52 protein-coding genes, 1 tRNA gene and 1 pseudogene (1 of these 54 running past the window's edge) are annotated in these 56,987 nt (G+C 62.5%); 15 read left to right on the plus strand and 39 right to left on the minus strand.

The features are described from left to right. Positions 1-575: 575 nt before the first annotated feature. A complete protein-coding gene (locus IFT44_RS19300; RefSeq protein WP_192051193.1) occupies positions 576-1,022 on the minus strand; it encodes a hypothetical protein in 447 nt (148 codons plus the stop codon). Between the two features lie 59 nt (positions 1,023-1,081). Further along, positions 1,082-1,504 carry a DUF6957 family protein gene (locus IFT44_RS19305; protein WP_342214298.1) on the minus strand — a complete coding sequence of 141 codons (423 nt, stop codon included), beginning with the start codon at positions 1,502-1,504 and terminating at the stop codon, positions 1,082-1,084. A gap of 101 nt (positions 1,505-1,605) precedes the next feature. Here IFT44_RS19305 and IFT44_RS19310 point away from each other — a divergent pair, with 101 nt between their 5' ends. After that, positions 1,606-2,070 (plus strand): helix-turn-helix domain-containing protein, encoded by a 465-nt coding sequence (locus tag IFT44_RS19310; RefSeq protein WP_192051191.1) that lies wholly within the window; start codon positions 1,606-1,608, stop codon positions 2,068-2,070. Between the two features lie 324 nt (positions 2,071-2,394). Here IFT44_RS19310 and tmk read toward each other — a convergent pair. The 10 genes and pseudogenes from tmk to IFT44_RS19360 all read right to left on the minus strand — a co-directional run. Next, positions 2,395-2,691: pseudogene (gene tmk / locus IFT44_RS19315) on the minus strand (dTMP kinase); the annotation flags it as partial. 17 nt (positions 2,692-2,708) lie between these two features. Then, on the minus strand, positions 2,709-3,815 hold the full coding sequence (gene mltG / locus IFT44_RS19320) for an endolytic transglycosylase MltG (RefSeq protein WP_192176440.1): 1,107 nt from the start codon (positions 3,813-3,815) through the stop codon (positions 2,709-2,711). Between the two features lie 3 nt (positions 3,816-3,818). Further along, a complete protein-coding gene (pabC, locus tag IFT44_RS19325; RefSeq protein WP_192102482.1) occupies positions 3,819-4,634 on the minus strand; it encodes an aminodeoxychorismate lyase in 816 nt (271 codons plus the stop codon). Beyond that, positions 4,634-5,878 (minus strand): beta-ketoacyl-ACP synthase II, encoded by a 1,245-nt coding sequence (gene fabF / locus IFT44_RS19330; RefSeq protein ID WP_122476489.1) that lies wholly within the window; start codon positions 5,876-5,878, stop codon positions 4,634-4,636. The genes pabC and fabF overlap by 1 nt, the downstream gene beginning before the upstream one ends. A gap of 109 nt (positions 5,879-5,987) precedes the next feature. After that, the gene (acpP, locus tag IFT44_RS19335; protein ID WP_043185221.1) at positions 5,988-6,224 is read right to left on the minus strand and encodes an acyl carrier protein; all 237 of its coding nucleotides are present in this window, start codon (positions 6,222-6,224) and stop codon (positions 5,988-5,990) included. Positions 6,225-6,421: 197 nt separating this feature from the next. Beyond that, the gene (fabG, locus tag IFT44_RS19340) at positions 6,422-7,162 is read right to left on the minus strand and encodes a 3-oxoacyl-ACP reductase FabG (RefSeq protein WP_122476491.1); all 741 of its coding nucleotides are present in this window, start codon (positions 7,160-7,162) and stop codon (positions 6,422-6,424) included. A gap of 15 nt (positions 7,163-7,177) precedes the next feature. After that, positions 7,178-8,116, minus strand: coding sequence for an ACP S-malonyltransferase (gene fabD, locus IFT44_RS19345; protein ID WP_192052824.1), 939 nt, complete (start codon positions 8,114-8,116; stop codon positions 7,178-7,180). A 129-nt stretch (positions 8,117-8,245) separates the two neighbouring features. Beyond that, on the minus strand, positions 8,246-9,256 hold the full coding sequence (gene plsX / locus IFT44_RS19350; RefSeq protein WP_185794285.1) for a phosphate acyltransferase PlsX: 1,011 nt from the start codon (positions 9,254-9,256) through the stop codon (positions 8,246-8,248). Positions 9,257-9,259: 3 nt separating this feature from the next. After that, positions 9,260-9,442 carry a 50S ribosomal protein L32 gene (gene rpmF, locus IFT44_RS19355; RefSeq protein WP_003179396.1) on the minus strand — a complete coding sequence of 61 codons (183 nt, stop codon included), beginning with the start codon at positions 9,440-9,442 and terminating at the stop codon, positions 9,260-9,262. Between the two features lie 13 nt (positions 9,443-9,455). Then, the gene (locus IFT44_RS19360; RefSeq protein ID WP_122476496.1) at positions 9,456-9,983 is read right to left on the minus strand and encodes a YceD family protein; all 528 of its coding nucleotides are present in this window, start codon (positions 9,981-9,983) and stop codon (positions 9,456-9,458) included. 94 nt (positions 9,984-10,077) lie between these two features. On the opposite strand from IFT44_RS19360, the gene IFT44_RS19365 reads away from it, so the two are divergent. Next, entirely contained in the window at positions 10,078-10,656 is a 579-nt protein-coding gene (locus IFT44_RS19365; RefSeq protein ID WP_192102483.1) for a Maf family protein, read from the plus strand. 120 nt (positions 10,657-10,776) lie between these two features. Here IFT44_RS19365 and IFT44_RS19370 read toward each other — a convergent pair whose 3' ends face one another. Genes IFT44_RS19370 through rluC form a run of 3 tightly spaced genes read right to left on the minus strand, consistent with a single transcriptional unit; the run spans position 10,777 to position 13,404 of the window. Further along, a complete protein-coding gene (locus IFT44_RS19370; RefSeq protein ID WP_192102484.1) occupies positions 10,777-11,775 on the minus strand; it encodes a S49 family peptidase in 999 nt (332 codons plus the stop codon). A gap of 14 nt (positions 11,776-11,789) precedes the next feature. Next, positions 11,790-12,458, minus strand: coding sequence for an HAD-IIIA family hydrolase (locus IFT44_RS19375; RefSeq protein ID WP_192176441.1), 669 nt, complete (start codon positions 12,456-12,458; stop codon positions 11,790-11,792). Then, complete coding sequence (gene rluC / locus IFT44_RS19380; RefSeq protein ID WP_122476782.1) at positions 12,448-13,404, minus strand: 23S rRNA pseudouridine(955/2504/2580) synthase RluC; 957 nt, start codon at positions 13,402-13,404, stop codon at positions 12,448-12,450. Before rluC ends, IFT44_RS19375 begins: the two co-directional genes overlap by 11 nt. Before the next feature lie 734 nt (positions 13,405-14,138). Here rluC and rne point away from each other — a divergent pair. The 4 genes from rne (at position 14,139) to IFT44_RS19400 (ending at position 21,936) form a co-directional block, all read left to right on the plus strand. Continuing rightward, positions 14,139-17,543: a ribonuclease E gene (gene rne / locus IFT44_RS19385; RefSeq protein ID WP_446730965.1), complete on the plus strand. Its 3,405-nt coding sequence runs from the start codon at positions 14,139-14,141 to the stop codon at positions 17,541-17,543. 143 nt (positions 17,544-17,686) lie between these two features. Further along, positions 17,687-17,763: transfer RNA gene (locus tag IFT44_RS19390), tRNA-Met, on the plus strand. 235 nt (positions 17,764-17,998) lie between these two features. Then, entirely contained in the window at positions 17,999-20,656 is a 2,658-nt protein-coding gene (mprF, locus tag IFT44_RS19395) for a bifunctional lysylphosphatidylglycerol flippase/synthetase MprF (protein ID WP_192052820.1), read from the plus strand. After that, on the plus strand, positions 20,656-21,936 hold the full coding sequence (locus tag IFT44_RS19400; RefSeq protein WP_192176442.1) for a virulence factor family protein: 1,281 nt from the start codon (positions 20,656-20,658) through the stop codon (positions 21,934-21,936). The genes mprF and IFT44_RS19400 overlap by 1 nt, the downstream gene beginning before the upstream one ends. Before the next feature lie 71 nt (positions 21,937-22,007). Here IFT44_RS19400 and IFT44_RS19405 read toward each other — a convergent pair whose 3' ends face one another. Next, complete coding sequence (locus IFT44_RS19405; RefSeq protein WP_122714007.1) at positions 22,008-23,906, minus strand: potassium transporter Kup; 1,899 nt, start codon at positions 23,904-23,906, stop codon at positions 22,008-22,010. Positions 23,907-24,102: 196 nt separating this feature from the next. Between IFT44_RS19405 and rimO the strand changes: the two genes are divergently transcribed. The 4 genes from rimO (at position 24,103) to tsaA (ending at position 27,518) form a co-directional block, all read left to right on the plus strand. Beyond that, positions 24,103-25,440 carry a 30S ribosomal protein S12 methylthiotransferase RimO gene (rimO, locus tag IFT44_RS19410; protein ID WP_192176443.1) on the plus strand — a complete coding sequence of 446 codons (1,338 nt, stop codon included), beginning with the start codon at positions 24,103-24,105 and terminating at the stop codon, positions 25,438-25,440. Positions 25,441-25,592: 152 nt separating this feature from the next. Next, positions 25,593-26,303 (plus strand): rRNA pseudouridine synthase, encoded by a 711-nt coding sequence (locus IFT44_RS19415; protein WP_192057857.1) that lies wholly within the window; start codon positions 25,593-25,595, stop codon positions 26,301-26,303. A gap of 55 nt (positions 26,304-26,358) precedes the next feature. Continuing rightward, the gene (locus IFT44_RS19420) at positions 26,359-26,820 is read left to right on the plus strand and encodes a DUF1456 family protein (RefSeq protein ID WP_192052816.1); all 462 of its coding nucleotides are present in this window, start codon (positions 26,359-26,361) and stop codon (positions 26,818-26,820) included. 5 nt (positions 26,821-26,825) lie between these two features. Beyond that, the gene (tsaA, locus tag IFT44_RS19425) at positions 26,826-27,518 is read left to right on the plus strand and encodes a tRNA (N6-threonylcarbamoyladenosine(37)-N6)-methyltransferase TrmO (protein ID WP_192102486.1); all 693 of its coding nucleotides are present in this window, start codon (positions 26,826-26,828) and stop codon (positions 27,516-27,518) included. 63 nt (positions 27,519-27,581) lie between these two features. On the opposite strand, the gene fpr is transcribed toward tsaA, so the two are convergent. Then, positions 27,582-28,361 (minus strand): ferredoxin-NADP reductase, encoded by a 780-nt coding sequence (fpr, locus tag IFT44_RS19430; protein WP_122476516.1) that lies wholly within the window; start codon positions 28,359-28,361, stop codon positions 27,582-27,584. Positions 28,362-28,479: 118 nt separating this feature from the next. Between fpr and IFT44_RS19435 the strand changes: the two genes are divergently transcribed. Further along, positions 28,480-29,406 carry a LysR family transcriptional regulator gene (locus IFT44_RS19435; RefSeq protein WP_122476517.1) on the plus strand — a complete coding sequence of 309 codons (927 nt, stop codon included), beginning with the start codon at positions 28,480-28,482 and terminating at the stop codon, positions 29,404-29,406. 12 nt (positions 29,407-29,418) lie between these two features. On the opposite strand, the gene IFT44_RS19440 is transcribed toward IFT44_RS19435, so the two are convergent. From IFT44_RS19440 to IFT44_RS19450, 3 genes are all read right to left on the minus strand, one after another. Further along, complete coding sequence (locus IFT44_RS19440; protein WP_122476519.1) at positions 29,419-29,781, minus strand: diacylglycerol kinase; 363 nt, start codon at positions 29,779-29,781, stop codon at positions 29,419-29,421. 71 nt (positions 29,782-29,852) lie between these two features. Beyond that, positions 29,853-30,503 (minus strand): response regulator transcription factor ErdR, encoded by a 651-nt coding sequence (gene erdR / locus IFT44_RS19445; protein WP_122476520.1) that lies wholly within the window; start codon positions 30,501-30,503, stop codon positions 29,853-29,855. Between the two features lie 124 nt (positions 30,504-30,627). Then, a complete protein-coding gene (locus tag IFT44_RS19450; protein WP_122476522.1) occupies positions 30,628-31,338 on the minus strand; it encodes a tRNA-uridine aminocarboxypropyltransferase in 711 nt (236 codons plus the stop codon). Positions 31,339-31,519: 181 nt separating this feature from the next. Here IFT44_RS19450 and IFT44_RS19455 point away from each other — a divergent pair, with 181 nt between their 5' ends. Beyond that, the gene (locus IFT44_RS19455; RefSeq protein WP_122476523.1) at positions 31,520-31,924 is read left to right on the plus strand and encodes a PA3611 family quorum-sensing-regulated virulence factor; all 405 of its coding nucleotides are present in this window, start codon (positions 31,520-31,522) and stop codon (positions 31,922-31,924) included. A 60-nt stretch (positions 31,925-31,984) separates the two neighbouring features. Here the strand turns inward: IFT44_RS19455 and recX are convergent, their stop codons facing one another. From recX to IFT44_RS19470, 3 genes are all read right to left on the minus strand, one after another. Continuing rightward, positions 31,985-32,452 (minus strand): recombination regulator RecX, encoded by a 468-nt coding sequence (recX, locus tag IFT44_RS19460; RefSeq protein ID WP_185794277.1) that lies wholly within the window; start codon positions 32,450-32,452, stop codon positions 31,985-31,987. Positions 32,453-32,460: 8 nt separating this feature from the next. After that, positions 32,461-33,528 carry a recombinase RecA gene (recA, locus tag IFT44_RS19465; protein WP_122476527.1) on the minus strand — a complete coding sequence of 356 codons (1,068 nt, stop codon included), beginning with the start codon at positions 33,526-33,528 and terminating at the stop codon, positions 32,461-32,463. An 85-nt stretch (positions 33,529-33,613) separates the two neighbouring features. After that, complete coding sequence (locus IFT44_RS19470; RefSeq protein WP_122476529.1) at positions 33,614-34,114, minus strand: CinA family protein; 501 nt, start codon at positions 34,112-34,114, stop codon at positions 33,614-33,616. A gap of 205 nt (positions 34,115-34,319) precedes the next feature. Between IFT44_RS19470 and mutS the strand changes: the two genes are divergently transcribed. Further along, positions 34,320-36,887 (plus strand): DNA mismatch repair protein MutS, encoded by a 2,568-nt coding sequence (gene mutS, locus IFT44_RS19475; RefSeq protein ID WP_192176444.1) that lies wholly within the window; start codon positions 34,320-34,322, stop codon positions 36,885-36,887. 138 nt (positions 36,888-37,025) lie between these two features. Beyond that, entirely contained in the window at positions 37,026-37,349 is a 324-nt protein-coding gene (gene fdxA / locus IFT44_RS19480) for a ferredoxin FdxA (RefSeq protein ID WP_192176445.1), read from the plus strand. A gap of 507 nt (positions 37,350-37,856) precedes the next feature. Here the strand turns inward: fdxA and rpoS are convergent. The 8 genes from rpoS to IFT44_RS19520 all read right to left on the minus strand — a co-directional run bounded on the left by rpoS (position 37,857) and on the right by IFT44_RS19520 (position 44,995). Further along, on the minus strand, positions 37,857-38,861 hold the full coding sequence (gene rpoS / locus IFT44_RS19485; protein ID WP_122476535.1) for an RNA polymerase sigma factor RpoS: 1,005 nt from the start codon (positions 38,859-38,861) through the stop codon (positions 37,857-37,859). A gap of 107 nt (positions 38,862-38,968) precedes the next feature. Further along, complete coding sequence (locus IFT44_RS19490) at positions 38,969-39,823, minus strand: peptidoglycan DD-metalloendopeptidase family protein (RefSeq protein WP_122476536.1); 855 nt, start codon at positions 39,821-39,823, stop codon at positions 38,969-38,971. Between the two features lie 150 nt (positions 39,824-39,973). Then, positions 39,974-40,609 carry a protein-L-isoaspartate(D-aspartate) O-methyltransferase gene (locus IFT44_RS19495; protein ID WP_185794556.1) on the minus strand — a complete coding sequence of 212 codons (636 nt, stop codon included), beginning with the start codon at positions 40,607-40,609 and terminating at the stop codon, positions 39,974-39,976. A 35-nt stretch (positions 40,610-40,644) separates the two neighbouring features. Then, complete coding sequence (gene surE, locus IFT44_RS19500) at positions 40,645-41,394, minus strand: 5'/3'-nucleotidase SurE (protein WP_122476538.1); 750 nt, start codon at positions 41,392-41,394, stop codon at positions 40,645-40,647. Further along, positions 41,382-42,440, minus strand: a complete 1,059-nt coding sequence (truD, locus tag IFT44_RS19505; RefSeq protein ID WP_122476540.1) for a tRNA pseudouridine(13) synthase TruD — start codon at positions 42,438-42,440, stop codon at positions 41,382-41,384. The genes surE and truD overlap by 13 nt, the downstream gene beginning before the upstream one ends. Further along, the gene (gene ispF, locus IFT44_RS19510) at positions 42,437-42,910 is read right to left on the minus strand and encodes a 2-C-methyl-D-erythritol 2,4-cyclodiphosphate synthase (protein WP_122476541.1); all 474 of its coding nucleotides are present in this window, start codon (positions 42,908-42,910) and stop codon (positions 42,437-42,439) included. The genes truD and ispF overlap by 4 nt, the downstream gene beginning before the upstream one ends. Positions 42,911-43,031: 121 nt before the next feature. Then, positions 43,032-43,874 carry an S-formylglutathione hydrolase gene (gene fghA / locus IFT44_RS19515; protein WP_122476543.1) on the minus strand — a complete coding sequence of 281 codons (843 nt, stop codon included), beginning with the start codon at positions 43,872-43,874 and terminating at the stop codon, positions 43,032-43,034. A gap of 8 nt (positions 43,875-43,882) precedes the next feature. After that, complete coding sequence (locus tag IFT44_RS19520; protein WP_122476544.1) at positions 43,883-44,995, minus strand: S-(hydroxymethyl)glutathione dehydrogenase/class III alcohol dehydrogenase; 1,113 nt, start codon at positions 44,993-44,995, stop codon at positions 43,883-43,885. 107 nt (positions 44,996-45,102) lie between these two features. On the opposite strand from IFT44_RS19520, the gene IFT44_RS19525 reads away from it, so the two are divergent. Continuing rightward, positions 45,103-45,996, plus strand: a complete 894-nt coding sequence (locus IFT44_RS19525; protein WP_342214299.1) for a LysR family transcriptional regulator — start codon at positions 45,103-45,105, stop codon at positions 45,994-45,996. A 6-nt stretch (positions 45,997-46,002) separates the two neighbouring features. Here IFT44_RS19525 and ispD read toward each other — a convergent pair whose 3' ends face one another. From ispD to dnaE, 8 genes are all read right to left on the minus strand, one after another. Next, positions 46,003-46,743, minus strand: a complete 741-nt coding sequence (ispD, locus tag IFT44_RS19530) for a 2-C-methyl-D-erythritol 4-phosphate cytidylyltransferase (protein WP_192176446.1) — start codon at positions 46,741-46,743, stop codon at positions 46,003-46,005. Further along, entirely contained in the window at positions 46,740-47,018 is a 279-nt protein-coding gene (ftsB, locus tag IFT44_RS19535; RefSeq protein ID WP_043185120.1) for a cell division protein FtsB, read from the minus strand. Before ftsB ends, ispD begins: the two co-directional genes overlap by 4 nt. A 98-nt stretch (positions 47,019-47,116) precedes the next feature. Further along, positions 47,117-48,406 (minus strand): phosphopyruvate hydratase, encoded by a 1,290-nt coding sequence (gene eno / locus IFT44_RS19540; RefSeq protein WP_185794270.1) that lies wholly within the window; start codon positions 48,404-48,406, stop codon positions 47,117-47,119. Positions 48,407-48,559: 153 nt separating this feature from the next. Further along, positions 48,560-49,405, minus strand: a complete 846-nt coding sequence (gene kdsA, locus IFT44_RS19545; protein WP_122476550.1) for a 3-deoxy-8-phosphooctulonate synthase — start codon at positions 49,403-49,405, stop codon at positions 48,560-48,562. A 5-nt stretch (positions 49,406-49,410) separates the two neighbouring features. Further along, positions 49,411-51,042, minus strand: coding sequence for a CTP synthase (locus IFT44_RS19550; protein ID WP_122476552.1), 1,632 nt, complete (start codon positions 51,040-51,042; stop codon positions 49,411-49,413). A gap of 169 nt (positions 51,043-51,211) precedes the next feature. Next, on the minus strand, positions 51,212-52,516 hold the full coding sequence (tilS, locus tag IFT44_RS19555) for a tRNA lysidine(34) synthetase TilS (protein ID WP_192176447.1): 1,305 nt from the start codon (positions 52,514-52,516) through the stop codon (positions 51,212-51,214). 80 nt (positions 52,517-52,596) lie between these two features. Beyond that, positions 52,597-53,544, minus strand: a complete 948-nt coding sequence (locus tag IFT44_RS19560; protein ID WP_122476555.1) for an acetyl-CoA carboxylase carboxyltransferase subunit alpha — start codon at positions 53,542-53,544, stop codon at positions 52,597-52,599. A gap of 127 nt (positions 53,545-53,671) precedes the next feature. Continuing rightward, on the minus strand, positions 53,672-56,987 hold the 3' portion of the coding sequence (dnaE, locus tag IFT44_RS19565) for a DNA polymerase III subunit alpha (protein WP_192176448.1). 206 nt of this gene lie beyond the right edge of the window; only the last 3,316 of its 3,522 coding nucleotides appear in the window; its start codon lies beyond the right edge, outside the window; its stop codon occupies positions 53,672-53,674.

Raw genomic sequence — 56,987 nt, forward strand, 5'->3', positions numbered from 1 at the left:
CTGCAACGGTTGCTGAACGCCCTTGAAGTTTCTTGATGATCAGGAAGTGCGTGCTATGCCTGCTCCATTTTCTTTGCGCTCTGCAAAGCGTTTGTCTGTGTCCCGTTCTATGTGGCCCGTATTGTCGATAGGCGTACTGGTATCCAGCCCGCTGTCCTTGGCACAGGCCATTTTCGCGCTGAAATGTAGCAATCACATAGCGAGAGTTCTCGGTAGTCATAACCCAGAATCGCCCTTCTTTCTCCACTGACACTACGTCGGATGTCCGGATCAAGTGGCCATCTTCGAATAAGCCGTTCGCTTTTCGACGTACGTGATCGAAAACAATGCCAACGCCAGTACGCGAGGTAATGAAAACCCGCAGAGGTAGGCCGTGACGGGAGCAGAGAATGCCTGTTCCTTCGCCTTGACTAGGCGTCTGAGGTCGAAGCAGGTGTGGCGCTTACTGTAAAACATGAGGTCAATATTGTTGTTCGTCTGAGTCTTCATGGGTTCTGCGTCCGTCGTAAAGGCTTTTACCAGGAATCTGCCACGCAACCATGTCTGCTGATTTCATGCGCATTTTTTGGTATTCCCTAGGCAGCTTTGATCATGCTCGATTGGAAAATGCGACGAAGGTTTGTTAGCAAATCAGGCCGGAAATCTGGGTTGTGTGAGTTGTGATAAACCGTTCCACTCTCGACCTCGAGCAGGCAGGCTTCGCATCCGGTACTGTCCATGCCAACGGTGACCTTCGCCAGCGGTTCCATGCTCCAAATACCCTTGGCGTTCATGTGTGACGGCGTAACCACCTGGATGTCAGTGATGAAGGCCTGCTCGTCTTGGGCCACCAGCATGCGCTGGAGTTTTTGCTCCCCCTCGACCATGAATGCGATCTCAGTGCTACGGCCATTTTCCACGGCACGTACGGTGAGGTGGTACCAGTGCGTTTTAAGCAGTCGCGACACGGAGTGCCATTGGGAAACGCCTTCACCGAACATTCCGGGTATCCCGATCAGGTCAGCGTCTTGTGTTCTGAACATGTGTTGCCCCAATTCTCTAGGCCCATAAATTGGCCCAGCATTTAGCCAATGAGTGATGCTTAGCAGATCGAAAATATCGCTTCGATAGAAGCAGGTTTGCGTTGACCTGGCCCAACCAAAACGTAAATCGTGTTCCGCGTGGCGAAAATGAAGCCTTCTTTGAACGTGGTGCCCATACTTGAACGCACCCAATCACCTGGCTCGAATCTTCTCTGCTCGTCGTGCAAGACTTTGTGGGCAAACAGAAACATGGGTTGGCAACCAGCAGCGATCACGTTGGCTCGCTCGTCGTCGGTGACGATGGCGTCCAGAATGATCCATTCTTGAACGGCGCATAGGGGCAGGTGTTTGTAATGTTCTCGAGCAGCGAGGAGCACATCTTCAAGGGACAGTTCAGAGCCAACCAAGGCAACCCCACTTTCGCCCAGCAGCCCATCTTCGAGCCCTCTTTCCATCTGCTGCGTCCCCGCCAATAATTTCACATAAATTGACGATCCAGATCCAAACCGCCATCCGTATAACTATATCTCTTTGCTTGGCGGCAGGCAAACGCGGCATACCACTCGTTTATGGGGAATTTGCGATGTCGCTGCGTTATTCCTTTGCAGCATCCCTTCAGTTGCTACGCACTCGTAAAGGGCTGTTCCAAGAGGACATCGCCAATGTAGGCGGTTCGGTGTCCCAACCTCATGTAAGCAACCTAGAGCTCGGAAAAAGTGCGGTGACCCTCGACTCGAGCTATCAGCTAGCAGCCGCACTAAATGTGGAGCCGATCACCCTCCTCGCGCTAACCGTTGCCTCCCACAAACACGTAACAGCTCGGGAGATGCTGCTGGCTGCGCTTGCGGAGCTAGATGCCCTGGAACTGGCTGACGCGAGCCTGCCAACGAAGCCAGAGGCATTGCCACGCCATGGGACGGATAGCGCCAGAAAGAAGTTGGAAGCGGTTCATGATTTGAAGAAGAGAGGATTTACCCAAGCTCAGGCAGCGAAGGAGCTGGGGATACCGGAGAGCACGCTTCGCCGACTATGGCACCGAGAAAGCTAGGCTTGGTGATACGACGAGACGGCTTAAGATAGGAATGTAAACCGCTAAGTGCCCGAGTTTATTGGATTTGTGGATTTACGGATTGGGTGAAAGAGCACAAGTGGAGCACAAATCTCTGTAGTGTGCGAAAACGTGTTTACATTCGCACCAAATTTTTTGCTGACGAGCGGTGGTTTACGTAAAGCAGCGTTTTGGTGCTAAGATAAAATCACTAGCGACTCGCCCCACTCTACAAGCCCTGTTTTTCCTAGGGTTTAGCGAACACGGGGCGAGCTAAGCGCAATGTCCCGTCGGTTTACGTTCTTCCCCCTTCCAAAACAAATTATTGGTGAACCGATCGCACAACACCACCGCGCCACGCGCCAGCGCCGGGCGAATCACCTGGGCCAGGTGTTGCGCGCGCGCGGCGAACATCAGCAGCAGTTCGGTATCCACGCACATGGTTTCATCGCTGGGTGCCAGCAGCAGTTCGCGGATACGTTCGGCCAGGGGCGTGCCGCCCGGCTCGCGGGTCAGCACCACGTCCAGTCCGCTGGCGCGCAGACGCTCGGCCAGGTACTCGCGATTGGTACTCTTGCCCGCGCCTTCCGGCCCTTCCAGAGTGATGAATAAACCGGTCACAGGGTGTCCTTGCAAAGTCATGGAGCAGGTGCCTCGACGGCGTCCGGCTTCTCTTGTGGCTCGTGCGTACCGGTCTCTGTCGGCGCCGCGGCTGGCGCGGGGCTCGAGCGATAATCGGCGCGGCGTTTGAGTTGGTATTCGCGCACGGCGTTGTTGTGGGCATCCAGATCGTCGGAAAAGACATGGCTGCCGTCGCCGCGCGCGACGAAATACAGGCTGCTGCCGGGGACCGGGTTGAGCGCGGCATGAATCGCCTCGCGGCCCACCATGGCAATGGGCGTGGGCGGCATTCCGGCGATCACGTAGGTGTTGTAGGCCGTCGGCTCGCGCAGGTCGGCGCGGGTCAGCTTGCCGTTGTAGCGCTCGCCCATGCCATAGATGACGGTCGGGTCGGTCTGCAACAACATGCCCGTCTTGAGACGACGTACGAAGACCCCGGCGATCTCGCCGCGCTCCTGGGGCACACCGGTTTCCTTTTCCACCAGCGAGGCCATGATCAGCGCCTGGTAAGGCTCGCTGTAGGGTGCGCTGGCGGCGCGCTCGCTCCATTCGCTGGCCAGCACTTCTTCAAGACGGGCGTAGGCCTGCTGAAGCAGCTCGACATCGCTCATGCCACGCACGTACTTGTAGGTGTCAGGGAAGAATCGACCTTCGGGGAACGCCTTGGGGTGGCCGATGCGCGCCATGACCTCACTGTCGCTGAGCCCGCCCAGGGTCTGCTCGAGCTTGTCCTGACGCGCCAATGCCGCGCGCACCTGACGGAAATTCCAGCCTTCGACCAGGGTCAGGCTGTACTGCACCACCTCGCCGCGCTGCCAGACGTTGAACAGGTCGTTGACGGTCATGCCGGGCGTCATGCGGTATTCGCCGGTGTGCAGGGGCTGTCCGGCACGGTTGAAGCGCCAGTACAGGCGCAACCAGAATGCATCGCGCAGGGTGCCCGCCGCCTGCATGCGCAGGATCGTGCCGCCGGGGGTTGCGCGGTTGGGCACATCGAGCAGCTGTTCTTGAGCCACGGCCAGAGGCTGGTTCAAGGCACTGTCGACTTTCCAGGCCGCCACGCCCGTCGCCAGTGCGGCAACAACGATGAGCGTTTCCAGCAACAGCAGAAATTTACGCTTCACAAATCAGGCATCCAATAGCGCGTGGGCAATGCCTTGCAGTTTACGGGTGAGCGGTCCCGGCGACCACCTCAGCGACGTGAAAGCGCGCACCGGCCACACGCCGTAGACACTGTTGCAGACGAATACTTCGTCGGCCCGTGCCAGGTCCGCTGGCCACAGGTCACCCACGGACACCTGCAGACCCAGCGTCGCGGCTTGCTCCAGCAGTTCGGCGCGCATCACTCCGGCCACGCCGCAGCGATGCAGCGCGGGCGTGTGCAACACCCCGTCGACCACCAGGAACAGATTGCTGTAGACCCCTTCGACGAGGCGCCCGGACACGTCCAGCATCAAACCTTCGGCAAAAGCCGGGTCGCTCCATTCGGCGCGGGCCAGTACCTGCTCCAGGCGATTGAGGTGCTTGAGTCCGGCCAGCAAGGGTTGCTCGGCGAGCCGCGTGCTGCACGGGTAGAGTTCCACACCCTGCGCGCGGTGCGTCTGCGGATAGGCAGGGCTGGGAGAACCTTGCAGAATGCGCCGCGCCGCGGCCTGCGGATCAGCGGCATAACCGCGCGCACTGTCACCGCGAGTGACGATCAACTTGAGCACGCCCTGACCCAGTGCCGCCGCATAGCGCACGACCTCGTCGCGCAACACCGCCAGTTCGGCTACGATCGCCAGACGCTGGCAGCCCAGCGCAACGCGCGTCAGGTGACGGTCCAGCAGCACCGCGTGGCCATTGCGTACGGCAATGGTTTCGAACACACCATCACCGTAGGCCAGGCCCCGACTCTTCAGGCCCAGCGCATCGCCTGGCTGCCCGTCGAGCCAGGCCTGCATCAACCGGGAAAGCGCCGGAACACCAGGGAACCGTTGGTTCCACCGAAACCGAACGAGTTGCTCAGCACCACGTCGATCGGCATGCTGCGCGCGGTGTGCGGCACGAAGTCCAGGTCGCAGCCCTCGTCCGGCTCGTCCAGGTTGATGGTCGGCGGCGCCATCTGGCTGTTGATGGCCAGCACACTGAAGATGGCTTCGACGGCACCGGCGGCACCCAGCAGGTGACCGGTCATCGACTTGGTCGAGCTTACCGCCAGCTTGTAAGCATGGTCGCCGAACACGGTCTTGATGGCGCTGACTTCGGCCAGATCGCCCGCCGAGGTCGAGGTGCCATGGGCATTGATGTACTGCACCTGGTCGGGCGTGATGCCGGCATCGCGCAGCGCATTGGTCATGCAGCGTGCCGCACCGGCGCCATCTTCAGGCGGCGAAGTCATGTGGAACGCATCGCCGCTGGTGCCGAAACCGATCAGCTCGGCATAGATGGTCGCACCACGCGCCTGGGCGTGCTCGAGTTCTTCGAGCACCAGCGCGCCTGCGCCATCGGACAGGACGAAACCGTCGCGGCCCTTGTCCCACGGACGGCTGGCCCGGGTCGGCTCGTCATTGCGCGTGGACAAGGCACGCGCCGCGCCGAAGCCGCCCATGCCCAGCCCGCAGGCGGCCATTTCCGCACCACCGGCGATCATCACGTCAGCCTCGCCATAGACAATGTTGCGCGCGGCCATGCCAATGCAATGGGTGCCGGTGGTGCAGGCGGTGGCGATTGCGTAGTTGGGCCCCTGCGCACCGAGGTGAATCGACAGGAAACCGGAAATCATGTTGATGATGGAGCCAGGCACGAAGAACGGCGATATCCGCCGTGGCCCGCTGTCGTGCAGGATGCGGCAGGTTTCTTCGATATTGGTCAGGCCACCGATGCCCGAGCCCATGGCCACGCCGATACGCTCGCGATTGGCATCGGTGACTTCAAGGCCCGCGTTGCGTACTGCCTGGAAACCCGCGGCCAGGCCATACTGAATGAACAAGTCGAGCTTGCGTGCCTCCTTGACCGAGAGGTATTGCTCGACATCGAACCCCTTCACCGAGCCGCCGAAACGGGTCGAATAGGCCGACAGATCCGTATGTTCGATGGGACCTATGCCACTGCGGCCGGCCAGGATGCCCTGCCAGCTGCTCGGCACGTCGGTGCCCAGCGGTGACAGCATGCCCATACCTGTGACCACGACGCGTCTACGCGACACAGCACTCTCCTTATTCTGGAAACATCACCGCGCGGCCGTCTAAAGAAAAAACCGCACGCCAACGAAGGCAGTGCGGTTTTCCATGACAAGCAACGGCGATTACAAAACGTTACGCCTGGTGGGCGGTGACGTAATCGATGGCAGCTTGAACAGTGGTGATTTTCTCGGCTTCTTCGTCAGGAATCTCGGTTTCGAATTCCTCTTCCAGAGCCATCACCAGCTCAACGGTGTCCAGGGAATCGGCACCCAGATCTTCAACGAAGGAAGAAGTGTTGTTGACCTCCTCCGCTTTGACGCCCAGTTGCTCGGCGACGATCTTCTTGACGCGTTCTTCGATGGTGCTCATACCTTGTTTTCACTCCTAATGGACATATGTCAGGCGGCTGGCCGGTACGTAAGTTTATAGAAGAAGCTCGGCTTTTCAAACTGAAAGCGTCACTGCGACCCCACGTAAGCCCGCCACCTAGAATTCGGATGCAGCTTTATAACGGATTTTGGATGCCGGGTAAGACATTTTTTTGAAGCAATCCGTCACATTTTCATTTACATGTACATGCCGCCGTTCACCGGGATTGTAGCCCCTGTGACGTAGGCTGCACCGTCGGAAGCCAGAAAACCGACCACTTTGGCGATTTCGTCGGCCTGACCCAGGCGACCCAGCGGAATCTGGCCCTGCAGCGCTTCGCGCTGTGCTTCGGGCAGTTCGCGGGTCATGTCGGTGTCGATGAAACCGGGCGCCACCGAGTTCACGGTGATTGCGCGCGAGCCGACTTCACGTGCCAGGGCACGACTGAAACCCTCGAGACCGGCCTTGGCCGCGGCGTAGTTTACTTGGCCGACGTTGCCCATTGCACCTACAACCGAACCAATGCTGATGATCCGGCCCCATCGCGCTTTGGTCATGCCACGCAATACGGCCTTGGACAGGCGGAACAGGCTGTTGAGGTTGGTATCGACCACATCGTGCCATTCGTCGTCTTTCATGCGCAGCATCAGGTTGTCGCGGGTGATGCCGGCGTTGTTGACCAGAATCGCCGGGGCGCCGAACTGCTCCTGGATCTTGGCCAGGGTGGCAGCCACCGACTCGTCACTGCACACGTTCAGCTCCAGGCCGGTGCCTTCGATGCCGTGCTCCTTGAGCGTGGCAGCAATGCGTGCGGCGCCGCTTTCGGAGGTAGCGGTGCCGATGACGGTGGCGCCCATGCGACCCAGTTCCAGGGCAATCGCCTGGCCAATGCCACGGCTTGCGCCAGTGACCAGTGCAACTTTACCTTGCAGGCTCATGCAAGTTCTCCTTGATCAGGCTTGCGCCGCGCGGGTGGCGGCGAAGGCTTCGGGGGTGTTCAGGTTGTCGGTGCTCACGCCCTCGGCGCAGCGCTTGTTGAGGCCGGCCAGGACCTTGCCCGGTCCGCATTCCACGAGACGCGGTGCGCCCTGGGCGGCCAGGTATTGCACGGTTTCAACCCAGCGCACCGGCTTGTACAACTGCTCGAGCAGGTCGCGCTTGAGGGTGTCGAGATCGGCCGGCACAGCGGCGCTGACATTCTGCACGACCGGAATTTGCGGCGACTGCCAGTCGATGGCATTGACCGACTCGGCGAAACGCTCGGCAGCCGGTTTCATCAAGGCACAGTGCGACGGCACGCTGACCGGCAACGGCATGGCGCGCTTGGCGCCCTTGGCCTTGCACAGTTCGATGGCACGGGCAACGGCTTGCGCCGAACCGGCAATCACCACCTGGCCCGGAGAGTTGAAATTGACCGCGCTGACCACGTCGCCCTGGGCCGCTTCGGCGCAGGCTGCCAGCACATCGGCGTCTTCCAGGCCAAGAATGGCCGCCATGGCCCCCTGCCCGGCGGGAACCGCTTCCTGCATCAACTGGCCGCGACGCTCCACCAGCTTGACCGCATCGGCCAGTGACAGGCAGCCTGCGGCCACCAGCGCACTGTATTCGCCCAGGCTGTGGCCGGCGACATAGGCCGGACGCTCGCCGCCCTCGGCCAACCACAGGCGCCAAAGCGCGATGGAAGCGGCAAGAATGGCGGGTTGCGTCTTGTCGGTCTGGTTGAGGCTTTCGACCGGGCCCTGTTGAACCAGCGCCCAGAGGTCATAGCCCAAGGCGTCGGACGCCTCCTTGAAGGTGTCCATGACCAAGGGGTACTGCGCACCCAGCTCGGCCAGCATGCCGAGCGACTGGGAGCCTTGCCCCGGGAAAACGAATGCGAGGGATGCAGACATTGAACAAGCCCTTGTATGATCTTGTTGCCAGAAAATTCGACGCCGGAAGCGTGTCCGGCGCACTGAACTGACAGTTGGATAACGTACACCTGCCAGTGGTCACATTTAAGCACCTCTGGCCGCGCACGCCTAAAGCAGCCTCTGCGCCAGCTGCCCATGCAGGCGTCGCGGCAGGTTTTCGCGAATCTCGTCGCGCGCCCGGTCTATCGCACACTGCAGCCCTTCCACGCCAGCGGCGCCATGGCTCTTGACCACGATGCCCTGCAGGCCGAGCAGACTTGCGCCGTTGTAGCGCGCAGGCGCCAGGTCGGCCTGCAGTCGCTTGAGCAACGGCAGGGCCAGCACGCCCGCGGCGCGCGCCATCAGGCTGCTGCGAAACAGCGCCTGCACGCGCTCGGCGAACATGCCGGCCAGGCCTTCGTTGGATTTGAGCAGGATATTGCCGACGAAGCCGTCGCACACCACCACATCGGCCTCGCCTCGAAACACGCCGTCGCCTTCGATGTAGCCGGTATAGTTCAGGCCCTGCGCCTTGCGCAACAGACTGGCGGCAAGCTTGACCTGCTGGTTGCCCTTGATGTCCTCGGTGCCCACGTTGAGCAGCGCAACCCGCGGCCGCTCGACGCCCAGTGCCTGGGCCGCGACCGAGCCCATCACGGCGAACTGATACAGGTGCTCGGCACTGCAGTCGACATTGGCGCCCAGGTCCAGCAGCTGGCAGTACCCTCCCCGTGTCGGGATCGCGGCCATCATGGCCGGGCGGTCGATGCCCGGCAGGGTCTTCAGCAAGTGCCTGGACAAGGCCATCAGAGCCCCGGTGTTGCCGGCGCTGACCACCGCCTGAACCTGCTCGTCACGCAGCAGCTCGAGCGCCACACGCATCGACGAATCCGGCTTGCCGCGCAACGCCTGGGACGGGCGCTCGTCCATGCCGACCACTTCACCGGCGGCAGCGATGTGCAGGCGTGAGCGATCCATTGCCGGCTGGCTGGCAATCAGTTCTTCGAGGAGTTGAGGGTGACCGACGAGGGTCAGGTGCAGCGAGGGCGTAGCTGACAGGCAGGCAAGGCTGGCCTGAACAATGCTGCGGGGACCGAAGTCCCCGCCCATTGCATCAATCGCGATGGACTGAGCGGACAAGATTTACTCGTCAGCGCCCTTGTCGATCACTTTACGGCCACGGTATACGCCTTCTGGCGATACGTGGTGACGCAGGTGCACTTCACCGGTGGTCTTTTCGACCGACAGGGTGCTTGCCTCGAGTGCGTCGTGCGAACGGCGCATGTCACGGGCAGAGCGGGATTTTTTGTTCTGCTGAACAGCCATAATTGATTAACTCCTAAACGTTTGGGTCACGCTTTAACTGCGCCAATACACTGAACGGGTTGGACCGCGTTACCTCGTCCTCGCTCGGATCGGGATCATCTGCTCCCGCCGGCTGCTGGCATTCTTCCGGATGATGAGCAGGCACGATAGGCAAGGCGAGCAACAGCTCCTCCTCGACCAGCGCCTGCAGATCCAATGGATCTTCGCCCAGTTCCAGCACGTCATAACCTTTCGGTAACGACTGGGTGTTCGCACCCTCCTTCACCACGGCATAACTGCATTCGCTGTGGATCGGCAGGGTTACCAGCTCAAGACAACGCTGGCAAACCATCTTGACTTCGACGTCCAGGCAGCTGTGGATGACCACGGCCTTGCGTTCGTCTCGCTCGAAAATGAATTTGGCCTGCACCGTACCGACGGTGTCGGAAAGCGGGTCGCAGAGTCTCTCCAAATCGGCCAAGAGCAGCGAACCTTCTAGGGTTACGCCACGATCTGCCAATTTGCGCGGGTCAACGTGAGGTGGAATCGGGTCATTCAACATAGGCGCAGCATTCTAGGGACGACCCCCTCACCTGTCAAAGGAAATTCAGGCCCAAGTGCATGATAGAGTGGCCGTTCATCCACAGGAGCCTGCCATGCCTGCTTTGCTACTCGCTTCCAGCTCCCCCTACCGCCGCGAACTGCTGGCGCGGCTTCGCCTGCCGTTCACCTGCGCATCGCCCGACATCGACGAAAGTCACCTGCCAGACGAGCCGGCCTGCGCCCTGGTCAAACGCCTCGCCGAGCAGAAAGCCCGGGCGCTGGCCGCGCTGCATCCCGGGCATTTGATCATTGGTTCGGACCAGGTTGCAGTGCTCGCAGACAGGGTTCTGGGCAAGCCTGGCGGCTTCGCACAGGCGCGCGAGCAATTGCTGGCTGCCAGCGGCCGGTCCGTCACGTTTCTGACCGGGCTGGCGCTATTGAATGTCGTAAGCGGCGAGTGCCAGGTCGATGTGGTGCCGTTCACGGTGCACATGCGCCCGCTATCGGCCGCTGCCATCGAACGCTACCTGTTGGCAGAGCAGCCTTATGACTGCGCCGGCAGCTTCAAGGCCGAAGGGCTGGGTGTGACCCTGTTCCAGAGCACCGAAGGTGCGGACGCCACCAGCCTGGTGGGCCTGCCGCTGATTCGCCTGGTGGACATGCTGCTCAAGGAGGGTGTGCAACTGCCTTGAGCCTTGCGGGGGTGATTACTGCCGCTTTCGCGGGCAGAGCCCGCTCCCACAAGCGCAGGAGCGGCCTTCTGTGGGAGCGGGCTCTGCCCGCGAAGAGGCCATCGACAGCGCTGCAACGACTCAGCGCAGGCTCGGCCCCTGGAATCCCATCCACATCGCGATCTGATCGGCAACGCTGGCACCGAACTTCTTCGAGAAGCGGTCGAGCGGCGATTCCTTCACGGTGAAGTCGACCATGTCCTTGGCGCCGATCACGTCGCGGGCAACCATGCTGCTGCTGCCCAGCGCGTCGACCAGACCCAGTTGCAGTGCCTGCTCGCCCGACCAGATCAGCCCGGAAAACAATTCGGGATGCTCTTTGTCTTTGAGTCGGTCACCACGGCCGGCCTTGACGCTGTCGATGAACTGCCGGTGGGTGGTCGCCAGCACGCCCTTCCAGAACTCGGTCTCATCGGCACGCTGCGGCTGGAACGGATCCAGGAATGCCTTGTGCTCGCCCGAGGTATAGGCACGGCGCTCGACGCCCAACTTTTCCATGGTGCCGACGAAGCCGTAGCCGGCCGCCGTCACGCCAATGGAACCGACCAGGCTGGATTTGTCGGCGTAGATCTCATCCGCGGCGCTGGCGATGTAATAGGCCCCGGACGCGCCGAGGTCGGCAATGACCGCGTAAACCTTGATGTCCGGGTGCTCACCGCGCAAGCGACGGATCTCGTCGAAGACGTAGCCGGACTGCACCGGACTGCCGCCAGGGCTGTTGATGCGCAAGATCACGCCCTTGACCTTGGTGTCTTCGAATGCACTGCGCAGGCTGCCGACGATATTGTCCGCGCTCGCGGCTTCCTTGTCGGCAATCACACCGCGCACGTCGATCACTGCGGTGTATCCGGACGCACTGCCGCTCGTGGCCTTTTCCATATCCAGCAGTGGCGAGAACAGGAAGATCGCGCCGAACAGATAGATGAACGTCAGCAGCTTGAAGAAGATGCCCCAGCGGCGAGCGCGGCGCTGTTCCTGCACACTGGCCAGCAGGGTTTTTTCGAGCAGTCGCCAGCTTTTTTCATCACCTATGGGCGCGCTGTCTTCTTCACTGCGTGGAGCTTTCCATTGATCGGACATTCTCTACCTCTTGTTCAGGCTGATACGCGACGACTGTCGAGCCACGCGGGCAATTGGTCGAACGATTCGATGCACACCTGCGGTTCGTATTGGCGCAGCACATGCAGCGGCAGGGCGCCGTAACCGACGGCCACGCTGTGCATGCCGGCATTGCGCGCCATCAATAGATCGAACGAGGCATCGCCGACCATCAGCGAGCGCTCAGGCACCGCCTCGCAGTGGCTCATGATCTGCTCGAGCATCAGAGGATGGGGCTTGCCGCGGGTTTCATCGGCAGCACGGGTGATGTCGAAAAAGTCTTCCCAGCCATGCGCCTTGAGCACTCTATCCAGCCCGCGCCGCGCCTTGCCGGTTGCCACGGCCAGGCGATAGCCCTGCTCGCGAAACCCGAGCAAGGCTTCGCGTACACCGGGAAACAGCGCAGACGGCGTGGCGTCGAGGGCCATGTAGGCAGCGGCGTAATGCGCGCGCATGGCCAACACCTGCGCTTCGTCGAGCTGGGGATACAGCACGCCGATGGCTTCGGACAGGGCCAGGCCGATGATACCCTTGACCGCTTCGTCACTGCACGGCGGGTAGCCGGACAGTGCCGCGGCGGCGTGCATGGCCTCGACGATCCGGCCTATGGAGTCGCACAGGGTGCCGTCCCAATCGAAGATCAACAGCGAGTAATCAGCTTGCACTCAGGCGCTCCACGGTCCGGGCCCAGACTTCGTCGACCGGCGCCTCGACTTTCAACTCACCGCCATCGGGCAGCGGCACCGTCAAGGCATAGGCGTGCAGGAACAGACGCTTGCCACCCAGCTCGCGAATCTCCTTGGAGAAGTTTTCGTCGCCGTACTTGGTGTCGCCGGCAATCTCGTGCCCGGCATGCAGGGCGTGTACGCGGATCTGATGGGTGCGCCCGGTGATCGGGCGCGCCTCGACGATGGTCGCGAAGTCGCCGAAGCGGCGCAGCACCTTGAACAGGGTCAGCGCTTCCTTGCCTTCTTCGTTGATCTCGACCATGCGCTCGCCCGAACGCAGGTTGCTCTTGAGCAGGGGCGCATTGACCTGCTTCTTGGCGGTCGCCCAATGCCCACGCACCAACGCCATGTAGCGCTTGTCGACACCGTCGCCACGCAGCGCCGCGTGCAGGTGGCGCAGCATGGAGCGTTTCTTGGCGATCATCAGCAGCCCGGACGTGTCGCGATCCAGGCGATGCACCAGTTCGAGCTCCTTGGTGTCAGGGCGCAACTGGCGAAACGCTTCGATCACGCCGAAGCTCAGGCCGCTGCCGCCATGCACGGCAATGCCTGCCGGCTTGTTCAGCACGATCAAGGCCTTGTCTTCGTAGACAATGGCATCTTCGAGCCGCTGCAGCAGCCCTTGCGCAACCGGCACGGGCGCGTCGCGCTCGGGCAGGCGCACCGGCGGCACGCGTACGATGTCGCCGGCCTGCAGCTTGTATTCCGGCTTGATGCGCCCCTTGTTCACCCGCACTTCGCCCTTGCGCAGGATGCGATAGATCAAGGTTTTCGGAACGCCCTTGAGCGCCGTGATGAGAAAGTTGTCTATGCGTTGGCCGGCAAGTTCCGGCGCAACCTCGATCAGCTGAACGCCGGAGGTTGGGGGAGTAGTAGTCGTCATGGCCGCGATCATAACAATTTTTTATGGATTTGAAGCACTTAATGATTGCTGCTATAGTCGCGAACGCCGCCATAAGCGGCTGGGCAGCGGACAAGCGGTTATGAACCGGCCCTGACCAACGCAATTCTCGAGGACGCGAGGCCGTCCTACGGGGCTTTTGCCAGTTACGGAGTGTTTGAGGGCAACGCCGCGCAGGTGCGAGAAAACCGATGAAAGCCCAGGAACCCCGGCATACCGGACACCTTCCTGCCTTTTGTTCGACGCCACTTACGCTTTGCAGTCGTCCTTACCCAGTTCAGGTACAAGCTTCGGAAACCCAATGCCTTAGTCATACAGGGCGAACTTTACGAATTGAAGTTCGCGATATTGCCAACCCGTTGCGGATTCAGCGCGCGGCAGCACCCGAATTATCAGGGATACGTGTAGGGTGGAGATGCACAACCGTCGGACCGTGTAGTACCGCGTCACGGCAGGAAGCAGCCTCAGGCACTTCTGCCATGCCGGTCTTGAACAAGACGCTCAAGGGCGTCCACGCCAGACGATTGATTCCTCCTCCTGACTGAGTGCTTTTGACACCACAGCAAGCAGGACGCGTCGTCGCGGTTCCGCCCCTGTTGGGCAGAAATCGCTGGACACTGCAGTGGCCTAGGCCCTGTTGACGCACCTGACACCGACCGTGAGAAGTCGTGTGTGCCGAACGCCGTTTCCGGCAGCCCGGAAACCGACGGTACTACATGAAAAGAATGCTGATCAACGCAACTCAACCCGAAGAGTTGCGTGTTGCCCTTGTAGACGGCCAGCGCCTCTACGACCTGGACATCGAGTCAGGCGCCCGCGAGCAGAAGAAGGCCAACATCTATAAAGGCCGCATCACTCGCATCGAACCCAGCCTTGAAGCCGCCTTCGTCGACTTCGGCTCGGAACGCCACGGCTTCCTGCCCCTCAAGGAAATCTCCCGCGAGTACTTCAAGAAAAACCCCGAAGGCCGCGTCAACATCAAGGAAGTCCTGAGCGAAGGCCAGGAAGTCATCGTCCAGGTCGAGAAGGAAGAGCGCGGCAACAAGGGCGCTGCCCTGACCACGTTCATCAGCCTTGCCGGTCGCTACCTGGTACTGATGCCCAACAATCCGCGCGCCGGTGGCATTTCCCGTCGCATCGAGGGTGAAGAGCGCAACGAACTGCGCGAAGCACTCAATGGCCTGGTCGCTCCTGCCGACATGGGCCTGATCGTTCGCACGGCCGGCCTTGGCCGCAGCAGCGAAGAGATGCAGTGGGACCTGGACTACCTGCTGCAGCTGTGGACCGCGATCAAGGAAGCCTCGCTGGACCGCTCCGCACCTTTCCTGATCTACCAGGAAAGCAACGTCATCATCCGCGCGATCCGCGACTACCTGCGCCAGGACATCGGCGAAGTGCTGATCGACAGCGTCGAAGCCCAGGACGAAGCCCTGACCTTCATCCGCCAGGTGATGCCGCAGTACGCCAGCAAGATCAAGCTGTACGAAGACAGCGTGCCGCTGTTCAACCGTTTCCAGATCGAGAGCCAGATCGAAACCGCTTTCCAGCGTGTGGTCGAGTTGCCTTCCGGCGGTTCGATCGTCATCGATCCGACCGAGGCACTGGTGTCCATCGACATCAACTCGGCGCGCGCCACCAAAGGCAGCGACATCGAAGAAACGGCCCTGCAGACCAACCTCGAAGCCGCTGAAGAGATCGCTCGCCAGTTGCGCCTGCGCGACATCGGCGGCCTGATCGTCATCGACTTCATCGACATGACGCCGGCCAAGAACCAGCGCGCCGTGGAAGACAAGGTCCGCGAGTCGCTGGAAGCTGACCGCGCTCGTGTACAAGTGGGCCGCATTTCCCGCTTCGGCCTGCTGGAAATGTCCCGTCAGCGCCTGCGTCCCTCGCTGGGCGAGAGCAGCGGCATCGTCTGCCCGCGCTGCAGCGGCACCGGCATCATTCGCGACGTCGAATCGCTGTCGCTGGCCATCCTGCGCCTGATCGAAGAAGAAGCCCTGAAGGACCGCACTGCCGAAGTCCGCGCCCAGGTGCCGATTCCGGTCGCAGCGTTCCTGCTCAACGAAAAACGCAACTCCATCACCAAGATCGAACTGCGCACTCGTGCGCGCATCGTGATCCTGCCGAACGATCACCTGGAAACGCCGCACTTCGAAGTTCAGCGTCTGCGTGACGACAGCCCGGAAGCGCAGAACAGCCAATCCAGCTACGAAATCGCCGCTGCCGAAGTGGAAGAAGTGCTGCCGGTTGCCGCCACGCGCACCCTGGTCCGCCAGGAAGCCGCAGTGAAAACCGCGCCGACCCGCGCCGCCGCGCCGGTCGTAGCCGAAGAAGCTGCCCCCGTGGCTGCGGCAGCGCCTGCCCCCACTCCTGCTCCGCAGATCGCCGAACCCAGCCTGTTCAAGGGCTTGGTCAAGTCGCTGGTAAGCCTCTTCGCCACCAAGGAAGCGCCTGCTGCACCTGTGGTCGTCGAGAAACCCGCTGCCACCACCACCGAGCGCCCGGCGCGCGAAGAGCGTCGCAACGGTCGCCAGCAGAGCCGCAACCGCAGCAGCGGTCGCCGCGACGAAGAACGCAAGCCACGCGAGGATCGCGCACCGCGTGAAGATCGCGCTGCCCGTGAAGACGCACCTGCCGCCCGTGAAGAGCGCCCTGCCCGCGCACCGCGTGAGGAACGCCAGCCGCGCGCACCACGTGAAGACCGTCGCCCACGCAATGGTGGCGACGACGCTCCACGCGTCCGTGAACTGCGTGAGCCGCTGGACGCTCCAGCCGCACGCGAAGAACGCCCGGCCCGCGAAGAGCGCGCGCCACGTGAAGAACGTGTCGTCCGCGAGGAACGTGCTCCGCGCGAAGAACGTGCGCCCCGCGAAGAGCGTCCGGCCCGCGAAGAACGTGCACCGCGCGAAGAGCGTCCGGCCCGTGAAGAACGCCAGCCCCGCGCTGCGCGCGAGGAGCGTGTCGATCATCCGGAAAACCCGGCGGAGACCGAAGTCGACAATGCCGAAGAGGCACTGACCAACGAGGAACTGCTGCAGGACGACAACCAGGACAGCAACGACGGCGATCGTCCGCGTCGCCGCTCCCGTGGTCAGCGTCGTCGCAGCAACCGCCGCGAACGTCAACGCGATGCCAACGGCGACGTGATCGAGGGCTCGGAAGAGTCGAACGAATCGACCATCGAAGGCGAGTCGAACGGTGCAGCCCTGGCCGCCGGCGTTGCCGTCACCGCAGCGGTTGCGGAAAGCGCCATCAGTGCTTCCGCCGAAGCCCAGGCCCACGAGCAGGCCGAACAGGCCAATCGCAGCGTGCAGCCTGCCACCGGCGAAGGCACCGCCGTCGAAAGCGAAAGCCTGGCTGCACCGGAGATCGTCGCCACCGCGCCGACCGCCGAAGCGGCTGTTGAAGTGCCGGTAGACACTGCAGCAATTGCTCCGGCCCAGGCCCACAGCGAGCCCGAAGTCGAACGGCCTGCCACGGTCTCGGCGCCCGACAGCTGGGCTGCGCCTGCCAACGAAAGCGCCGCACCGGTAGTCGAGCAGCAGCCCGTCACCGAAGCAGCCAAGCCTGCCGAGGCCGTCGAAGCCGTCGAGCCTGCGCAGGAGTACGTCGCTGAGCCGGTGGAACTAACGCCTCCGTTCGACGCCACGCCAACGCCGGTCAGCCAACCTGGCGCCGACGTCGAAGTGGACGCACCGGTGGTGGTCGATCCTGCACAGGTCAGCGAGCCGACGCCTCAGCCTCGCGCTGCCGAGCCTGCCGCAGACGCACCGTGGTTGCCTGCCGAGCCTGCCTTGCACCACATCAGCGAACCGGCTGGCGCGGAACCAGTAGCCGCCGAGCCTGTAGTGGTCGAACCGGCTGCTGTCCTGCCGGTCGTCGAGCCGGTGCAGGCAAGCGAGCCTGCAACAGTCGTGGAGCCCGAGCCTGCTCAGGAAGTCGAACCGGCGCCGGCCCTGCCAAGCAATGGTCGTGCACCCAACGACCCACGTGAAGTGCGTCGTCGCAAGCGCGAAGCCGAGGAAGCGGCGAAAGTCGCTGCCTCGAAGCCCGACACTGAGGTATCCAGCGCCGCTGTCGCGCAAGATACCCAGGACGAGCCCAAGCCACTGGTGTAATCAGCCCGTGTGAATCAGCCCCCGTCGTGCAAGCGCCGGGGGCTTTTTCTTGCCGTTGGTGCAGGAATTCGGCCTGATTCGAACCTTAACGCATTTTAAGCGTTGACAGCCTTTCAACTATCTGTAGAATGCGCCTCCACAGACGCGGGATGGAGCAGTCTGGTAGCTCGTCGGGCTCATAACCCGAAGGTCGTCGGTTCAAATCCGGCTCCCGCAACCAAACATCGGAAGGGCCACTCTATAAACGGGTGGCCTTTTTCGTATGCGCTCGATAAAGCCCTCCGCCACGGCAACACGCCCTGCACACCTGCAATGTGAAAGTTGCTTTACAGTTCGCCACGCGTCGGTCACCGGTCGTGCGCAGGCGCTAGAATGGCGCGAATTATTTTTTCCACAGGGATTGGTACTTTGACGGGATCCCGGCATCCTGTTGCGCACAATCCAAGAGGTGATTGATGCGCTCTGACTTGCCCGATTCAACCGCTGTGGAACTCCCCCCCGCCGCTGCCGCTGCCAGTCCGATCAAGCCTGCGCGTGCCCGCTGGCTCGATCTGCTGAGCCGCTACCGGCAACCGGTGGGGCTGGCCGTTACCTTGTTGCTGTTCGCCATCGCGCTATTGGCCTGTCGGCACCTGCTCAGCGAGCTGGACATCTACGCCTTGCACGACTCGGTCCTGGCCACTCCGCCTGCCGCTTTGGGCGGGGCGCTGCTGGCCATGGTCTGCGGGTTCATCATCCTGCTGGGCTACGAATGGTCGGCCAGCCGCTATGCCAACGTCACCCTCCCCGCACGCACCCTGGCCCTGGGGGGGTTCACCTCGTTCGCCATCGGCAATGCCATTGGCCTGTCGATGCTGTCCGGCGGTTCGGTGCGTTATCGGCTGTACTCGCGATTGGGCGTGGGCGCCGGCGAAGTTGCGCGCATGACCCTGTTCGCCAGCCTTTCGCTGGGTTGCGCCCTGCCGCCGCTCGCTGCGGTGGCCACCCTCAGCAGCCTGCCCGCCGCTTCCATGGCCCTGGGGCTGTCACAGGGGCTGCTGGGGATGATTGCCGCAGTCGTGCTGGTACTGACCGCGCTGCTGGTACTGGGCGTCTATCGACGGCGCCTGGCCGAGCAGCCGCTGCCTCACAATCTGTTGGTGCGAGCGGGAAGTCGCACGCTGCGACTGCCCAGCGCACGCCTGACACTGCTGCAACTGGTCATCACCGCGCTGGACGTGGTGGCCGCAGCCACCGTGCTGTATCTGTTGCTGCCCGAAGCGCCGCCGTTCGGCGCTTTCGTGCTGATCTACCTGCTGGCGCTTGCCGCAGGCGTACTCAGCCACGTGCCTGGCGGAGTCGGCGTGTTCGAAGCGATCCTGCTGGCGGCGTTCGCCGATACCCTGGGCGCCGCGCCGCTCGCCGCGGCCCTGCTGCTGTACCGCCTGATCTATGTGGTGTTGCCGATGCTGGTGGCGTGCGTGGTGCTGCTGGCCAACGAAGCACGCCGCCTGTTTTTCGCTCAGCAGGCGATTCGCGTGGCTTCCGGGCTGGCCGCGCCGATATTGGCGGTGCTGGTGTTCCTCTCCGGCGTGGTGCTGCTGTTTTCCGGTGCCACGCCTGAGATCGACACCCGCCTGCAGGACCTGGGCTTCCTCATTCCCCATCGCCTCATCGACGCCTCGCACCTGGGCGCAAGCCTGGTGGGCGTGCTGTGCCTGCTGCTGGCCCAAGGGTTGCGCCGACGCCTGTCGGCGGCCTGGGTATTGACCATGGTGCTGCTGCTGGCGGGCGCCGTGCTGTCGCTGCTCAAGGGCTTCGACTGGGAAGAAGCGTCGTTGCTGTGCATGACCGCACTGCTGCTCGCGGTGTTCAAGCGCTCGTTCTACCGACCCAGTCGCCTGCTGGAGGTGCCGTTTTCGCCGCTGTACCTGATCGCCAGCGTGTGCGTGGTGGGCGCGTCGATCTGGTTGCTGTTCTTCGCCTACCAGGATGTGCCCTACAGCACCAAGCTGTGGTGGCAGTTCGCACTGGATGCCGATGCCCCCCGCGGCCTTCGCTCGGCCCTGGGCAGCGCGGTACTGTTGATCGTGGTCGCCCTGACCTGGCTGCTGCGCACCGCACGCCCGGTGATCCACCTGCCCACACCCGATGAACTGCAGCGCGCTGCAACCATCCTCAAGGCGTCGCACCAGCCCGATGGTGGCCTGGCCCTGACCGGCGACAAGGCGTTGCTGTTCCACCCCAAGGACGAGGCGTTTCTGATGTACGCCCGCCGCGGGCGCAGCCTGGTGGCGCTGTACGACCCCATCGGCCCGACCCAGCCGCGTGCCGAAATGATCTGGCAGTTCCGCGACCTGTGCGACTTTCACCACGCCCGCCCGGTGTTCTATCAGGTCAGGGCAGAGAACCTGCCGTTCTACATGGACATTGGCCTGACCGCGATCAAGCTGGGTGAAGAGGCTCGGGTCGACTTGCACGCTTTCGATCTGGAAGCCAAGGGCAAGGAGATGAAGGATCTGCGCTACACCTGGAACCGCGGCGGCCGCGACGGCCTGTCCCTGGAGATCTACGAGCCCGGCCAGGCACCGCTGGACGAGCTCAAGGTCATTTCCGACGCCTGGCTCAGTGGCAAGAACGTGCGCGAAAAGGGTTTTTCGCTGGGTCGCTTCAGCCCGGAATACCTGAACCATTTTCGTATCGCGATCGTCCATTTCGAGGGCAAGCCGGTGGCGTTCGCCAACCTGCTGGAAACCGACAGCAGGGAGCTGGCCAGCCTGGACCTGATGCGCGCGCATCCCCAGGCGCCCAAATTGACCATGGAATTCATGATGGTAGGCTTGATCCAGCACTACAAGAAACACGGTTACGCTCGCTTCAGCCTGGGCATGGTGCCGCTGTCGGGCCTGCAGCCTCGGCGCGGCGCACCCCTGACCCAGCGCCTGGGTTCGATGGTCTTCAACCGTGGCGAGCAGCTGTACAACTTCCAGGGCTTGCGTCGCTTCAAGGACAAGTTCCAGCCGACCTGGGAGCCTCGTTACATGGCCGTGCCGGCAGGCCTTGACCCGCTGGTCGCACTGGCCGATACCGCCGCCCTCATTGCAGGTGGCCTGACAGGATTGGTGAAACGCTGATGATTCGACGTAACTGGCGCAAGTTGTTCGCCTTGATCGTGGTACTGCTACTGGCGGTAGCCGGTTATTACTGGTGGGCCACCCGCCCTGTCCCTGCGGCGCAGCTCAGCGCCCAACGCCTGAACAACGGCAGCGATGCCCGCGAAGTCGTCCCCGGCACTCGGACCAAGTCGCGAGTGGCGATTGCACTGCCTGCTGCCGAAGCCTTGACCGACAAGCAGCTGCTGGACCTGAGCCGGGATGCCTCGGCGCACATCGTCCAGGTGATCCTGCCGGAAACCGACTGCGGCCTGCAGCAGGCCGCCCTGGACGCTGCCATCAAGCGTCTCGACGGCGCACCGGACCTGGTGGCTGGCATAGGTCCGGGTGCGTCGCTGGCCTGGCGCTGGTTGGCCACCCAGGACAATGACAAGGCTCAGGCCGTGTCGGTGGACCTGAGCGTGGAGAAACCGGACGGCTGTCTGCCGGAGCTGCCGAAGAAGGCCGAGCATGGCCAGTGGATGGTTGCCTGGAATGACAACCCCGACGATGCCAGTGCGGCGTTCGTGCGTGACCAGCCCAATGCGCAGACTGTCATCAGCGACTACGACGTGAAGCTGCCGCAGGTGCTGAAGAACCAGATCACCGCCATCCTGGTCGGCACCGAGGGCACCCATCTGGCCATCCCGGTAGTCGAAGTGCCCGCCGCGCAGAGCAACGAGACCGTCAGCCTGTTCCTGTCGGGCGACGGCGGCTGGCGCGACCTCGACAAGGCGGTTGCCGGCGACATGGCGACGATGGGCTACCCGACCGTGGGTATCGACACCCTGCGCTACTACTGGGAACACAAGACGCCCGAGCAGAGTGCCGACGACCTGGTCGAGCTGATGCACTTCTACCGGCAGAAGTGGGGCGCAAAACGCTTCGTGCTGACCGGTTATTCGTTCGGTGCCGACGTGCTTCCGGCCATCTATAACCGCCTGCCCCCCGAGGCACAGGACAGCGTCAGCGCTATCATCCTGCTGGCGTTCGCCCGCAGTGGCAGCTTCGAGATCGAAGTCGAGGGTTGGCTCGGCAACGCTGGCAAGGAGGCCCCCACCGGGCCGGAAATGGCCAAGCTGCCGGCCGCCAAGGTTGTTTGCGTGTATGGCGAAGAAGAGGCCGACGAAAGCGGCTGTACCGAGGCGACTGCAGTAGGCGAGAAGCTCAAGCTGCCGGGTGGCCACCATTTCGACGAGAATTACCCGGCGCTGGCCAAGCGCCTGGTGCTGCAGATCGACAAGCGTACCGGCTCGAACTGACCGGGCTGCAAAAGCAAAGCCCCGGACCTGCGCAGGTACCGGGGCTTTTTTTTGTGCGGCCTACACCGAACCTACATCTCCACCTGCGTACCGAGTTCGATCACCCGGTTCACCGGCAGCTTGAAGAAGCGCAGGTTGCCATTGGCATTCTTCAGCATGAAAGCGAACAACTGCTCGCGCCAGCGCGCCATGCCGGCCAACTTGGAGGCGATCACCGTTTCGCGGCTAAGGAAATAGGTGGTGCGCATCGGGCTGAAGTCCAGCTCCGGCAGATCGCACAGGGCCAGGGCGCCGGGCACGTCCGGTTCGTCCATGAAGCCGTAATGCAGAATGACCCGGAAGAACCCCTCGCCATAGCTCTGCACCTCGAACCGCCGTGCCAACGGGACCCTCGGCGTGTCTTCGTTGACCACCGTCAACAGCACCACTTGCTCATGCAACACCTGGTTATGCAGCAGGTTGTGCAACAACGCGTGGGGCACGGCGTCGGAGCGTGCGGTCAGAAACACTGCCGTACCCTGAACTCGATGTGGCGGCTGTACGCTGATGCTGCCGATGAAGATCGGCAGCGGCAACCCGCCCTCGTCGATCCGTTCGACCAGCAGTTGCTTGCCGCGCTTCCAGGTGGTCATGAGGATGAACAACACGGTTCCCGCCAGCACCGGGAACGCACCGCCCTGAATGATCTTCGGCACGTTGGCGGCGAAGAACAGGCCATCGACCAGAAGGCAACCCAGCAGAACCGGCACCGCCAGCACCGGCGGCCACTTCCACAGCAGCAGCATCACGGCCGACACCAGGATGGTGGTCATCAACATGGTCCCGGTGACGGCGACGCCATAGGCCGAGGCCAGCGCACCGGAGGATTCGAAACCGATCACCAGCAGCACCACGCCAACCATCAACGCCCAGTTCACCGCGCCGATATAGATCTGCCCCTGCTCGCTGCTCGACGTGTGCTGGATGTGCATGCGCGGGATGTAGCCCAACTGGATGGCCTGCTGGGTCAGGGAGAACGCGCCGGAGATCACCGCCTGCGATGCGATCACGGTGGCCAGGGTGGACAGTGCCACCAGCGGCACCAGGGCCCAGCCTGGCGCCAGCAGGAAGAACGGATTGCGCGCCGCTTCGGGGTTTTCCAGCAGCAGGCCACCCTGGCCGAAGTAGTTCAGCACCAGGGCAGGCAGCACCAGAATGAACCAGGCACGGGCAATCGGTTTGCGGCCAAAATGCCCCATGTCGGCATACAGCGCCTCGGCGCCGGTCAGTGCCAGCACCACGGCGCCGAGGATCGCCACACCCATGCCGGGGTGAACGATGAAGAAGCGCACTGCCCAGACCGGATTGAACGCCTTGAGCACTTCGGGGTGCTGGTATACCCCGTAGGCACCCAGCAGCCCCAGCACCAGGAACCACACCACCATCACCGGCCCGAACAGCTTGCCGATGCGTTGTGTACCGTGCTTCTGGATCAGGAACAGCGCCACCAGTACCACCAGCGCCATCGGCACCACCCAACGCTCCAGGCCATCGAACGCCAGTTCCATGCCCTCGATGGCCGAAAGCACCGACACCGCGGGGGTGATCATGCTGTCGCCGTAGAACAGCGCGGCACCGGCCAGCCCGCACACCACCATCAAGGCACGCAGCTTGGGCAGCGAGGCGGTGGCGCGCGTCGCCAACGCCGTCAGGGCCATGATGCCGCCCTCGCCCTGGTTGTCGGCGCGCAACACGAACAGCATGTACTTGATCGAGACGACCCAGATCAGCGACCAGAAAATCAGCGAGAGGATGCCCAGCACCCCGTCGTGGGAAATGGGCACGCCATAGCCTCCGGAAAAGACTTCCTTGAGCGTGTACAACGGGCTGGTGCCGATGTCGCCATAAACGACACCGACCGCTGCCACCAGCATGCCGATCGGCCGGGCCGCCGAATGTCCGCCATTGCCGTTACTGCTTGCCTGAACCATCGACCACTCCCGCACCCGTGATTTGTAACGCCATGTGGCGAGATGCGGCGAAGCATAGCGCAGCACTCGTCGCAATTCCTCGCATAATGCTGGTCAAGCGACCCGGCCATCGCTAGAATTGCGCACTTTTTGATCAGAGGCGTACCCAGCGCCCACCTGTGTGGCCCACGAGGCCCTATCGATACCGAGGTTAGCCATGTCCACCACTCCTTCGTCGGCCGCTCCAAAGGTCGGCTTCGTCTCGCTGGGTTGCCCCAAGGCCCTGGTCGATTCCGAGCGAATCCTGACTCAGTTGCGCATGGAAGGTTACCAGGTGGTGTCCACCTACGAGGACGCCGACGTGGTGGTCGTCAACACCTGTGGTTTCATCGACAGTGCCAAGGCCGAGTCCCTGGAAGTGATCGGCGAAGCGCTCAAGGAGAACGGCAAGGTCATCGTCACCGGCTGCATGGGCGTGGAAGAGAATGCCATTCGCAAGGTGCACCCCAGCGTGCTGTCGGTCACCGGCCCGCAGCAGTACGAGCAGGTGGTCAACGCGGTGCACCAGGTGGTGCCGCCTCGGCATGACCACAACCCGCTGATCGACCTGGTACCGCCACAGGGCATCAAGCTGACGCCGCGTCACTACGCCTACCTGAAGATTTCAGAAGGCTGCAACCACAGCTGCAGCTTCTGCATCATCCCCTCGATGCGCGGCAAGCTGGTCAGCCGTCCGGTGGGCGATGTGCTGAGCGAGGCCGAGCGCCTGGTCAAGGCCGGGGTCAAGGAAGTGCTGGTCATCTCCCAGGACACCAGTGCCTATGGGGTGGACGTCAAGTACAAGACCGACTTCTGGAACGGTCGCCCGGTCAAGACACGCATGCTCGAATTGTGCGAAGCCCTGAGCACCCTGGGCGTCTGGGTGCGCCTGCACTACGTGTACCCCTACCCCAACGTCGACGACATCATCCCGCTGATGGCCGCCGGCAAGATCCTCCCGTACCTGGACATCCCCTTCCAGCACGCCAGCCCGAAAGTGCTCAAGGCCATGAAACGCCCGGCCTTCGAAGACAAGACCCTGGCGCGGATCAAGAAGTGGCGCGAGCAGTGCCCGGACCTGATCATCCGTTCGACCTTCATCGTCGGCTTCCCCGGCGAGACCGAGGAAGATTTCCAGTACCTGCTGGACTGGCTGAGCGAGGCGCAACTGGACCGCGTTGGCTGCTTCCAGTATTCGCCGGTCGAGGGCGCGCCTGCCAACCTGCTGGACGCTGCCATCGTCCCCGACGACGTGAAACAGGACCGTTGGGACCGCTTCATGGCGCACCAGCAGGCCATCAGTGCCGCACGCCTGCAGATGCGCATCGGCAAGCGCGTGGAAGTGCTGATCGATGAGGTCGAGGAACAGGGTGCGGTGGGCCGTTGCTTCTTCGACGCCCCGGAAATCGACGGCAACGTGTTCATCGACGATGCCACCCATCTCAAGCCGGGCGACAAGGTCTGGTGCACCATCGTCGATGCCGACGAATACGATCTGTGGGCCGAACTGGCCTGATTCGAGCTGCCCTGGCTCGACAGGCAAGACGGCGGCGACCGGCCCGGTTCGCCGCCACGCCAGCCGCAGGCGCCAGACGCCGGGCAATCTGCGCGGGCTTAACCGCCTCCAGGCAGTTACACTAGCGCCCTTTCCTTGCTACGGCCGCAGTCATGTCTGAACCCACTCGTCTCTCCAAACGCCTCATCGAACTGGTCGGGTGTTCCCGCCGCGAGGCCGAACTCTTCATCGAAGGCGGCTGGGTGTCCGTTGACGGCGTGGTGGTCGACGAACCGCAGTTCAAGGTGGACGCACAGAAGGTCGAGCTCGATCCCCAGGCCAAGGCCGAAGCACCGGAGCCGGTGACCCTGTTGCTGCACCAGGCGCCGGGACAGAGCGCCGAAGAGGCGCTGGCTACGCTCAACGCCCAGACTCTGTCCAGCGAGCACGGCTTTGGCAAGCGTCCGCTCAAGGGCCACTTCCTGCGCCTGAGCTGCGCGGCCGAGCTGCCTGCCAATGCCAGCGGTCTGCAGATCTTTACCCAGGACTGGAAGACCCTGCGCAAGCTGACCGCCGATGCGGCCAAGATCGAACAGGAATACGTGGTGGAAATCACCGGCGAGATGAGCCCCCACGGCCTCAACCGCCTCAATCATGGCGCGATGTACAAGGGCAAGGCGCTGCCGGCGGTGAAAGCCAGCTGGCAGAACGAGACACGCCTGCGCTTCGCCTTGAAGAACCCGGCACCCGGGGTGCTGCAGCAACTGTGCGCCAGTGTCGGTCTGACGATCGTCTCGATCCGCCGCATTCGCGTGGGCGGTGTGTCGATGGGCAAGCTGCCCCTGGGCCAGTGGCGCTACCTGACGACCAAGGAAAAATTCTGAACCCTCTCTTTTTCCGGCGCTGCCTGGGCAGCGTCGTTCAACCAGGATACACACCATGATCCACAACGATGTACTGCGCAGCGTGCGCTACATGCTCGACATCAGCGACGGCAAAGTTGCCGACATCACCGCTTTGGGCGGACTGGAAATCAGCAAGGCCGACGTCATCAGCTACACCAAGAAGGACGAAGAAGAAGGCTTCGTGCATTGTCCGGATGCTGTCCTGGCGCATTTTCTCGATGGCCTGGTGATCTATCGCCGCGGTCGCGACGAGACCCGCCCCGCCCAGGCGGTCGAGCTGCCGGTCACCAACAACATCGTCTTGAAGAAACTGCGCGTGGCCTTCGAACTCAAGGAAGACGACATGCACGCCGTGCTCAAGTCGGTCGACTTTCCGGTGTCCAAACCTGAGCTGAGCGCCTTGTTTCGCAAGTTCGGCCACAACAACTACCGTGCGTGCGGCGACCAGTTGCTGCGCAACTTCCTCAAGGGCCTGACCCTGCGAGTCCGCGGCTGAGCCCCATGGTCTATAGCGTCGAACCGATCGGTTTTATCCGCTCCTGCTTCAAGGAAAAATTCGCCATTCCGCGCCAGCCGCAACTGGCGCCGGCCGCGCGCGGCGTGCTGGAGCTGCTGCCACCGTTCGATCAGGGCGAGGCCGTGCAGGGCCTGGAACAGGTCAGCCATGTATGGCTGCTGTTCCTGTTCCATGAGGCCCTGGAAGACAAGCCGCGTTTGAAGGTCCGTCCGCCGCGCCTGGGCGGCAACAGGTCGATCGGCGTTTTCGCCACGCGGGCCACCCATCGGCCCAATGGCATCGGTCAATCGGTGGTCCGCCTGGACAAGGTCGAAGGCGCGCGCCTGCACCTCTCCGGCATCGATTTGCTCGACGGCACACCAGTGCTGGACATCAAACCCTACGTGCCCTATGCCGACAACGTGCCTGCTGCCGTCAACGCCATCGCCAGCGCCGCGCCTGAGCCCATTGCCGTGCAGTGGCTGGACGCGGGACTGGCGCAAGCCAGGGCGCACGCCATGCGCCTGGGCGAGCCCTTGGTGGAGTTGATCGAGCAATGCCTGGCCCAGGATCCGCGTCCGGCCTACCAGAAGCCTGCACCCGAGCGCGAATACGGCGCCCGGTTCTGGGATGTGGACGTACGCTGGCATTACCCGCGCCCCGACTGCATTTGCGTGCTGGAAGTGGTGCTCTCCTGAGCCTGCGCATCGCTCACAAAAAAACCGCCCGAGGGCGGTTTTTTCATGGTGCTGGCCAGCCGCTTACTTCTCGACGAAGGCGCGCTCGATCAGGTAGTCACCCGGCTCGCGCATGCGCGGCGAGACGGTCAGGCCGAAGCTGTTGAGCACTTCGCTGGTTTCGTCGAGCATGCTCGGGCTGCCGCACAGCATGGCACGGTCGTCCTGCGGGTTGATCGGCGGCAGGCCGATGTCGCTGAACAGCTTGCCGCTGCGCATCAGATCGGTCAGGCGGCCTTCGTTCTCGAACGGCTCGCGCGTCACGGTGGGGTAGTAGATCAGCTTGTCGCGCAGTGCCTCGCCGAAGAATTCGTTCTGCGGCAGGTGCTCGGTGATGAACTCGCGGTAGGCGACCTCGTTCACGTAGCGCACGCCATGGCAAAGAATGACCTTTTCGAAACGCTCGTAGGTTTCCGGGTCCTGGATAACGCTCATGAACGGCGCCAGGCCGGTGCCGGTGCTCAGCAGGTACAGGTGCTTGCCCGGCTTGAGGTCATCGAGAACCAGCGTGCCGGTGGGCTTCTTGCTGATGATGATCTCGTCGCCTTCCTTCAGGTGCTGCAGCTGCGAGGTCAGCGGGCCATCGGGCACCTTGATGCTGAAGAACTCCAGATGCTCTTCCCAGTTCGGGCTGGCGATCGAATAGGCGCGCATAAGCGGGCGGCCGGTGGGTTGTTGCAGGCCGATCATCACGAACTGCCCGTTCTCGAAGCGCAGGCCCGGATCGCGGGTGCACTTGAAGCTGAACAGGGTGTCATTCCAGTGATGAACACTGAGTACACGTTCGTGGTTCATGTTGCTCATGTACGGGGCTCCTAGAAAAAGCGTACGCCTGACAGGGGCGCGATTGCGCAATAGTTTACGGGGCTCAACAATATCTGTTAAATGGATTATTAAGATATGGGTAATCGGTTATATAGATATGCGATTCACACTTCGTCAATTGCAGGTATTCGTCGCCGTGGCCCAGCAGGAAAGCGTGTCACGCGCCGCGAACCTGCTGTCGCTGTCGCAGTCGGCGACCAGCACCTCGATCACCGAGCTCGAACGGCAATCGAGCTGTCAGTTGTTCGACCGCGCCGGCAAGCGCCTGAGTCTCAACGCCCTGGGTCATCAACTGCTGCCCCAGGCCGTGGCCCTGCTCGACCAGGCCAAGGAAATCGAAGACCTGCTCAACGGCAAGTCAGGATTCGGTTCGTTGGCGGTAGGCGCGACTTTGACCATCGGCAACTATCTGGCCACTCTGCTGATCGGCCGTTTCATGCAGGTGCACCCGGAAAGCCAGGTCAAGCTGCATGTCCAGAACACTGCGAACATCGTTCAGCAGGTGGCGCACTATGAAATCGACCTGGGGCTGATCGAGGGTGACTGCAGCCATCCAGACATCGAGGTGCAACCCTGGGTCGAAGACGAGTTGGTGGTGTTCTGTGCGCCACGGCATCCATTGGCTTCGGTGCCCAGTGCCAGCCTGGCCTTGCTGACCCAGGAAGCGTGGATTCTGCGCGAACAGGGCTCGGGCACGCGCCTGACATTCGACCAGGCCATGCGTCACCATCGCCTGGCACTCAACATCCGTCTGGAACTGGAACACACCGAAGCGATCAAGCGCGCCGTGGAGTCCGGGCTGGGCATCGGGTGCATTTCCCGGCTGGCACTGCGCGATGCCTTTCGGCGCGGCAGCCTGGTGCCGGTGCACACGCCCGAGCTGGATCTGGCGCGGCAGTTCTATTTCATTTGGCACAAACGCAAGTACCAGACCTCGGCCATGCGCGAGTTCCTCGACCTGTGCCGCGCATTCACCGCCGGCGCGCAACGCAGTGACGAGATCGTCCTGCCCGACATCGCCTGAGCCAGGCATCGGTCAAAGCAGAATCACCGCCCACACCAGCACGATCATGCTCAAGGCAACGAACTGAGCTGCGCTGCCCATGTCCTTGGCATTCTTCGACAATGGGTGACGCTCCAGCGAGATGCGATCGATAGCCGCCTCGATCGCCGAGTTGAGCAATTCAACGATCAACGCCAGCAGGCACACCGCGATGAGCACCGCGCGCTCCACGCGGCTGACCTGCAACAAAAAGCTCAGCGGCACCAGCACGACGTTGAGCAGCACCAACTGGCGAAACGCCGCTTCGCCGGTGAAGGCTGCACGCAGACCATCGAAGGAGTAACCCGTAGCATTGAGAATACGTTTGAGGCCGGTCTGGCCCTTGAAAGGTGACATGCGCGACGATCCAGGAAAGGAAGACGGCCGACGATGAAACGTTCGGCGTGAAAAAGGCGTGACGGTGCAGGTCAGTTGGCGGAGGTTGACTCCAGTTGTTGCAACAGCAAGGCAGCCTGGGTGCGAGTGCGCACGCCGAGCTTGCGAAAGATCGCTGTTACATGGGCCTTGATGGTGGCTTCCGACACGCTCAACTCATAGGCGATCTGCTTGTTCAACAAACCTTCGCACACCATGGTCAGTACCCTGAACTGTTGGGGCGTCAGGCTGGCAAGCCCTTCGCTGGCGGCCTTGGCTTCCGCCGAAACGCTGACCGCCTCGAATGCCTGCGGCGGCCACCAGACTTCCCCGTCCAGCACCTCGCGTACGGCCGCTTGAATGGTTTCGAGCGAACTGGACTTTGGAATGAAGCCACTGGCGCCGAATTCACGCGAGCGCACCATGACCCAGGCGTCTTCCTGAGCCGAAACCATCACCACGGGTATGTGCGGATACTGGCCGCGCAGCAATACCAATCCGGAAAAACCGTAGGCGCCGGGCATATTCAGGTCCAGCAGCACCAGGTCCCAGTCGGCCTTTTCGTCGAGGCGCCCTTCGAGCTCGGCAATACTCGCCACCTCTACCAGACGCACTTCTGCGCCCAGACCCATGGTCAAGGCTTGATGCAGCGCGCTGCGAAACAGCGGATGGTCGTCGGCGATCAGGATTTCGTAAGTGGCCATCGATCACAGGATTCCAGGAAATGAAGCCGTTCGGACAGTATCCGCCCGATTCGGCGCCAAGAATGCCGACCCCGGCCATGGTGGTCAAGCGACTCCATGGCCAGAGCCCGCGCCGCCGCCAGGATTATAGATAGTCGGCCAGAAACCGATGCGCCGCATCGGTCTCGTCCACTGGCTCCTGGAATTTCGCTGCCAGGTAATGCGCACTGAACACATCGAGGTAGGCATCCAGTACGCGCGCCGCCTGCTCGTCGCCGGCCAGCTCCAGACACAGCGCCGCCACCTCGGCGGTGCAGAAGTGATCGTCGCGCTTGGAGCGGCGCAAGGTGTAGCGCGACAGTTGTTCGGGCGCCAGGCTCAACACCGGCAGCGAGGCCAGGTACGGACTCTTGCGGAACATCTTTCGCGCTTCGGTCCAGGTAGCGTCCAACAGTATGAACAAAGGCCGTCGACCGAGCTGCGGCGCCACGCTGCTGGTTACCCGCTGCGGCTCGACGAACTCTCCGGGAAAGACCAGATAGGGCTGCCACTGCGGATCCGCCAAAAGTGCCAGCAACCGCGGGTCGACGGCTACGCGCGACCACATGAAGGCGTGGGTGTCGGCGATCACGTCGGCAATCAGCCAGCCGGTGTTGCTCGGCTTCATGGGTTCCACGTCATGCATCAGCAGGCACATGGCCGACCGTGCGTCGACGTTGGGACGCCACGCGCACAGGCAGTACTGCGGAATGACTCGGCAACGCGGGCATCGAGGCGCGCGTGAACCCCGTGCGGTAAATGGCTGGGTACTGCGCGCCAGGCGCTCGGCGCGCAGACGGGAAACGGCATGGCTCATTGCGGATCACGGTAGAGTCTGGGGGCGCGGATTCTAACAGAGCTGGCTCCGGAACGATGTCGATGGTGAGCCGACGTGCCGCGCCGTATAATCGGCTACCCTCAGAGGTGGGTGAACGCCTGCGCCATTGGCGGGTCTTACGCCCACTTGTCTTGCCCGGCTTTTTGCCCAGGAGTGTTTCATGCTGCGCTTTATCGCCCCGTCCCTCGCCTTGCTGCTTGCCTTGCCGCTGGCCGCCCACGCTGCATCGCTGAAGGAACTGGAGCTGTCGAAAAACCTGCAGAAAGTGGCTCAGCAAAGCAGTGTGGGTACACCGCGCGCAATCAATGAAGACATCCTCGATCAGGGTTTCACCGTCGAAGGCAACCAACTGGTCAATCACCTGAGCGTTCGCGAAAGCCAGGCCTACGAGATGCGCCGCGACCCCAAAACCGTTTACCTGCAACTGGGCGCAAGCGTATGTCGCAACAAGGGTTTTCGTGATCTGATGGCACAGGGCGCCGTGATGCGCTATGACTTCACCGAATACAAGACCAATCGCGCCATCGGCAGCCAGTCCTACACTGCCAAGGACTGCGGCAAGTAATACTCCAGGAAATGTGGCGGTGCTACTCGACGAACACCGCTGCCTCATCGGCAGAAGGGATCAGTCCAGATCCTTGCCGTTGAGCAGGCGAGAAATCAGCTCCATCGGGTAGCCCCGATAGGCCAGAAAACGCGTCTGCTGGGCGCGCTCCTTGAGTTCAACGGGAAGCCTGGCAGCGAATTTGCGCTCCCAGAGCTCGCGTAGCTGCAACGCCCAATCGAATCCGCTTTGACGAAGTGCCTGCTCGACATCGGCGCGCTGCAAACCGCGCTGGGTCAGGTCTTCGCGTATTCGTGCGGGCCCGTAGCCGGAGTTGGCCCGATAGCGAATGAAGCTTTCCAGGTAGCGTGCTTCCGACAACAAGCCTTCGTCGGTCAGACGATCAAGCTCGGTATCGATCATTTCGGGAGGGGCGCCGCGCTGACGCAATTTGCGCGTCAGCTCGACTCGACCATGCTCGCGACGTGCGAGCAGGTCCATGGCAGACCGTCGCACGGCGACGGGTGTATCCAATACGACAGGTGGCATGAGGCTGATCAGAAATCGGCTTCAGCTTCAGCCGTATCGGCAGCTGGTGCAGTGGCGGAAGCCTTGTCAGCTGCAGCCTTGTCGGTACCGCCAGTCAGCAGCTTGTCGCGGATCTGCTTTTCCAGGGTGGCCTTGATCTCGGGGTTGTCTTGCAGGAACTTGGCCGAGTTGGCCTTGCCCTGACCGATCTTGCTACCTTGATAGCTGTACCAGGCGCCCGATTTCTCCAACAGGCCGTTGGCCACACCCAGGTCGACGATTTCACCGTTGAGGTAGATGCCCTTGCCGTACAGGATCTGGAATTCAGCCTGACGGAATGGCGGTGCCACCTTGTTCTTGACGACCTTGACGCGGGTTTCGCTGCCCACCACTTCGTCGCCTTCCTTGACCGCGCCGGTCCGGCGAATGTCCAGACGAACCGATGCGTAGAACTTCAGCGCGTTACCACCGGTGGTGGTTTCCGGGCTGCCGAACATCACACCGATCTTCATGCGGATCTGGTTGATGAAGATGACCAGGCAGTTGGCGTTCTTGATGTTACCGGTGATCTTGCGCAGTGCCTGCGACATCAGGCGTGCCTGCAGACCCACGTGCATGTCGCCCATCTCGCCTTCGATCTCGGCCTTGGGTACCAGTGCAGCGACGGAGTCGACGATGATGACGTCAACCGCATTGGAGCGCACCAGCATGTCGGTGATTTCCAGCGCCTGCTCACCGGTGTCCGGCTGGGATACCAGCAGGTCATCGACATTGACGCCCAGCTTGCCGGCGTACTCGGGATCCAGCGCGTGCTCGGCGTCGACGAAGGCGCAGGTTGCACCGGCCTTCTGGGCCTGGGCGATGACCGACAGCGTCAACGTGGTTTTACCCGACGATTCCGGGCCATAGATCTCGACGATCCGGCCTTTTGGCAGACCACCGATACCCAGCGCGATATCCAGGCCGAGCGAGCCGGTAGAGATGGCCGGGATCGCTTGGCGCTCGTGGTCACCCATGCGCATGACAGCGCCTTTACCGAATTGACGTTCGATCTGACCCAGGGCCGCAGCCAAGGCACGCTTCTTGTTGTCGTCCATTGAAGTCCTCACGTAATCAATAAGGCCTGACGGCCATAACACCTGTATAAGTAGCCAGTATTATTCCACACACCATGCCCCTCGCCTACCCCTGAAATGGTTTTTCTCCAGTGGCAAGGTGTAACAAACCCTGCAGGGCTGCCACGACGGTTTGCCGGCGCACGGCCTCGCGATCGCCGGCAAACTGCTCGCGTCGACAAAACGTCTGCGCACCGTCAGCCCAGGCCAGCCATACCGTGCCGACAGGCTTTTCAGCGGAGCCGCCGCCGGGGCCGGCAACGCCGCTGACCGCCACTGCAAAGCGCGCTTTGCTGTGGCCCTGAGCACCGCGCACCATGGCTTCGACCACTTCGCGGCTGACCGCCCCGACCTGCTCGAACAGCTCGCTCGGAACCTGCAGCTGAGCGGTTTTCTGCGCATTGGAATAAGTGACGTAGCCGGCCTCGAACCAGGCCGAACTGCCGGCGATGCGAGTGATCGCCTCGGCGATACCGCCTCCCGTGCAGGACTCCGCCGTGGTGGCTTGGGCGCCCAGGGCAAGCAGGCGCTGGCCGAGTTCGGCAGAGAGTGAGGTCGAGGCGTCCATAACAGCTCCTTGATCAGGCGGCCGATGAGGCTACGCCCTCCTGCCATGCAGGTCAAAAGTCGCCATGGCGTGCCTGCGTATGACCGGCCCGAAGGGCAATCGTGCCACCGCGTAACCGGTGCCAACGTCCTACATGGTGAAAAAAATCCCTGTACTATTGGCGCCTGCCTTACGTCCCCAAGACACCCGCGAGCTAAGTCCTTGAATGTCCGATTTTTCTAACCACACCCCGATGATGCAGCAGTACTGGAAGCTGAAGAATCAGCATCCCGACCAGTTGATGTTCTACCGCATGGGCGACTTCTACGAAATCTTCTACGAGGATGCGAAGAAGGCTGCCAAATTGCTCGACATCACCCTGACCGCCCGTGGACAGTCGGCGGGGCAGTCGATCCCCATGTGCGGTATTCCTTACCATGCAGCCGAGGGCTACCTGGCCAAACTGGTCAAGCTGGGCGAGTCGGTGGTGATCTGCGAGCAGATCGGCGACCCGGCCACCAGCAAGGGGCCGGTCGATCGGCAAGTGGTACGGATCATCACGCCCGGCACGGTCAGCGACGAAGCGTTGCTCGACGAGCGCCGCGACAACCTGATCGCGGCGGTGTTGGGCGACGAGCGCCTGTTCGGCCTGGCGGTGCTGGACATCACCAGCGGCAGCTTCATGGTCATGGAGTTGGCGGGATGGGAAAACCTGCTGGCGGAGCTAGAGCGGATCAACCCGGTCGAACTGCTGATCCCCGATGACTGGCCGCAAGGGTTGCCGGCGGAAAAGCGCAAGGGCTCGCGCCGCCGGGCGCCTTGGGACTTCGAGCGGGACACTGCGCACAAGAGCCTGTGCCAGCAGTTCGCAACCCAGGACCTCAAGGGCTTCGGCTGCGAGAAGCTGACGCTGGCCATCGGCGCCGCGGGCTGCCTGCTCGGCTACGCCAAGGAAACCCAGCGCACCGCCCTGCCCCATCTGCGCAGCCTGCGTCACGAACGGCTGGACGACACGGTGGTGCTGGACGGCGCCAGTCGCCGCAACCTGGAGCTGGACACCAACCTTGCCGGCGGACGCGACAACACCCTGCAATCGGTCATCGACCGCTGCCAGACCGCCATGGGCAGCCGCCTGCTGACCCGCTGGCTCAATCGACCACTGCGTGACCTCAAGGTGTTGCAGGCGCGTCAGGGCTCCATCGGCTGCCTGCTCGAGGGCTACCGCTTCGAAAGCCTGCAACCGCAGCTCAAGGAAATCGGCGACATCGAGCGGATTCTCGCAAGGATCGGGCTGCGCAATGCCCGACCGCGGGACCTGGCGCGACTGCGCGATGCGCTGGCCGCCCTGCCCGAACTGCAGGTGGCAATGGCCGAACTCGAAGCGCCGCACCTGGCGCAGCTGGCGGCCATTGCCGGGACCTACCCGGAACTGGCCGATCTGCTGGCCAAGGCCATCGTCGACAATCCGCCCGCCGTCATCCGCGACGGCGGCGTACTGAAAACCGGCTACGACAGCGAGCTGGACGAATTGCTGTCGCTGAGCGAGAACGCCGGCCAGTTCCTGATCGACCTGGAAGCCCGGGAAAAAGCCCGTACGGGCCTGTCCCACTTGAAAGTGGGTTACAACCGCGTCCACGGCTACTTCATCGAACTGCCCAGCAAACAGGCCGAACAAGCCCCCGCGGACTACATCCGGCGGCAGACGCTCAAAGGTGCCGAGCGCTTCATCACCCCTGAACTCAAGGCCTTCGAAGACAAGGCGCTGTCGGCCAAGAGCCGTGCCCTGGCCCGTGAGAAGTCGCTGTACGAAGCGTTGCTGGAAAACCTCATCGGCCATCTGCCGCCACTGCAGGACACCGCCGCGGCGCTGGCTGAACTGGACGTGCTGAGCAACCTCGCCGAGCGAGCGCTGAACCTGGACCTCAATTGCCCCCGCTTCGTCGACGAGCCGTGCCTGCGTATCAACCAGGGTCGCCACCCGGTCGTGGAACAAGTGCTCACCACACCCTTCGTGGCCAACGACCTGAGCCTGGACGACAGCACCCGCATGCTGGTGATCACCGGTCCGAACATGGGCGGTAAATCCACCTACATGCGCCAGACTGCCTTGATCGTGTTGCTGGCGCACATCGGCAGTTTCGTGCCAGCGGCCAGTTGCGAGTTGTCGCTGGTGGACCGTATTTTCACCCGAATCGGCTCCAGTGATGACCTGGCTGGCGGCCGCTCGACGTTCATGGTGGAGATGAGCGAAACCGCGAACATCCTGCACAATGCCACCGAGCGCAGCCTGGTGCTGATGGACGAAGTGGGCCGCGGCACCAGCACGTTCGATGGCTTGTCGCTGGCCTGGGCTGCCGCCGAATGCCTGGCCGGACTGCGCGCCTATACCTTGTTCGCCACTCACTACTTCGAGCTGACCGTGCTGCCGGAAAGCCAGCCACTGGTGGCCAACGTGCACCTGAGCGCCACCGAACACAACGAGCGCATCGTTTTTCTGCACCATGTGCTGGCTGGCCCTGCCAGCCAGAGCTACGGGTTGGCGGTCGCGCAATTGGCCGGGGTACCGGCCGCAGTCATCCTGCGCGCCAAGGAACACCTGAGCCGTCTGGAAACCACCAGCCTGCCCCACGAGACCCCAACGCCCATGCCCGGCAAGACAGCGAAGCCCCATCAGGCTGACCTGTTTGCCAGCCTGCCGCACCCGGTGCTGGAACAGATTGCCAAGACCGACATCGATGGACTGACACCGCGGCAAGCGATCGAATTGCTCTATGCACTGAAGAGCCGGGTCTAACGCTTATTCCTACAAGCTGATAGAATCCCGCGCGGTTTGGGAATGCCAATGGCTTTTAGCCTGGTCTGCGGCTGACCTGCCCAAACCAAGCGGCCCTGTGAAGGGCTTCGCTGCCGCCGCCTGAGGAGAGAAATAGAAATGACCTTCGTCGTCACCGACAACTGCATCAAGTGCAAATACACCGACTGCGTGGAAGTCTGTCCGGTGGACTGCTTCTACGAAGGCCCGAACTTCCTGGTGATTCACCCGGATGAGTGCATCGACTGCGCACTGTGCGAGCCTGAATGCCCGGCCCAAGCCATCTTCTCCGAAGATGAAGTGCCAGAGGACATGCATGAATTCATCCAGCTGAACGTGGACTTGGCCGAAGTCTGGCCGAACATTACCGAGAAGAAGGATGCGCTGCCCGAGGCTGAAGCGTTCGACGGCGTGAAAGGCAAGATCAAGGACCTGGAGCGCTAGGGCACGCTCGTTGCCTCGTGCCAGCTGATAGCGACCGCCACGCCTGCCGCGCAGGCGTGCGTGACACCGGACGGCGCGGCTGGCCACTCGCTCTCGACCTCAAAAAAAAGTCAAAAAAAGGGGCGGTAATGAGCCGCCCACCTTTCCCTGTCCCTTTTATCCCTGTCATCGTCCTGATGAATCGCGTCACTGCGATATCCCTTTTGGGCGCTCGATCCTGAGCACCTGTGTCGTCCCTGAACACGCCTTGATATTAACGCATCCGGTGCGTAGGACAACCGTGAATAATTCCCATCATAATCTGACTTGGGTGTCAGCTTATTCGATAATGTGTTCAAGAACGTGCAGTTAGATAGACAAGAGTTCCAACTTACAAAACTTTGACTGGACAAATAGCCAAAGGCTTACACAAGGTCACAGTGAACACTGACAACATCGCACTGCGACTAGGCCAACAATAAAAACGCCCCTTGAAAAAGGGGCGTTCAAGTCGTGCGGTAACGGCGGCTATTGAAACAATGACTCGCTGGACAGCCCATTCTTTTCGAGTATCTCGCGTAGTCGCTTGAGGCCTTCCACCTGGATCTGTCGCACGCGCTCGCGGGTCAAGCCGATTTCCAGGCCAACGTCTTCCAGCGTGCTGCTCTCGTGGCCCCGCAGGCCAAAACGGCGTACCACCACCTCGCGCTGCTTGTCGGTCAGCTCGGACAGCCACTGGTCTATGCTCTGCGAGAGGTCGTCGTCCTGCAGCAGCTGCAAGGGGTCGGTGGGCCGGTCATCGGTCAGAGTGTCGAGCAAGGTCTTGTCCGAATCCGGCCCGAGCGAGACATCCACCGAGGATACCCGCTCGTTGAGCCCAAGCATGCGCTTGACCTCGCCCACGGGCTTCTCGAGCAGATTGGCGATTTCTTCTGGGGACGGTTCGTGATCGAGCTTTTGGGTCAGTTCGCGCGCGGCGCGCAGGTAGACGTTGAGCTCCTTGACCACGTGAATGGGCAGGCGAATGGTCCGGGTCTGATTCATGATCGCCCGTTCGATGGTCTGCCGGATCCACCAGGTGGCATAGGTTGAGAACCGGAAACCGCGCTCGGGATCGAATTTCTCGACCGCACGAATCAGCCCCAGGTTGCCCTCCTCGATGAGGTCGAGCAAGGACAGGCCGCGATTGACATACCGGCGGGCGATCTTGACCACCAGGCGCAGGTTGCTCTCGATCATGCGTTTGCGACCGGCCGGGCAGCCGCTCTGGGAAAGTCGTGCGAAGTGCACCTCTTCTTCGGGAGAAAGCAGAGGTGAAAAACCGATTTCATTCAAATACAGCTGGGTCGCATCGAGCGCCCGGGTGTAGTCGATGTATTTATGCTGTTTGAGCGATGTGGAATTGCGTGCCTTGGTGCGAACCGCAGGTGCAGCAGGTTCTTCGTTCGACATCACATCCAATACGACGCCGGGTTCCATAAGGAGCACCTCATCGTCGATGTCAAACTCCGGCGCTTCTTTGCTGAGAGCCATTGTTATAGTCCTTTGCTGAGTTCGACCTCAAGCTCCAGCGGCGCCAATCTCCATGGCAGCGCGTGAGCCCGTCCCCACTACGTGGAGGAACAGGCTGGTAGTGCAAATCAACGACGTGGCAGGAATTGCAGCGGATCTACGGGCTTGCCTTGGCGGCGAATCTCGAAGTGCAGCTTCACCCGGTCCGTCCCCGTTGAACCCATTTCGGCAATTGTCTGACCGACCTTGACCTGCTGACCCTCCCGAACCAACAACCTGCGGTTATGACCGTAGGCACTGACGTAGGTATCGCTGTGTTTGATGATGACCAATTCGCCGTAGCCCCTCAAACCACTCCCGGCGTAGACCACCGCACCATCAGACGCAGCAAAAACAGGCTGTCCCAAATCACCGGCGATATCAATTCCTTTATTCAAACTGCCGTTTGAAGCGAATTTCCCGATCAAAACACCGTTTGCCGGCCATGCCCAGCCGCCTTGGGTGCGCTCGCCCGCGGGTACCGGGGTAGGCGAAGGGACGGGAATGGCGACGCTGCTGGTGGCGGTCGGTGCCGGGGTGAGCGGACGGCGGGTGACTGTGGTGCGGCTCGAGGAAGACGCAGAGGCGCCGCTCTGGGTGGTCACCACGGTGGTGGCTGGCGCGCCCGAGTTGCCGTCGAAGCGGATCACCTGGCCTGGGCGGATGGTATACGGCACGGGAATATTGTTGCGCGCAGCCAGGGCCTTGTAGTCCCAACCGTAGCGAAAGGCGATGGAGAACAGCGTATCGCCTCGCCTGACTGCGTATTGGCCTGTGGTCACCGGCTGGCGCTGCGCCGCTTTGGCCGCGTTGTTGCGATCGACCACGCTGACCTGGCTGGAGGTGCTGGAACAGCCGGACAGAAAGGCTGCGATCGCAACCCCGAGCATCAGGAGCTTGACGCTCGAACTACCTGCACGCTGCCCAATGATTGTGAGGCTCACCCGCCGCTCCTTTGTTGTGGTGACAAGAAAATATCCAACTTCACTACTCGACTTCAAGGCGCATGGGTGCAAGCTGCGGCCGTACCTGCGCCACGACCCGCTGTCAGACAGACGGCGCCGCGCAGAATTCACTCCGCGAAATCACACCGGTCAAGCCAGCGGACCATTGAGCAACGGCACGAAGCGCACGGCTTCCAGAACATGCCGGGAGAACCCGTGCTCTTCGCGCACGATCAACATCAGTTGCTGGACGTCGCCGGAGCCCACCGGAATCACCAGTCGGCCACCGGGCGCAAGCTGATCGAGCAGGGCCTGGGGCACATCGGTCGCCACTGCGGTAACGATGATGCCGTTGTAGGGTGCCAGGGCCGGCCAGCCTTCCCAGCCATCGCCCCAGCGAAAGACCACGTTGCGCCGCTCGAGCGTCTGCAGGCGTTCCTTGGCGCGATCCTGCAGGACCTTGATCCGCTCGACCGAGAACACCCGCTCGACCAGCTGCGACAGCACGGCGGTCTGGTAGCCCGAGCCGGTGCCGATCTCCATGACCTTGTCCAGTGGCCCCGCCGCCAGCAGCAGCTCGCTCATGCGTGCAACCATGTAGGGCTGGGAAATGGTCTGGTTGTGGCCGATCGGCAGTGCGGTGTCTTCGTAGGCACGGTGCGCCAGTGCTTCGTCGACGAACAGATGGCGCGGTGTGCGACGCAGTACCTCGAGCACCTGGGTATTGGCCAGGCCTTCGTCGCACAGGCGCTGAATCAAGCGTTCGCGCGTGCGCTGCGAAGTCATGCCGATGCCATGGTGCTGATTGTCTCTCTGGCGCATCAGCCAAGCTCCTCCAGCCAACCTTGAACGTGGCCGAAGGCCTCGTTGAAGGTGCGATCCAGTTGCAGTGGCGTGACCGACACGTAGCCCTGCATGACGGCATGGAAATCGGTGCCCGGGCCGCCATCTTCGGCGTCGCCGGCCACGGCGATCCAGTAGCCCGGCTTGCCCCGCGGGTCGACCATGCGGATCGGCGCCGCAGCCCGTGCCCGATGGCCCAGGCGAGTCAGCACCATGCCGCGGATACGCTCGATCGGCAGGTTGGGGATGTTCACGTTGAGCACGGTACGAGGCGGCAGGTTCAACCGGTCCCGGGCCTCGATCAACTTGCGCGCGTAGTAGGCTGCCGTCGGCAGGTGCTCGGGCTGGCGAGACAACAACGAGAACGCAAACGAGGTATGCCCCAGAAAACGCCCCTCAAGGGCAGCAGCCACCGTGCCCGAATACAGCACGTCGTCGCCCAGGTTGGCCCCCAGGTTGATACCTGAAACCACCAGGTCGGGCTCGAAAGGCAGCAGGCCGTTCAGGCCCAGGTGCACGCAGTCGGTGGGTGTGCCGTTGACGCTGATGAAGCCGTTGGGCAAGGTCTGCGGATGCAGCGGCCGGTCCAGCGTGAGCGAACTGCTGGCGCCGCTACGGTCCTGATCGGGGGCGATCACCGTGCACTGGGCATAGTCCTGCAACACGTCGTGAAGCGCGGCCAGGCCGGGGGCGGTGACCCCATCATCGTTGGAAATCAGAATACGCATGGACTTTCCGTCTGCCCTGTCGGCACCAGATCGACGAGTTCGCGCACCACGACAGTGGCGAAGCAACCGGCCGGCAGGACGAAGTGCAACTGCAGGATGTCAGGCTCGGGATAATGCCACGTCAGCTCGCCGATGGGCAGCCGCAGGATGCGTCGCTCCTGTGCCAGGCCCGCTTTTGCAAGCCAGGCACACAGCGCCGGGTGCTGGTCGCCGATGGCATTTTCCAGTTCGGCGCAGCGACCGGCGGCGACCGATGCGCCCTCGCCCCACAGCGCTCCGGTAGGGTGCAGGTCGAGGATGTCCAGGCGTGGATCACTGCATTCGGCTTCACCGGCGGGAAAGAAGCTGCGGCTGTCGGTGAACGCCAGCAGATCACCGATCCGGGCGCGGTTCCAGGTACCGTCGGCGACGCGCGCGGCAAGTATCTGGTTGAACAGGAAACTGCGCGCCGTGGAGAGCAGCCGCGAACGCACATTGCGCTGCTCGGGCAGCGCCTGGCGTTCGGCATACTGCTGAGCGTCGAACACATTGCCGCCCTGGAAACCGAAGCGCTGGGTGCCGAAATAATTCGGTACGCCGGTCTGCTGGATTTCTCCAAGGCGCGCATCGAGCGCGGCCCGGTCGGCCTTGAGCGCAGTCAGGCGCACGGTGAAGCCGTTGGCCGAGTGCGCACCGCGTTGCAGTTTGCGCGAGTGCCGGGCCTGCTTGAGGATGGCCAGGGTGTCGCCCTGCGCCGCGCTCAGGTCCGGATCGGCCTTGCCTGGCAGATGCAGGCTGAACCACTGCCGGGTCAGCGCCTGGCGGTCCTTGAGGCCTGCATAGCTGACCGTGCGCAACGGCACGCCAGCGGCCTTGGCCAGGCGGCGGGCTGCCTCTTCGGTATTGAGGTTGCGTTTCTCGACCCAGAGCCAGAGGTGCTCGCCCTGGCCGGCCAAGGGAATGTCCAGCACTTCGTCGACCTGGAAGTCTTCGGCGCTGGCCTTGAGTACGGCGCTGCCCAGGCTGTCGCCCGTGGCCCGCGGACCCAGCAATTCGAATTCGGTCATGCGCGCAGCAACAAGGCGACCGCATGCACGGCGATACCTTCCTCGCGCCCGGCGAACCCGAGCTTTTCGGTAGTGGTCGCCTTGACGTTGACTTGATCCAGCTCCACGCCCAGGTCGGCGGCGATCCGTTCACGCATAGTTTCTATGTGGGGCGCCATTTTCGGCGCCTGGGCGACGATGGTGGCGTCGACATTGCCGACTTTCCAGCCTTTGCTCGCCACGACCGCGAGCACGTGGCGCAACAGCACGCGGCTGTCCGCGCCCTTGAACTGCGGATCGGTGTCGGGAAAATGCTTGCCGATGTCGCCCAAGGCAGCTGCGCCGAGCAAGGCATCGCTCAAGGCATGCAGTACGACGTCGCCGTCGGAATGGGCCAGCAGGCCGAACTTGTGTGGGATTCGCACGCCACCCAGGGTAATGAAGTCACCCTCGGCGAAACGGTGCACGTCGTAGCCGTGGCCAATACGCATAGAAAAAAACGCCCCGATTGAGTCAGGGCGTGATTCTACCTGCTTTGGCGCAGGTTGGGCGGATCAAAACATCTGCAGGTGACTGTGCTGGCGCCTTCGCGGGCAGAGGGCGCCAGCGCAGTCACTTCAAGGCCTTGGCATGATGGCGCAAATGGTCATCGATGAAGCTGGCGATGAAGTAATAGCTGTGGTCATAGCCCGGTTGCATGCGCAGGGTCAGTTCATAGCCGGCCGACTTGGCCGCCTGACTCAGAGCCTGGGGCTTGAGCTGGCTCTCGAGGAAATCATCACGATCGCCTTGATCCACCAGCAGCGGCAGATGTTCCGCCGCATCGGCGATCAGCACGCTGGCATCCCATTCGCGCCAACGCGAGCGCTCCTCGCCCAGGTAATGGGAAAACGCTTTCTGGCCCCAGGGGCAATCCATCGGATTGCTGATGGGCGAGAACGCCGAGATCGACCGATACCGCCCCGGATTGCGCAGCGCGCAGACCAGCGCTCCGTGGCCACCCATGGAATGGCCACTGATGGAGCGCTTGTCCGACGCGGGGAAATGCGCTTCCACGATGGCTGGCAATTCATGCACCACATAGTCATGCATGCGGTAATGCTGCGCCCACGGCTGCTCGGTGGCGTTCAGATAAAACCCGGCACCCAGACCGAAATCCCATGCCTGGTCCGGATCATCCGGCACTCCCGCCCCGCGCGGGCTGGTGTCGGGCGCAACGATGATCAAGCCCAACTCGGCAGCCAGCTCCAGGCCGCCGGCCTTCTGCATGAAGTTCTCGTCGGTACAGGTCAGCCCCGACAGCCAGTACAGCACCGGCAACTTGCCGCCCTGCTCCGCTTGCGGCGGCAGGTACACGGCGAAGGTCATGTCGCAACCCAGCTCCTTGGAGCGGTGCTTGTAGCGTTTGTGCCAGCCGCCGAAGCTCTTCTGGCAGGACAGGTTTTCCAGGCTCATGGCAGACCTCAGAAGTGGATGACCGAACGAATGCTCTTGCCTTCATGCATCAGGTCGAACGCTTTGTTGATGTCTTCCAGGCCCATGGTGTGGGTGATGAAGGTATCCAGCGGAATCTCCCCGCTCTCGGCCATTTCGACGTAGCTGGGCAACTCGGTACGCCCGCGCACGCCACCGAATGCCGAACCGCGCCAGACCCGTCCGGTGACCAGCTGGAACGGGCGCGTGGCGATTTCCTGGCCAGCGCCGGCCACGCCGATGATCACCGACTCACCCCAGCCCTTGTGGCAGCATTCGAGCGCCGCACGCATCAGTTGCACATTGCCGATGCACTCGAACGAGAAGTCCACGCCGCCATCGGTAAGGTCGACGATGACTTCCTGGATCGGCCGGTCATATTCCTTGGGATTGATGCAGTCGGTTGCACCCAGCTGGCGGGCGATCTCGAATTTGCTTGGGTTGATGTCGACGGCGATGATGCGACCGGCCTTGGCCTTGACCGCACCGATGATGGCCGACAGACCGATACCGCCCAGGCCGAACACGGCCACGGTATCGCCCGGCTTGACCTTGGCCGTGTTGAGCACGGCGCCGATACCGGTGGTGACGCCACAACCCAACAGGCAGACCTTTTCCAGCGGCGCCTGCTTGTCGATCTTCGCTACCGAGATCTCCGGCAACACGGTGTACTCGGAGAACGTCGAGGTGCCCATGTAATGGAACAGTTCCTTGCCGTTGTACGAGAACCGCGTGGTGCCGTCCGGCATCAAGCCCTTGCCCTGAGTGGCGCGGATGGCCTGGCACAGGTTGGTCTTGCCCGATTTGCAGAACTTGCACTGGCGGCACTCTGGCGTGTACAGCGGAATGACGTGATCGCCCACCGCAACCGAAGTGACCCCCTCGCCCACCGCTTCGACGATGGCGCCGCCTTCGTGGCCCAGTACCGACGGGAAGATGCCTTCAGGATCCGCACCCGACAGGGTGTAGGCATCGGTATGGCAGACCCCGGAAGCGACCACGCGCAACAGGACTTCGCCTGCCTTGGGCATGGCCACGTCGATCTCGACGATTTCCAATGGCTTGTTGGCTTCGAATGCAACCGCGGCGCGGGACTTGATCATCAATGCTTGCTCCTGAAATGAACGGGACTGCCAACAGTGTAATTCATGAGCGGATGCGGAATAATCGCCCCTTGCGCAAAACATTGATGCCGTACAGGGATAATCGAGTGAATGATAACCGTTGGGAGGGTATCGACGAGTTCGTCGCAGTCGCCGAGTGCGCGCACTTCACGGCCGCAGCGCAGCGGCTGGGCGTGTCGTCGTCCCACGTCAGTCGCCAGATCGCCCGATTGGAAGAGCGCCTGCAGACCCGCCTGCTCTATCGCAGCACGCGCCGGGTAGCGCTGACCGAGGCAGGGCAGACATTCCTCCAGCATTGCCAACGCCTGCAGGACGGTCGCGACGAAGCCTGGCGCGCCATGAGCGACCTGACCGGTGAACCCAAGGGGCTGCTGCGTCTGACCTGCGCCGTGGCCTATGGCGAGCGCTTCATCGTGCCGCTGGTCACGCGCTTCATGGGCCTGTACCCGCAACTGCGCGTGGAGATCGAGCTGAGCAACCGCACCCTCGACCTGCTTCACGAAGGCCTGGACCTGGCCATCCGCCTGGGACGCTTGCAGGACTCGCGACTGGTGGCAACCAGGCTGGCGCCGCGGCGGATGTTCCTGTGCGCTTCACCGCACTACCTGGCGCGCTATGGCCGGCCCCACAGTGTGTCGGAATTGACGCGGCACAACTGCCTGGTGGGCAGTTCGGATATCTGGCCGCTGCAGGTCGATGGCAAGGAGCAGGCACAACGCGTGCAGGGCAACTGGCGCTGCAACAGTGGCCAGGCGGTCCTCGACGCGGCGTTGCAGGGCGTCGGACTGTGTCAGCTGCCTGATTACTACGTGCTGGAACACTTGCGCAGCGGCGCACTGGTGTCGCTGCTGGAGGCCCACCAGCCGCCCAACACGGCGGTGTGGGGGCTTTATCCGCAACAGCGGCACTTGTCGCCGAAGATCAGGAAGCTGGTCGATTATCTCAGAGAAGGGTTGGCCGAGAGGCCAGAGTATCTGTAGGAGCGGTCATCGGCCGCGAACGACGCCACCGTCCCCCCCTAAGCCACGCATCGCCCAACGCTGGCGCAGCCACTCCAGATCTTCAGGCCGGGTGACCTTGAGGTTGTCCGCCCGGCCCTCCACCAGCTTCGGCGCGAAACCGGCCCACTCGATGGCCGACGCTTCGTCGGTAATCGCCACTCCGGCCACCAGGCTGTCGGCCAGAGCCCGATGCAGGGCGCCCAGACGAAACATCTGTGGCGTGAACGCCTGCCAGATCGTGCTGCGATCCACCGTATGCTGAACCCGCCCAGTCGCATCGGCACGCTTGAGCGTGTCGCGCGCGGGCACGGCCAACAGACCGCCGACGCTGTCATCAGCCAGCTCGGCAAGCAGTTTGTCGAGGTCGGTGCGAGAAAGGTTGGGCCGCGCCGCATCGTGCACCAGCACCCAATCACTGCCGTCGGCGCCCTGGGCGTGTAAATGCAGCAAGGCGTTGAGCACCGAGTCGGCACGCTCGCGACCACCGGCCACGCGCTGGATCAGCTCGTTGCTGGCACTGGGCAGGTCGGGCCAGAACGGGTCATCGGCGGCGATGCTGACGACCACGCCCTTGAGCTGTGGATGGCCGAGGAAACAGTCGATGCTGTGTTCCAGGATCGTGCGACCGCCCAAGGTCAGGTACTGCTTGGGGCGGTCCGCTGCCATGCGCGCACCCACGCCCGCAGCGGGAATCACTGCCCAGAAGGCTGGCAGCGAGGTATTCATTGGGCCAACTGGTAGAGGGTTTCACCCTCCTTGACCATGCCCAGTTCATGGCGAGCGCGTTCTTCGACGGTCTCCATGCCCTTTTTCAATTCGAGTACTTCGGCGTCCATCACGCGATTGCGCTCCAGCAGCCGTTCGTTCTCGGCATGCTGTTCGGCGATCTGCTGTTTCAGCTCGGCTACCTGCTTGAGACTTCCGTTTCCGACCCACAGGCGATACTGCAAACCACCCAGGAGCAGAAGCAAGACAAGAAACAACCAATAAGGACTGCGCATCACGTTACCCAGTGGTAAAAAACTTCAACTCTGCGACCAGATAGCACGAAGCCTGGCATCCGCCAGGCTCCGCATGTCGTCTTTCTACCATCTATTGCTTAGCCGCGAAACTCGTCGCGACCACGATAGATCGCCTTGGAACCCAACTGCTCTTCGATACGCAGCAGTTGGTTGTACTTGGAAACACGGTCCGAGCGGCACAGCGAGCCGGTCTTGATCTGGCCTGCAGCGGTGCCCACGGCCAGGTCGGCAATGGTCGAATCTTCGGTTTCACCGGAACGGTGCGAGATCACCGCGGTGTAGCCGGCAGCCTTGGCCATCTGGATGGCTTCCAGGGTTTCGGTCAAGGTACCGATCTGGTTGAACTTGATCAGGATGGAGTTGGCGATCTTCTTGTCGATGCCTTCCTTGAGGATCTTGGTATTGGTCACGAACAGGTCGTCACCCACCAGCTGGACTTTTTCGCCGATCTTGTCGGTGAGAATCTTCCAGCCAGCCCAGTCGGATTCGTCCAGGCCGTCTTCGATCGAGATGATCGGGTAGCGCTCGGTCAGGCCCTTGAGGTATTCGGCGAAACCTTCGGCGTCGAACTTGTGGCCTTCGCCGGCCAGGTCGTAGGTGCCGTTTTCGAAGAATTCGCTGGCAGCGCAGTCCAGGGCCAGGGTCACGTCGGTGCCCAGTTTGTAGCCGGCTTTCTCGACGGCTTCGGCAATGGCGCTCAAGGCATCTTCGTTGGACGCCAGGTCCGGCGCGAAACCACCTTCGTCACCGACAGCAGTGCTCAGGCCGCGAGCTTTCAATACCGCCTTGAGGTGGTGGAAGATCTCGGTGCCCATGCGCAGGGCGTCGGAAAAGGTCTTGGCGCCAACCGGCTGGACCATGAATTCCTGAATGTCGACGTTGTTGTCGGCGTGCTCGCCACCGTTGATGATGTTCATCATCGGCACGGGCATGGAGTAGACGCCCGGCGTGCCGTTGAGGTTGGCGATGTGCGCGTACAGCGGCAGGTCCTGATCCTGTGCGGCAGCCTTGGCAGCGGCCAGGGACACGGCGAGGATGGCGTTGGCGCCCAGCGAAGCCTTGTTCTCGGTACCGTCCAGGGCAATCATGGCGTGATCCAGACCCTTCTGGTCGACCGGATCCTTGCCCAGCAGCGCATCGCGAATCGGGCCATTGATGTTGGCCACCGCCTTCAGAACACCCTTGCCCATGTAGCGGCTCTTGTCGCCGTCACGCAGCTCCAGCGCTTCGCGCGAACCGGTGGAAGCGCCCGACGGTGCACAGGCGCTGCCGATGATGCCGTTTTCCAGAAGCACGTCGGCTTCTACGGTAGGGTTGCCACGGGAGTCGAGAACTTCACGACCTTTGATGTCGACGATTTTTGCCATTGTTATGAACACTCCAAAGTAGACGAGACGACGCAGCTTGGGCTTTAGCGATCCCCTCGCGGGCATAGACCCGCTCCCACTGGGCTCAATGTGGGAGCGGGTCTCTGCCCGAGAAAGGGTCACCGCAACAAATCGGGCACTACTTTACCGCAATCAGGCCGTTTCGATCGCCGGGAAACCTTTGACCAATTCATCCAGCGCCTTGAGCTGGGCAAGAAACGGTTCCAGCTTGTCCAAGCGCAGCGCGCACGGGCCATCGCACTTGGCGTTGTCCGGGTCCGGGTGGGCTTCCAGGAACAGACCGGCCAGGCCCTGGCTCAGGCCAGCCTTGGCCAGGTCGGTGACCTGGGCGCGACGGCCACCGGCCGAGTCGCTGCGACCGCCCGGCATCTGCAGGGCGTGGGTCACGTCGAAGAACACCGGGTACTCGAACGACTTCATGATGCCGAAGCCGAGCATGTCCACTACCAGGTTGTTGTAGCCGAAGCTCGAACCCCGCTCGCAGAGGATCAACTGGTCGTTACCGGCTTCCTCGCACTTGGTCAGGATGTGTTTCATTTCCTGCGGCGCAAGGAACTGGGCTTTCTTGATGTTGATGACCGCGCCGGTCTTGGCCATGGCCACCACCAGGTCGGTCTGGCGCGACAAGAAGGCGGGCAGCTGAATGATGTCGCAGACTTCGGCGACCACGGCAGCTTGTTCAGGCTCGTGCACGTCGGTGATCAGCGGCACGTTGAAGGTCTTCTTGATCTCTTCGAAGATGCGCATGCCCTCCTCCAGGCCGGGGCCGCGGTAGGAGGTCACCGAAGAACGGTTGGCCTTGTCGAAGCTGGCCTTGAACACGTAGGGGATGCCGAGCTTGTCGGTCACCCGCACGTATTCTTCACAGACCTTGAGGGCCATGTCGCGTGATTCCAGCACGTTCATGCCACCGAACAACACGAACGGCTTGTCGTTGGCGATCTCTATATCGCCAACGCGGATGATCTTCTGCGCCATGGTGATCAGGCCTTCTTCTGATGTTGAGCCAATGCGGCCTTGACGAAGCCGGTGAACAACGGATGACCGTCACGCGGCGTCGAGGTGAACTCGGGGTGGAACTGGCAGGCCACGAACCATGGATGGTCCTTGGACTCGACCACTTCGACCAGCGCGCCGTCACCCGAGCGCCCGGAGACGACCAGCCCAGCTTCGACCAGTTGCGGCAGCAGGTTGTTGTTCACTTCGTAGCGATGACGATGACGCTCGACGATCACGTCGCGGGCGTAGCAGTCGTGAACCTTGGAGCCGCCGACCAGCTGGCAGTCCTGCGCGCCCAGACGCATGGTGCCGCCCAGGTCGGAGGCTTCGGTGCGGGTTTCCACGGCGCCGGTGGCGTCTTCCCACTCGGTGATCAGACCGACGACCGGATGGCCGCTGGCGCGATCGAATTCGGTGGAGTTGGCGTCTTTCCAGCCCATGACGTTACGGGCGAACTCGATGACCGCCACCTGCATGCCCAGGCAGATACCCAGGTACGGCACCTTGTTCTCGCGAGCGTACTGCACGGCGGTGATCTTGCCTTCCACGCCACGCAGGCCAAAGCCGCCGGGGACCAGAATGGCGTCGACGCCTTCGAGCAGGGCGGTGCCCTGGTTCTCGATGTCTTCGGAATCGATGTAGCGCAGATTGACCTTGGTGCGGTTGCTGATGCCGGCATGGCTCATCGCTTCGATCAGCGACTTGTAGGCATCGAGCAGCTCCATGTACTTGCCGACCATGGCGATGGTCACTTCGTGTTCGGGGTTAAGCTTGGCATCGACCACCGCTTCCCATTCGGACAGGTCGGCGCCGCCGCACTGCAGGCCGAAGCGCTCGACGACGAAGTCATCCAGCCCCTGAGAGTGCAGGATGCCCGGGATCTTGTAGATGGTGTCGGCGTCTTCCAGGGCAATCACCGCACGCTCTTCGACGTTGGTGAACTGAGCGATCTTGCGGCGCGACGACGTGTCGATCGGGTGATCGGAACGGCACACCAGCACGTCAGGCTGCAAGCCGATGGAGCGCAGTTCCTTGACCGAATGCTGGGTCGGCTTGGTCTTGGTCTCACCCGCGGTGGCGATGTAGGGGACCAGCGTCAGGTGCATCAGCATGGCGCGCTTGGCACCGACCTCGAAACGCAGCTGGCGGATCGCTTCCAGGAACGGCTGGGATTCGATGTCGCCAACGGTGCCGCCGATTTCGACCATGGCCACGTCGGCATCGCCGGCGCCCTTGATGATGCGCCGCTTGATCTCGTCGGTGATGTGCGGGATGACCTGGATGGTCGCGCCCAGGTAATCACCACGGCGCTCCTTGCGCAGCACGTGCTCGTACACCCGGCCGGTGGTGAAGTTGTTGTTCTGGGTCATGGTCGTGCGGATGAACCGCTCGTAGTGCCCCAGGTCCAGGTCAGTCTCGGCGCCGTCGTGGGTGACGAACACTTCACCGTGCTGGAACGGGCTCATGGTGCCCGGGTCGACGTTGATGTACGGGTCCAGCTTGAGCATGGTGACTTTGAGCCCCCGCGCCTCCAGGATGGCCGCCAATGAAGCCGAGGCAATGCCTTTCCCCAATGAAGAAACAACACCGCCCGTGACGAAGATGTAGCGCGTCATGAAAAACCCTAGAAGTCTGCGTTAAAGCGGCAGAAGCCGCCGGGGAAAGCGAAGGAAGGCCGAAGCCCCCGACGGCCAAAAACGGTTTGGCAATCGGCAACGTCCGTGAATCCGGTGGGTTCACAGAAGTTGTATCAAGAAGGGAGCGTAGTCTACCGGATTCCCCCTTTCATCTCAAACTCTGCTCGCCGGTTGTCGGCGACCAGAGCAGTCGTCCTTCGATGGCAGACAGCGGCAGGTTGGCCACGGCAACCAAGCGGTCGTGGATGAACAGCAGCGGCAAACGATCGCGCACGAACCCTGGCAGCCGGCTTTCATTGAGCAAGCGCTTGAGGTCACGCTCGCCGCGAACGGGCAGGCGCAGGCGCTCGCCGCCCTGGCGGTAGCGGATCTGCGCGTGCCCCGGCAACGGGCCGCCCTGCCAATGCACCTCGCCGTTGCCGACCAACTGCAAGGCTTGTCGGGTGTCTGGCCAATCCTGAGACGGGGGCTGGGCCTGCGACCATTGGCCACTGACCCACCAGATCCGCCCGTGGGCCCTGTGCAGCTCGCCGTCGGCCAGGCGCCAGACGGGCGTAGCGGCGGGATCCGCGTCGCGCAGGGACGTCCAGCCAACCCAGTGCTGGGTATCGGGCAAGCGCGTCAGGGGCGCAAGCCAGTATTGCAGGGCATTGCGCTGACGGCTTTCGGACAGGGTACGAAGCGGCGCCAGGGTCAGGCTGGGCAATGCCAGCCAGGAAGGTTCGCCAGCCGTGTGCGCAGGCGCAAGGTCCCCGGCGGCCAGTTCATCCAGCAGCTGCGCCGCCTCGCTCAGGTGCGCGGCGGCCCTGGCGATACTGCCGGCAGCCTGGGGCCAGCGCGCCGTGATCACGGGCAGGACCTCGCCACGCAGATAGTTGCGAGAGAAACGCGTGTCGGTGTTCGAGGGGTCTTCGATCCACTGCAGGCCATGGTTGCGAGCGTAGGCAAGCAACTCGGCGCGAGGCTCGTCGAGCAACGGCCTCACCAGTACCCCCTGCCCTTGCGGCCGCTGCCTGGGCATTGCTGCAAGCCCTCGCACACCGGCGCCGCGCAGCAGACGAAACAGTACGGTTTCGGCTTGATCGTCCTGATGCTGGGCTGCGAACAGCACATCAGCGGCGCCGAGCAGCGCATCGAAAGCGCGATAGCGCGCTTGGCGTGCGGCTTGCTCCAGGCTGGCACCGTCCTGCACTCGAACCTTGATCACCTGCAAGGGCACATCGAGCTGATCGCAGAGTGCCTGGCAATGGGCAGGCCAGGTGTCGGCAACCGCTTGCAGGCCGTGATGGATATGAATGGCGGTCAGCGCTGGACGGTTGGGCACGCTGGCCAACAGGTGCAGCAGGACGGTGGAATCGAGGCCACCGGAGAGGGCGAGGTGCCAGGCGGGGGATTGCAGATAAGGCTGCAGCCTGTTGCTCAGGCGCTGGGCCAGGGCAGAGGGTTCACGCATGGGGCGACCCCTTTTCAGTCCATGGTTCGGGATCGGCGGTGCGCCCTTCGCGGGCAGAGGGCGCACTGCGGTCTGAACCCTTACAACCCGTAGCTCATCAACCGGTCATAGCGGCGGCCGAGCAAGGTCTCGGTGTCGAAACCCTTGAGCATGTCCAGCTGGCTGGTCAGCTCGGCGCGAATAAGGGCCGAGGCAGCGGCCGGATCGCGATGGGCGCCACCCAGGGGCTCATCGATCACCTTGTCGACGATGCCCAGGTGATTCAAGCGTTCGGCGGTGATGCCCATGGCTTCCGCAGCGTCCGGCGCCTTCTCGGCAGTCTTCCACAGAATCGACGCGCAGCCTTCGGGCGAAATCACCGCATAGGTCGAATACTGCAACATGTTCAGCTGGTCGCAGACGCCAATGGCCAGCGCACCACCGGACCCCCCTTCGCCAATGACCGTGGCGATGATCGGCGTCTTCAGCCGCGCCATGACCCGCAGGTTCCAGGCAATCGCTTCGCTCTGGTTGCGCTCTTCGGCATCGATACCCGGATAGGCGCCCGGTGTGTCGATGAAGGTGAGGATCGGCATCTTGAAGCGCTCGGCCATTTCCATCAGGCGGCAGGCCTTGCGATAGCCTTCAGGGCGCGGCATGCCGAAGTTGCGACGGACCTTCTCGCGCACTTCACGGCCTTTCTGGTGGCCAATGATCATCACCGGCTGGTCGTCGAGGCGGGCGACACCACCGACGATGGCGGCGTCGTCGGAGAAATGCCGATCACCGTGCAGTTCATCGAATTCGGTAAAGATGTGCTGGATGTAGTCCAGGGTGTACGGGCGGCGCGGGTGACGCGCGAGCCGGGCAATCTGCCAACTGGTCAGGTTGCCGAAGATGCTTTCGGTCAGCGTGCGGCTTTTGTCTTGCAGACGAGAGATCTCGTCGCCGATGTTCAACGAATTGTCGTTGCCTACCAGGCGCAGCTCTTCGATCTTGGCTTGCAGGTCAGCGATCGGCTGTTCGAAATCAAGAAAATTCGGGTTCATAGGCATCCGTCTTGGGTCGACGGCCAAGCGGCCGGCCGGTTGATCCGTTTGGCGCCATACCTTAAAGGAAACGGCGCGTTCAGGTCGAGTTTATTAATTGTGGTCGAACCCGCCCCGCAGGGCCAGTTCAACGATATTGCAGAAAGACGTTCTCGCGGCCGAACTGGTCACGCAGCGCTTGAATCAAGCTGTCGGCCGGGTCGATCCGCCAGCCTTCGCCAAACTGCAGCGTGGCCTTGGCATCGCTGCTGGTGTATTCCATGGTGATCGGGCAGGCGCCACGGTGCTGGCGACACAATTCACCGAGCCAGCCCAGCCGGTCGCCGCCCAGCCCGTCGGCGTGCACCTTGAGGCGCAGGCTTTCGGCCAGGTTGGTGCGCGCATCCTCCATGCTCATCACGCGCTTGACGCGCAGGCGCAGCCCCCCGGAAAAATCGTCGTTGCTGACCTCCCCTTCCACCACCACCATCGCATCGGTCTGCAGCAGCGACTGAGCGGACATGAAGGCATCGGCGAACAACGACGCCTCGATACGTGCCGAACGGTCGTCGAGAGTAATGAAACCCATCTTGTCGCCCTTCTTGTTCTTCATCACCCGCAGGGCGATGACCATGCCCGCCACCGTCTGGGTTTCGCGCGAAGGCTTGAGGTCGATGATGCGCTGGCGTGCGAAGCGGCGGATCTCGCCTTCGTATTCGTCGATCGGGTGCCCGGTCAGGTACAGCCCCAGAGTTTCCTTCTCGCCGCGCAGCCGCTCCTTGAGCGTGAGTTCCTTGGCCTTGCGGTGGCTGGCATAGACATCGGCGTCGGCTTCGACGAACACCCCGCCAAACAGGTCGTCGTGGCCGCTGTCGTGGGTGCGTGCGGTCTGTTCCGCCGCCTTGATCGCCCCTTCCATGGCGGACAGCAAGACTGCGCGGTTGCGATCGATGTTGGCCTGGTAGGCCTTGGTTTCATCATGGAAATGCGGGCCCAGCCGGTCGATCGCGCCACTGCGGATCAGGCCGTCGAGGGTGCGCTTGTTGATGCGCTTGAGGTCGACGCGCTCGCAGAAATCGAACAGGTCCTTGAACGGGCCGGCCTGACGCGCCTCGATGATCGCCTCCACCGGGCCTTCGCCGACACCCTTGATCGCGCCCAGCCCATAGACGATGCGACCGTCGTCGTTGACCGTGAACTTGAACTCGGAATTGTTCACGTCCGGCGCGTCCAGGCGCAGCTTCATGGTGCGCACTTCTTCGATCAGGGTCACGACCTTGTCGGTGTTGTGCATGTCTGCCGAGAGCACCGCAGCCATGAACGGCGCCGGGTAGTGGGTCTTGAGCCAGGCGGTCTGGTAGGACACCAGGCCATAGGCGGCAGAGTGGGACTTGTTGAAACCGTAGCCGGCGAATTTTTCCACCAGGTCAAAAATGTTCCCGGCCAGGTCCGGGTCGATATTGTTGCTCGCGCAGCCTTCGATGAAGCCACCGCGCTGCTTGGCCATCTCCTCGGGTTTCTTCTTGCCCATGGCGCGGCGCAGCATGTCGGCGCCACCCAGGGTGTAGCCCGCCATGACCTGCGCGATCTGCATCACCTGCTCTTGATACAGGATGATGCCGTAGGTCGGCGCCAGCACCGGCTTCAGGCCCTCGTACTGGTAATCCGAATGCGGATAGGCCAGCTCGGCGCGGCCGTGCTTGCGGTTGATGAAGTCGTCCACCATGCCCGACTGCAGCGGCCCAGGTCGAAACAGGGCCACCAGGGCGATGAGGTCTTCCAGGCAGTCGGGCTTGAGCTTTTTGATCAGCTCCTTCATGCCGCGCGACTCGAGCTGGAACACCGCCGTGGTCTCGGCCTTCTGCAGCAGCTGGTAGGTCGGTTTGTCGTCGAGCGGAATGAACGCGATGTCCAGCGGCGCGTCATTGACCTTGGCACGGTCGCGGTTGATGGTCTTCAACGCCCAGTCGATGATGGTCAGGGTGCGCAGGCCGAGGAAGTCGAACTTGACCAGGCCGGCGGCTTCCACGTCATCCTTGTCGAACTGGGTCACCAGGCCGTCGCCGGCCTCGTCGCAGTAGATCGGCGCGAAGTCGGTCAGTTTGGTCGGCGCGATCACCACACCACCGGCGTGCTTGCCGACGTTACGCACCACGCCCTCGAGCTTGCGCGCCATGTCCCAGATTTCCGCGGCTTCTTCGTCGACCTTGATGAAATCGCGGAGAATTTCTTCCTGTTCGTAGGCTTTTTCCAAGGTCATGCCGACTTCGAACGGAATCATCTTGGACAGCCGGTCGGCCAGGCCATAGGACTTGCCCTGCACCCGCGCCACGTCGCGCACCACCGCCTTGGCCGCCATGGAACCGAAGGTGATGATCTGGCTCACCGCATTGCGGCCATATTTGTCGGCCACGTAGTCGATGACCCGGTCGCGGCCATCCATGCAGAAGTCGACGTCGAAGTCGGGCATGGAGACCCGCTCGGGGTTGAGAAAGCGCTCGAACAGCAGGTCGTACTCCAGCGGATCGAGGTCGGTGATCTTCTGCACGTAGGCCACCAGCGAACCTGCGCCCGAACCGCGGCCCGGACCGACCGGCACGCCGTTGCTCTTGGCCCACTGGATGAAGTCCATCACGATCAGGAAGTAGCCGGGAAAGCCCATCTGGATGATGATGTCGAGCTCGAAATTCAGCCGGTCGACATAGACCTGGCGGCGCACCTCGTAATCCTCGGTGGTGTCCCTGGGCAACAGCACGGCAAGGCGTTCTTCCAGGCCGTCGAACGAGACCTTGCGGAAATATTCGTCAATGGTCATGCCATCGGGAATCGGATAGTCGGGCAGGAAGTGCTTGCCCAGCTTGACGTCGATGTTGCAACGCCTGGCGATCTCGACCGTGTTTTCCAGCGCCTCGGGCAAGTCGCTGAACAGCTCGGCCATTTCCTCGGCGCTCTTGAGGTACTGCTGGTCGCTGTAGTTCTTGTTGCGGCGCGGGTCGTCGAGCGCCCGGCCTTCACCGATGCACACGCGGGTTTCGTGGGCTTCGAAGTCTTCCTGCTTGATGAAGCGCACGTCGTTGGTGGCCACCAGTGGCGCGCCCAGACGGTCGGCCAGGGCCACAGCCGCGTGCAGGTATTCTTCGTCGTTGGTGCGATTGGTCCGCTGCACCTCGACATAGAACCGCTCGGGGAAAATCGCCATCCATTCGCGCAACAGGTTGTCGGCATCGCCCGGGTAACCGCCCAGCAGCGCCATGCCGATCTCGCCCTCCTTGCCCGCCGACAGGCAGATCACCCCTTCACTGGCTTCGGCCACCCACTGCCGTTCGACGATCACCTGGCCATTGCGCTGGCCCTCGATGAAGCCACGGGAAATCAGTTCGGTAATGTTGCGATAGCCGACTGCGTTCATCGCCAGCAGGCTGATGCGGCTCAACTGTCCATCGGGGTCGCGGTTGGCCAGCCAC

The sequence above is a fragment of the Pseudomonas sp. CFBP 13710 genome (assembly GCF_014842235.1).
In the GTDB taxonomy this organism is placed as follows: domain Bacteria; phylum Pseudomonadota; class Gammaproteobacteria; order Pseudomonadales; family Pseudomonadaceae; genus Aquipseudomonas; species Aquipseudomonas baltica.

Bases quoted from the DNA above. Each gene is read 5' to 3' on its own strand.
- IFT44_RS19300 (WP_192051193.1), bottom strand. From the start codon at position 1,022: ATGTTCAGAACACAAGACGCTGACCTGATCGGGATACCCGGAATGTTC.
- IFT44_RS19310 (WP_192051191.1), top strand. From the start codon at position 1,606: ATGTCGCTGCGTTATTCCTTTGCAGCATCCCTTCAGTTGCTACGCACT.
- pabC (WP_192102482.1), bottom strand. From the start codon at position 4,634: ATGCAGGCCTGGCTCGACGGGCAGCCAGGCGATGCGCTGGGCCTGAAG.
- acpP (WP_043185221.1), bottom strand. From the start codon at position 6,224: ATGAGCACCATCGAAGAACGCGTCAAGAAGATCGTCGCCGAGCAACTG.
- fabG (WP_122476491.1), bottom strand. From the start codon at position 7,162: ATGAGCCTGCAAGGTAAAGTTGCACTGGTCACTGGCGCAAGCCGTGGC.
- fabD (WP_192052824.1), bottom strand. From the start codon at position 8,116: ATGTCTGCATCCCTCGCATTCGTTTTCCCGGGGCAAGGCTCCCAGTCG.
- rpmF (WP_003179396.1), bottom strand. From the start codon at position 9,442: ATGGCTGTTCAGCAGAACAAAAAATCCCGCTCTGCCCGTGACATGCGC.
- IFT44_RS19360 (WP_122476496.1), bottom strand. From the start codon at position 9,983: ATGTTGAATGACCCGATTCCACCTCACGTTGACCCGCGCAAATTGGCA.
- IFT44_RS19365 (WP_192102483.1), top strand. From the start codon at position 10,078: ATGCCTGCTTTGCTACTCGCTTCCAGCTCCCCCTACCGCCGCGAACTG.
- IFT44_RS19370 (WP_192102484.1), bottom strand. From the start codon at position 11,775: ATGTCCGATCAATGGAAAGCTCCACGCAGTGAAGAAGACAGCGCGCCC.
- rluC (WP_122476782.1), bottom strand. From the start codon at position 13,404: ATGACGACTACTACTCCCCCAACCTCCGGCGTTCAGCTGATCGAGGTT.
- rne (WP_446730965.1), top strand. From the start codon at position 14,139: ATGAAAAGAATGCTGATCAACGCAACTCAACCCGAAGAGTTGCGTGTT.
- mprF (WP_192052820.1), top strand. From the start codon at position 17,999: ATGCGCTCTGACTTGCCCGATTCAACCGCTGTGGAACTCCCCCCCGCC.
- IFT44_RS19400 (WP_192176442.1), top strand. From the start codon at position 20,656: ATGATTCGACGTAACTGGCGCAAGTTGTTCGCCTTGATCGTGGTACTG.
- IFT44_RS19405 (WP_122714007.1), bottom strand. From the start codon at position 23,906: ATGGTTCAGGCAAGCAGTAACGGCAATGGCGGACATTCGGCGGCCCGG.
- rimO (WP_192176443.1), top strand. From the start codon at position 24,103: ATGTCCACCACTCCTTCGTCGGCCGCTCCAAAGGTCGGCTTCGTCTCG.
- IFT44_RS19415 (WP_192057857.1), top strand. From the start codon at position 25,593: ATGTCTGAACCCACTCGTCTCTCCAAACGCCTCATCGAACTGGTCGGG.
- IFT44_RS19420 (WP_192052816.1), top strand. From the start codon at position 26,359: ATGATCCACAACGATGTACTGCGCAGCGTGCGCTACATGCTCGACATC.
- tsaA (WP_192102486.1), top strand. From the start codon at position 26,826: ATGGTCTATAGCGTCGAACCGATCGGTTTTATCCGCTCCTGCTTCAAG.
- fpr (WP_122476516.1), bottom strand. From the start codon at position 28,361: ATGAGCAACATGAACCACGAACGTGTACTCAGTGTTCATCACTGGAAT.
- IFT44_RS19435 (WP_122476517.1), top strand. From the start codon at position 28,480: ATGCGATTCACACTTCGTCAATTGCAGGTATTCGTCGCCGTGGCCCAG.
- IFT44_RS19440 (WP_122476519.1), bottom strand. From the start codon at position 29,781: ATGTCACCTTTCAAGGGCCAGACCGGCCTCAAACGTATTCTCAATGCT.
- erdR (WP_122476520.1), bottom strand. From the start codon at position 30,503: ATGGCCACTTACGAAATCCTGATCGCCGACGACCATCCGCTGTTTCGC.
- IFT44_RS19450 (WP_122476522.1), bottom strand. From the start codon at position 31,338: ATGAGCCATGCCGTTTCCCGTCTGCGCGCCGAGCGCCTGGCGCGCAGT.
- IFT44_RS19455 (WP_122476523.1), top strand. From the start codon at position 31,520: ATGCTGCGCTTTATCGCCCCGTCCCTCGCCTTGCTGCTTGCCTTGCCG.
- recX (WP_185794277.1), bottom strand. From the start codon at position 32,452: ATGCCACCTGTCGTATTGGATACACCCGTCGCCGTGCGACGGTCTGCC.
- recA (WP_122476527.1), bottom strand. From the start codon at position 33,528: ATGGACGACAACAAGAAGCGTGCCTTGGCTGCGGCCCTGGGTCAGATC.
- IFT44_RS19470 (WP_122476529.1), bottom strand. From the start codon at position 34,114: ATGGACGCCTCGACCTCACTCTCTGCCGAACTCGGCCAGCGCCTGCTT.
- mutS (WP_192176444.1), top strand. From the start codon at position 34,320: ATGTCCGATTTTTCTAACCACACCCCGATGATGCAGCAGTACTGGAAG.
- fdxA (WP_192176445.1), top strand. From the start codon at position 37,026: ATGACCTTCGTCGTCACCGACAACTGCATCAAGTGCAAATACACCGAC.
- rpoS (WP_122476535.1), bottom strand. From the start codon at position 38,861: ATGGCTCTCAGCAAAGAAGCGCCGGAGTTTGACATCGACGATGAGGTG.
- IFT44_RS19495 (WP_185794556.1), bottom strand. From the start codon at position 40,609: ATGACTTCGCAGCGCACGCGCGAACGCTTGATTCAGCGCCTGTGCGAC.
- surE (WP_122476538.1), bottom strand. From the start codon at position 41,394: ATGCGTATTCTGATTTCCAACGATGATGGGGTCACCGCCCCCGGCCTG.
- truD (WP_122476540.1), bottom strand. From the start codon at position 42,440: ATGACCGAATTCGAATTGCTGGGTCCGCGGGCCACGGGCGACAGCCTG.
- ispF (WP_122476541.1), bottom strand. From the start codon at position 42,910: ATGCGTATTGGCCACGGCTACGACGTGCACCGTTTCGCCGAGGGTGAC.
- fghA (WP_122476543.1), bottom strand. From the start codon at position 43,874: ATGAGCCTGGAAAACCTGTCCTGCCAGAAGAGCTTCGGCGGCTGGCAC.
- IFT44_RS19520 (WP_122476544.1), bottom strand. From the start codon at position 44,995: ATGATCAAGTCCCGCGCCGCGGTTGCATTCGAAGCCAACAAGCCATTG.
- ispD (WP_192176446.1), bottom strand. From the start codon at position 46,743: ATGAATACCTCGCTGCCAGCCTTCTGGGCAGTGATTCCCGCTGCGGGC.
- ftsB (WP_043185120.1), bottom strand. From the start codon at position 47,018: ATGCGCAGTCCTTATTGGTTGTTTCTTGTCTTGCTTCTGCTCCTGGGT.
- eno (WP_185794270.1), bottom strand. From the start codon at position 48,406: ATGGCAAAAATCGTCGACATCAAAGGTCGTGAAGTTCTCGACTCCCGT.
- kdsA (WP_122476550.1), bottom strand. From the start codon at position 49,405: ATGGCGCAGAAGATCATCCGCGTTGGCGATATAGAGATCGCCAACGAC.
- IFT44_RS19550 (WP_122476552.1), bottom strand. From the start codon at position 51,042: ATGACGCGCTACATCTTCGTCACGGGCGGTGTTGTTTCTTCATTGGGG.
- tilS (WP_192176447.1), bottom strand. From the start codon at position 52,516: ATGCGTGAACCCTCTGCCCTGGCCCAGCGCCTGAGCAACAGGCTGCAG.
- IFT44_RS19560 (WP_122476555.1), bottom strand. From the start codon at position 53,544: ATGAACCCGAATTTTCTTGATTTCGAACAGCCGATCGCTGACCTGCAA.